General features: G+C 66.1%; 51 protein-coding genes and 1 pseudogene (2 of these 52 only partly in view). 31 read left to right on the plus strand and 21 right to left on the minus strand.

The window, feature by feature from the left end:
* Together A5788_RS07095 and A5788_RS07100 are read left to right on the plus strand one after the other, a co-directional pair.
* A protein-coding gene (locus A5788_RS07095) for a winged helix-turn-helix domain-containing protein (protein ID WP_064869891.1) crosses the window boundary here: on the plus strand, positions 1–318 show its 3' end. It extends 927 nt beyond the left edge of the window; 318 of the gene's 1245 nt are visible here — the last part of the coding sequence; its start codon lies off the left edge, out of view; the stop codon is at positions 316–318.
* 69 nt (positions 319–387) lie between these two features.
* A complete protein-coding gene (locus A5788_RS07100; RefSeq protein WP_064869892.1) occupies positions 388–1152 on the plus strand; it encodes an HAD-IIB family hydrolase in 765 nt (254 codons plus the stop codon).
* A 15-nt stretch (positions 1153–1167) separates the two neighbouring features.
* On the opposite strand, the gene A5788_RS07105 is transcribed toward A5788_RS07100, so the two are convergent.
* A complete protein-coding gene (locus A5788_RS07105; protein ID WP_231894181.1) occupies positions 1168–2577 on the minus strand; it encodes an amidase in 1410 nt (469 codons plus the stop codon).
* A gap of 145 nt (positions 2578–2722) precedes the next feature.
* On the opposite strand from A5788_RS07105, the gene thyX reads away from it, so the two are divergent.
* From thyX to A5788_RS07145, 7 genes are all read left to right on the plus strand, one after another.
* Entirely contained in the window at positions 2723–3475 is a 753-nt protein-coding gene (thyX, locus tag A5788_RS07110) for an FAD-dependent thymidylate synthase (RefSeq protein WP_064869893.1), read from the plus strand.
* Between the two features lie 127 nt (positions 3476–3602).
* Positions 3603–4508: a 4-hydroxy-tetrahydrodipicolinate synthase gene (dapA, locus tag A5788_RS07115; RefSeq protein ID WP_064869894.1), complete on the plus strand. Its 906-nt coding sequence runs from the start codon at positions 3603–3605 to the stop codon at positions 4506–4508.
* The gene (locus tag A5788_RS07125; protein ID WP_082937953.1) at positions 4508–6574 is read left to right on the plus strand and encodes a ribonuclease J; all 2067 of its coding nucleotides are present in this window, start codon (positions 4508–4510) and stop codon (positions 6572–6574) included. The genes dapA and A5788_RS07125 overlap by 1 nt, the downstream gene beginning before the upstream one ends.
* 136 nt (positions 6575–6710) lie before the next feature.
* A complete protein-coding gene (locus A5788_RS07130; RefSeq protein ID WP_231894182.1) occupies positions 6711–7556 on the plus strand; it encodes a tyrosine-protein phosphatase in 846 nt (281 codons plus the stop codon).
* Between the two features lie 34 nt (positions 7557–7590).
* Positions 7591–8223, plus strand: a complete 633-nt coding sequence (locus tag A5788_RS07135) for a TIGR03085 family metal-binding protein (RefSeq protein ID WP_064869922.1) — start codon at positions 7591–7593, stop codon at positions 8221–8223.
* 173 nt (positions 8224–8396) lie between these two features.
* A complete protein-coding gene (locus A5788_RS07140; RefSeq protein WP_231894183.1) occupies positions 8397–11411 on the plus strand; it encodes an FtsK/SpoIIIE family DNA translocase in 3015 nt (1004 codons plus the stop codon).
* 266 nt (positions 11412–11677) lie between these two features.
* A complete protein-coding gene (locus A5788_RS07145; RefSeq protein WP_064869899.1) occupies positions 11678–12688 on the plus strand; it encodes a TerC family protein in 1011 nt (336 codons plus the stop codon).
* A 36-nt stretch (positions 12689–12724) separates the two neighbouring features.
* On the opposite strand, the gene A5788_RS07150 is transcribed toward A5788_RS07145, so the two are convergent.
* Together A5788_RS07150 and A5788_RS07155 are read right to left on the minus strand one after the other, a co-directional pair.
* The gene (locus A5788_RS07150; protein WP_064869900.1) at positions 12725–13009 is read right to left on the minus strand and encodes a YciI family protein; all 285 of its coding nucleotides are present in this window, start codon (positions 13007–13009) and stop codon (positions 12725–12727) included.
* Between the two features lie 78 nt (positions 13010–13087).
* Positions 13088–13642 (minus strand): amino-acid N-acetyltransferase, encoded by a 555-nt coding sequence (locus tag A5788_RS07155; protein WP_064869901.1) that lies wholly within the window; start codon positions 13640–13642, stop codon positions 13088–13090.
* Positions 13643–13679: 37 nt separating this feature from the next.
* On the opposite strand from A5788_RS07155, the gene pgsA reads away from it, so the two are divergent.
* The 5 genes from pgsA to A5788_RS07180 all read left to right on the plus strand — a co-directional run bounded on the left by pgsA (position 13680) and on the right by A5788_RS07180 (position 17317).
* Positions 13680–14366 carry a CDP-diacylglycerol--glycerol-3-phosphate 3-phosphatidyltransferase gene (pgsA, locus tag A5788_RS07160; protein ID WP_064869902.1) on the plus strand — a complete coding sequence of 229 codons (687 nt, stop codon included), beginning with the start codon at positions 13680–13682 and terminating at the stop codon, positions 14364–14366.
* A 224-nt stretch (positions 14367–14590) separates the two neighbouring features.
* Positions 14591–14935: a helix-turn-helix domain-containing protein gene (locus A5788_RS07165; RefSeq protein ID WP_005204535.1), complete on the plus strand. Its 345-nt coding sequence runs from the start codon at positions 14591–14593 to the stop codon at positions 14933–14935.
* A 157-nt stretch (positions 14936–15092) separates the two neighbouring features.
* Positions 15093–15914 carry a phage shock protein PspA gene (gene pspA / locus A5788_RS07170; RefSeq protein ID WP_039855087.1) on the plus strand — a complete coding sequence of 274 codons (822 nt, stop codon included), beginning with the start codon at positions 15093–15095 and terminating at the stop codon, positions 15912–15914.
* A gap of 242 nt (positions 15915–16156) precedes the next feature.
* The gene (locus A5788_RS07175) at positions 16157–17113 is read left to right on the plus strand and encodes a glycosyltransferase (protein ID WP_005204538.1); all 957 of its coding nucleotides are present in this window, start codon (positions 16157–16159) and stop codon (positions 17111–17113) included.
* A gap of 9 nt (positions 17114–17122) precedes the next feature.
* The gene (locus A5788_RS07180; protein ID WP_005204540.1) at positions 17123–17317 is read left to right on the plus strand and encodes a DUF3046 domain-containing protein; all 195 of its coding nucleotides are present in this window, start codon (positions 17123–17125) and stop codon (positions 17315–17317) included.
* A gap of 30 nt (positions 17318–17347) precedes the next feature.
* Here the strand turns inward: A5788_RS07180 and A5788_RS07185 are convergent, their stop codons facing one another.
* Complete coding sequence (locus A5788_RS07185) at positions 17348–18625, minus strand: reverse transcriptase family protein (RefSeq protein ID WP_064869904.1); 1278 nt, start codon at positions 18623–18625, stop codon at positions 17348–17350.
* A 570-nt stretch (positions 18626–19195) separates the two neighbouring features.
* Here A5788_RS07185 and recA point away from each other — a divergent pair.
* Together recA and A5788_RS07195 are read left to right on the plus strand one after the other, a co-directional pair.
* Positions 19196–20239 carry a recombinase RecA gene (gene recA, locus A5788_RS07190; protein WP_005204544.1) on the plus strand — a complete coding sequence of 348 codons (1044 nt, stop codon included), beginning with the start codon at positions 19196–19198 and terminating at the stop codon, positions 20237–20239.
* A gap of 16 nt (positions 20240–20255) precedes the next feature.
* Positions 20256–20813 (plus strand): regulatory protein RecX, encoded by a 558-nt coding sequence (locus A5788_RS07195; RefSeq protein ID WP_064869923.1) that lies wholly within the window; start codon positions 20256–20258, stop codon positions 20811–20813.
* Between the two features lie 2 nt (positions 20814–20815).
* On the opposite strand, the gene A5788_RS07200 is transcribed toward A5788_RS07195, so the two are convergent.
* The 4 genes from A5788_RS07200 to A5788_RS07215 are packed head-to-tail and all read right to left on the minus strand — an operon-like array spanning position 20816 to position 24213.
* On the minus strand, positions 20816–21724 hold the full coding sequence (locus tag A5788_RS07200) for an amino acid ABC transporter permease (RefSeq protein WP_064862952.1): 909 nt from the start codon (positions 21722–21724) through the stop codon (positions 20816–20818).
* Entirely contained in the window at positions 21721–22392 is a 672-nt protein-coding gene (locus A5788_RS07205; RefSeq protein ID WP_005204550.1) for an amino acid ABC transporter permease, read from the minus strand. The genes A5788_RS07200 and A5788_RS07205 overlap by 4 nt, the downstream gene beginning before the upstream one ends.
* A gap of 14 nt (positions 22393–22406) precedes the next feature.
* Positions 22407–23483 (minus strand): glutamate ABC transporter substrate-binding protein, encoded by a 1077-nt coding sequence (locus A5788_RS07210; RefSeq protein ID WP_231894184.1) that lies wholly within the window; start codon positions 23481–23483, stop codon positions 22407–22409.
* A 1-nt stretch (position 23484) separates the two neighbouring features.
* Positions 23485–24213, minus strand: a complete 729-nt coding sequence (locus tag A5788_RS07215) for an amino acid ABC transporter ATP-binding protein (RefSeq protein WP_051993774.1) — start codon at positions 24211–24213, stop codon at positions 23485–23487.
* Positions 24214–24394: 181 nt separating this feature from the next.
* Here A5788_RS07215 and miaB point away from each other — a divergent pair, with 181 nt between their 5' ends.
* Together miaB and A5788_RS07225 are read left to right on the plus strand one after the other, a co-directional pair.
* Positions 24395–25945, plus strand: coding sequence for a tRNA (N6-isopentenyl adenosine(37)-C2)-methylthiotransferase MiaB (miaB, locus tag A5788_RS07220; protein WP_064869905.1), 1551 nt, complete (start codon positions 24395–24397; stop codon positions 25943–25945).
* 88 nt (positions 25946–26033) lie between these two features.
* A complete protein-coding gene (locus A5788_RS07225; protein ID WP_064869906.1) occupies positions 26034–26717 on the plus strand; it encodes an Rv2732c family membrane protein in 684 nt (227 codons plus the stop codon).
* A gap of 54 nt (positions 26718–26771) precedes the next feature.
* Here the strand turns inward: A5788_RS07225 and A5788_RS07230 are convergent, their stop codons facing one another.
* On the minus strand, positions 26772–28166 hold the full coding sequence (locus A5788_RS07230; protein WP_064907289.1) for a DUF349 domain-containing protein: 1395 nt from the start codon (positions 28164–28166) through the stop codon (positions 26772–26774).
* Between the two features lie 148 nt (positions 28167–28314).
* Here A5788_RS07230 and A5788_RS07235 point away from each other — a divergent pair, with 148 nt between their 5' ends.
* From A5788_RS07235 to hflX, 4 genes are all read left to right on the plus strand, one after another.
* On the plus strand, positions 28315–29127 hold the full coding sequence (locus A5788_RS07235; protein WP_331710813.1) for a hypothetical protein: 813 nt from the start codon (positions 28315–28317) through the stop codon (positions 29125–29127).
* Entirely contained in the window at positions 29124–30044 is a 921-nt protein-coding gene (gene miaA / locus A5788_RS07240; protein ID WP_064870879.1) for a tRNA (adenosine(37)-N6)-dimethylallyltransferase MiaA, read from the plus strand. Before A5788_RS07235 ends, miaA begins: the two co-directional genes overlap by 4 nt.
* Positions 30045–30070: 26 nt before the next feature.
* A complete protein-coding gene (gene dapF, locus A5788_RS07245; protein WP_064870847.1) occupies positions 30071–30973 on the plus strand; it encodes a diaminopimelate epimerase in 903 nt (300 codons plus the stop codon).
* 81 nt (positions 30974–31054) lie between these two features.
* A complete protein-coding gene (hflX, locus tag A5788_RS07250) occupies positions 31055–32626 on the plus strand; it encodes a GTPase HflX (RefSeq protein WP_064870846.1) in 1572 nt (523 codons plus the stop codon).
* 4 nt (positions 32627–32630) lie between these two features.
* On the opposite strand, the gene A5788_RS07255 is transcribed toward hflX, so the two are convergent.
* From A5788_RS07255 to A5788_RS07270, 4 genes are all read right to left on the minus strand, one after another.
* Positions 32631–32891: an HPr family phosphocarrier protein gene (locus A5788_RS07255; RefSeq protein ID WP_005204573.1), complete on the minus strand. Its 261-nt coding sequence runs from the start codon at positions 32889–32891 to the stop codon at positions 32631–32633.
* A gap of 43 nt (positions 32892–32934) precedes the next feature.
* Positions 32935–35028 carry a PTS fructose transporter subunit IIABC gene (locus tag A5788_RS07260; RefSeq protein ID WP_064870845.1) on the minus strand — a complete coding sequence of 698 codons (2094 nt, stop codon included), beginning with the start codon at positions 35026–35028 and terminating at the stop codon, positions 32935–32937.
* Between the two features lie 97 nt (positions 35029–35125).
* Complete coding sequence (locus A5788_RS07265) at positions 35126–36091, minus strand: 1-phosphofructokinase family hexose kinase (protein WP_064870844.1); 966 nt, start codon at positions 36089–36091, stop codon at positions 35126–35128.
* Entirely contained in the window at positions 36088–36858 is a 771-nt protein-coding gene (locus A5788_RS07270) for a DeoR/GlpR family DNA-binding transcription regulator (protein ID WP_064870843.1), read from the minus strand. The genes A5788_RS07265 and A5788_RS07270 overlap by 4 nt, the downstream gene beginning before the upstream one ends.
* A 269-nt stretch (positions 36859–37127) precedes the next feature.
* Here A5788_RS07270 and ptsP point away from each other — a divergent pair, with 269 nt between their 5' ends.
* Positions 37128–38843, plus strand: coding sequence for a phosphoenolpyruvate--protein phosphotransferase (ptsP, locus tag A5788_RS07275; RefSeq protein ID WP_082938155.1), 1716 nt, complete (start codon positions 37128–37130; stop codon positions 38841–38843).
* A 44-nt stretch (positions 38844–38887) separates the two neighbouring features.
* Here ptsP and lexA read toward each other — a convergent pair whose 3' ends face one another.
* Positions 38888–39535 (minus strand): transcriptional repressor LexA, encoded by a 648-nt coding sequence (lexA, locus tag A5788_RS07280; RefSeq protein ID WP_306302058.1) that lies wholly within the window; start codon positions 39533–39535, stop codon positions 38888–38890.
* 317 nt (positions 39536–39852) lie between these two features.
* On the opposite strand from lexA, the gene A5788_RS24275 reads away from it, so the two are divergent.
* Both A5788_RS24275 and nrdR read left to right on the plus strand, forming a co-directional pair.
* Positions 39853–40482: a LysM peptidoglycan-binding domain-containing protein gene (locus tag A5788_RS24275; protein ID WP_231894380.1), complete on the plus strand. Its 630-nt coding sequence runs from the start codon at positions 39853–39855 to the stop codon at positions 40480–40482.
* Between the two features lie 144 nt (positions 40483–40626).
* A pseudogene (gene nrdR, locus A5788_RS07290) lies at positions 40627–41061 on the plus strand (transcriptional regulator NrdR); the annotation flags it as partial.
* Between the two features lie 99 nt (positions 41062–41160).
* On the opposite strand, the gene hrpA reads toward nrdR, so the two are convergent.
* A complete protein-coding gene (gene hrpA, locus A5788_RS07295; protein WP_064870875.1) occupies positions 41161–45165 on the minus strand; it encodes an ATP-dependent RNA helicase HrpA in 4005 nt (1334 codons plus the stop codon).
* 135 nt (positions 45166–45300) lie between these two features.
* Here hrpA and A5788_RS07300 point away from each other — a divergent pair, with 135 nt between their 5' ends.
* Complete coding sequence (locus A5788_RS07300; RefSeq protein WP_064870876.1) at positions 45301–46530, plus strand: aminotransferase family protein; 1230 nt, start codon at positions 45301–45303, stop codon at positions 46528–46530.
* A gap of 45 nt (positions 46531–46575) precedes the next feature.
* Here the strand turns inward: A5788_RS07300 and A5788_RS07305 are convergent, their stop codons facing one another.
* On the minus strand, positions 46576–47364 hold the full coding sequence (locus A5788_RS07305; protein ID WP_064870842.1) for an SDR family oxidoreductase: 789 nt from the start codon (positions 47362–47364) through the stop codon (positions 46576–46578).
* A 100-nt stretch (positions 47365–47464) separates the two neighbouring features.
* On the opposite strand from A5788_RS07305, the gene A5788_RS07310 reads away from it, so the two are divergent.
* Entirely contained in the window at positions 47465–48286 is an 822-nt protein-coding gene (locus tag A5788_RS07310; RefSeq protein WP_064870841.1) for a helix-turn-helix transcriptional regulator, read from the plus strand.
* Between the two features lie 58 nt (positions 48287–48344).
* Here the strand turns inward: A5788_RS07310 and A5788_RS07315 are convergent, their stop codons facing one another.
* Positions 48345–48878 carry a carboxymuconolactone decarboxylase family protein gene (locus A5788_RS07315; RefSeq protein WP_049697175.1) on the minus strand — a complete coding sequence of 178 codons (534 nt, stop codon included), beginning with the start codon at positions 48876–48878 and terminating at the stop codon, positions 48345–48347.
* An 11-nt stretch (positions 48879–48889) separates the two neighbouring features.
* Positions 48890–49477, minus strand: coding sequence for a peroxiredoxin (locus A5788_RS07320; RefSeq protein WP_064870840.1), 588 nt, complete (start codon positions 49475–49477; stop codon positions 48890–48892).
* Between the two features lie 130 nt (positions 49478–49607).
* On the opposite strand from A5788_RS07320, the gene A5788_RS07325 reads away from it, so the two are divergent.
* Entirely contained in the window at positions 49608–50555 is a 948-nt protein-coding gene (locus A5788_RS07325; RefSeq protein WP_064870839.1) for a hydrogen peroxide-inducible genes activator, read from the plus strand.
* 11 nt (positions 50556–50566) lie between these two features.
* Here the strand turns inward: A5788_RS07325 and A5788_RS07330 are convergent, their stop codons facing one another.
* Positions 50567–52690: a DEAD/DEAH box helicase gene (locus A5788_RS07330; protein ID WP_064870838.1), complete on the minus strand. Its 2124-nt coding sequence runs from the start codon at positions 52688–52690 to the stop codon at positions 50567–50569.
* An 11-nt stretch (positions 52691–52701) separates the two neighbouring features.
* Positions 52702–53700, minus strand: coding sequence for a PAC2 family protein (locus A5788_RS07335; protein ID WP_064870837.1), 999 nt, complete (start codon positions 53698–53700; stop codon positions 52702–52704).
* A gap of 265 nt (positions 53701–53965) precedes the next feature.
* On the opposite strand from A5788_RS07335, the gene A5788_RS07340 reads away from it, so the two are divergent.
* Positions 53966–54628 (plus strand): hypothetical protein, encoded by a 663-nt coding sequence (locus tag A5788_RS07340; protein ID WP_197494642.1) that lies wholly within the window; start codon positions 53966–53968, stop codon positions 54626–54628.
* 91 nt (positions 54629–54719) lie between these two features.
* Positions 54720–55793: a DUF4192 domain-containing protein gene (locus A5788_RS07345; RefSeq protein WP_064870873.1), complete on the plus strand. Its 1074-nt coding sequence runs from the start codon at positions 54720–54722 to the stop codon at positions 55791–55793.
* A 26-nt stretch (positions 55794–55819) separates the two neighbouring features.
* On the opposite strand, the gene A5788_RS07350 is transcribed toward A5788_RS07345, so the two are convergent.
* Positions 55820–56503, minus strand: coding sequence for a metal-dependent transcriptional regulator (locus tag A5788_RS07350; protein WP_049697181.1), 684 nt, complete (start codon positions 56501–56503; stop codon positions 55820–55822).
* Between the two features lie 133 nt (positions 56504–56636).
* Between A5788_RS07350 and A5788_RS07355 the strand changes: the two genes are divergently transcribed.
* Positions 56637–57671, plus strand: the 5' portion of a protein-coding gene (locus A5788_RS07355) for an acetoin utilization protein AcuC (RefSeq protein WP_064870836.1). 210 nt of this gene lie beyond the right edge of the window; 1035 of the gene's 1245 nt are visible here — the first part of the coding sequence; its start codon is at positions 56637–56639; the stop codon falls past the right edge of the window.

Below are 57671 nucleotides of genomic sequence, written 5' to 3' on the forward strand. Positions count from 1 at the left end.
CGGCTCTTCGGTTTCCGGTATCGCATCGAGATCTACGTCCCCGAGCACAAGCGCGTACACGGCTACTACGTGCATCCCTATCTACTCGGCGACGAGATCGTCGCCCGCGTCGATCTCAAGGCCGACCGCGCCGCGGGTGTGCTTCGGGTGCCTGCGGCTCACCTCGAGGAGGGGCGTGACGCAGGCATGGTCGCCGAGCGTCTCGCGACCGACCTCGCGACGACCGCGCAGTGGCTCGGACTCGACGGCGTCGAGGTCGGTTCCCGTGGCGATCTGGCTGCCACGTTGGCTCATGCCACCGTCGGGGCTTCGGCATGACATGCTGTTTCCGGCTTTGAGTCAATCCAGCAGGCATTCACCACATCGAAGAGTTCACGAGAGGTACCGATGACGGTCACGCACGACGGGCGCACCTACCAACTGGTCATGTTCGACCTCGACGACACCCTGGCACCGTCGAAGAGCCCCATGGACGACTCCATGGTCGAGGTCTTCGGCCGACTACTCGACCGCAGCATGGCGTGCATCATCTCGGGCGGTAATTTCGATCAGTTCCAGGTGCAGGTGCTCGACCGACTCGGCGACGACGTGAATCGTGCGAACCTGCATCTGATGCCCACGAACGGCACGCAGTACGTGCGGTGGGACGGCTCCGAATGGAAGACCGTGTACGCCGAGTACCTCACCGACGACGAGAAGCAGCGCACCCTGACGACGCTCGAGACCGGCGCGAAAGAACTCGGCCTGTGGGAAACCGAGACGTGGGGGCCGGTACTGGAGGATCGGGGCAGCCAGATCACGTTCAGCGCGTTGGGGCAGGCTGCTCCCGTCGACGCGAAGAAGGCATGGGATCCCGACGGCCGTAAGAAGGAGTCGCTGCGCGCGTACGCGGCCGAACGTCTTCCCGACCTCGAGGTCCGCAGCGGCGGATCGACGTCTGTGGACGTGACCCGCAAGGGCATCGACAAGTCCTACGGTGCGCGCCGACTGATGGAGATCCTCGACCTCACCGTCGACGACATCCTCTTCTACGGTGACCGGCTCGACGAGGGCGGCAACGACCGGCCGGTGATGGAGCTGGGCATCACGTCGATCAGCGTGACCGACTGGACCGACACGCTCGCCAAGCTCACCGCGCTCCTCGACGAGTGAGCAGAGTCGGCGTGCTCACCGTTCGGTGACGTGTGGCCGATGCTCGGCGAACCCGACGATCTCCTCGATCTGCGTGGCCAGCGACACGAGTAGCAACTCGCTGTTCGCCGGTCCGACAAGCTGAGCGCTCTGCGGCAGGCCCGACCGATCCACTCCGATGGGTACGGCCGCCGCAGGGTTGCCCAGTACGTTCCAGGCTGCCGTGTACGACGCGGTCTCCCCGGCTGCGCGCAGAAGGCCCACGAAACCGCGTCGGTCGAGCTGTCCGGCCTTGACGGCCGTGGTGAGGGTGGTCGGCGTCAGCAGGACGTCGTAGTCGTCGAAGATCTGTGCAAGGAGCGTCTCGGCGATCCGCTCCGCACGTCGTTCTGCCCACCCGGCGCCCGCGTGGAGGACACGTCCGACGCGGGCGATGCGTCGAGTGTTGCGCTCGAGCCTGTCCGGATGTTCCACGCGCGCAGCCTCTTCGGAGACGCCCGACGCGGTTTGCACCAAGAAGACCCCCGACAGCAGTGGGTAGTCGGGATCGGATTCGACGACGTCGTGGCCGGCCTCGCGCAGGCGGTCGGCCAGCGCGCGTATCGCGGCGGCCGACTCATCGTCGACCATGCCCGCCCGCATCGGATTGCGAAACGACAGTCGGATTCGCAGGCGGCCGGGCGGCGTGGCCGCGGCGTCGACGAAGGAGCCGGGGAGCGCGGCGGCATGAAACCTGTCGGTCGACGTCGCGCCGGAGATCACGTCGTAGATGAGTGCGCTGTCGGCGACGGTGCGGGTCAACGGACCCAGGGTGCCCAGGGCTCGCCACAGGTCGGGGTTGGGTGCCGTACTGACCCGCCCTCGCTGCGGTTTGAGTCCGAACAGACCGCACCAGCTCGAAGGGAGACGGATCGACCCACCGCCGTCGCCGCCGATCCCTGCGGCCACCATCCCCGACGCGACCGCTGCCGCGGTGCCTCCGCTCGAGCCGGCGGGGGATCGGTCGAGGTCCCACGGGTTCCGTGTCCAGCCGTGCGCCGCCGTTTCGGTGAAGGGCCAGATGCCGAATTCGGGCATCCGTGTCTTGCCGATGATCACAGCGCCCGCATCGCGCAGACGCGTGACCACCTCCGAATCGGCCCGTGCCGGCGTCGTCACCGACGCCCCACCAAATGCCGTGGGCACACCGCGCACGTCGTTCTCGTCCTTGATCGCGATCGGTACCCCGTGCAGCGGGCCGGCAGGGGCGCCGTCGCGTAGTGCGGCGTCGAGTCGATCGGCTTCGGCTCGCGCCTCGTCGTGCAGGACGGCGGAGAACGCGTTGAGCGCAGGGTCGAGGCGGGCGATCTCGGCCAAGCTGTGTTCGACGAGTTCGCGGGAGGTCACCTGGCCGTCGACAACCCAGGCGCGCTGGCTGTGGACAGAACTGAAGTGCAGATCGGGCATGGCACCCATCTTCCCCGCTCGGGCCCGAGGCGGGCGAAGAAACTCCGCGAGTGTCGCGAGAGTGTTCTCGGACGACGGGGTGGTCGGGTCGTGGTGGTCGCGCTGATGGAGAATCATGGATGCCCACTAGGTGAGAGGAGGCGACATGTCGGACATGGTCCCGTTGAAGGTGCAGATGGTCGCCGCGACCACGTTCAACCCGCCCGAGGACGTTCCGTGGAGCACCGACGCCGACGGCGGCGAGGCGCTCGTGGAATTCGCGGGCCGCGCCTGCTACCAGAGCTGGGACAAGCCCAACCCGCGAACCGCGACGAACGCGGGCTACCTGCGGCACATCCTCGAGGTCGGTCACCTGTCGCTTCTCGAGCACGCAAATGTGACCTTCTACATCACCGGCATCTCACGATCGTGCACCCACGAACTGATCCGGCATCGCCACTTCTCGTACTCGCAGCTCTCGCAGCGGTTCGTCCCCGAGCACGACTCCAACGTGGTCGCGCCACCGGCAATCGCGGGCGACGCGCACCTCGAGGCGTTGTTCACCGAAGCCACCGACGCGAGCCGTAAGGCATACGGCGAACTACTCGACGCCCTGGAGGCGAAATTCGCTGACGTGCCCAACGCGATCCTGCGCCGCAAGCAGGCACGGCAAGCCGCGCGGTCGGTGCTGCCCAACGCGACCGAAACCAAGATCGTCGTCACCGGCAACTACCGCGCGTGGCGACACTTCGTCGGCATGCGCGCCACCGAACACGCCGACGTCGAGATCCGCCAGCTCGCCGTCGAATGCCTGCGTCAACTCATGGATGTCGCGCCGACCGTGTTCGGCGACTTCGAGATCGGCACGCTCGCCGACGGCACCGAGGTCGCCACATCGCCGTTCGTGCTCGAAGGCTGAGCAGCGGGACCCGCGTGGAGTTGTGCGGGGCTTAATCGGCGTGGCCCGCTCGCTAGCGCTCCCGGCACCACGGTGCTGATGTGGCCCGCTCGCTAGCGCTCCCGGCACCACGGTAGCCTTGACCACCATGAACGCAGGAGCGCAGCAGCTGCACACGCACCCCTTCGGGACCAACGTTGTGGCAATGGTGACCCCCTTCCGCGCCGACGGCTCGCTCGATCTCGACAAGGCCGCTGAACTGGCAGATCACTTGGTGTCCAAGGGATGCGACGGACTAGTCGTCTCCGGGACGACCGGCGAGTCTCCGACAACCACGCCGCAGGAGAAGCTCGACCTGCTGCGCGTCGTACTCTCAACAGTCGGCGACCGCGCCCGCATCACCCAGGGCGCGGGCAGCTACGACACCGCCGAGAGCATCCGGTTCGCGCAGGCCTCCGAGCAGGCAGGTGCGCACGCGCTTCTCGTCGTCACCCCCTACTACTCCAAGCCGCCGCAGGCAGGGTTGCTGGCACACTTCCGGGCCGTCGCCGATTCGACGTCGCTTCCGGTCCTGCTCTACGACATTCCGCCGCGCTCTGTGGTCCCGATCGCCAACGAGACACTCATCGCGCTCGCCGAGCACCCGCGCATCAAGGGCGTCAAGGACGCCAAGGGAGATCTGCACTCGGCAGCAGGCATCATCGCGACGACCGGCTTGGAGTACCTCTCCGGCGAGGACGCACTGAACCTGCCGTGGCTCTCGGTGGGGGCGACCGGATTTGTCAGCGTGATCGGGCATCTCGTGCCCGATCGTCTGCGAGACATGCAGATCGCCGTCGAGAAGGGCGATCTCGTCGCAGCGCGCGCGATCAACACGTCGATACTCCCGCTGGTCAATGCGATGGGTCGCCTCGGTGGGGTGACCATGGTCAAGGCGTCGCTACGTGTTCTGGGCTTCGACGTCGGAGATCCGCGTTTGCCGCAGGTGCCCGCGACGGGCCCGCAGATCGAAGCGCTGATCACCGACCTGCGTGCGGCGGGGGTGCTCGCCTGATGGCAACCCAACGTCGACGCAGCGCCTCACGCCAAGCGGGACCTCCCACGCCTGCCGCCGAACGTCCGGTGCAGGCACCCGAGCAGAAGCAGGCACCAGCCCAGGAAGTTCCTGCCAAGCAAGCGCCTGCCCAGCAAACTCCCGCGCAGGAAGCTCCTGCCCAGCAAGCCGCCCGGCGTGAGACCCGCGGGCAGGATGCGCCCGCGCAGAAGCAAGCCCCGGCGCAGCAGGGTTCCAAGCCGTCCGGCGAACAGAACCAGGGGCGCGGTCGGCGTCGCGGCAGGCACGAGCGTCGCGACGATGCGCAAGCCTCCGGCAACGGCAGACAATCGGGGGCTCAAGGACAGGCCGGCCGTCGCGAATCGATCCCCGTAGACCCGGCCGTCGACCGGCTCGGCACCCCGCGAAAGCTGCCGCGCGGCGGACTACGCGTGGTCGCACTGGGCGGGATCGGCGAAATCGGCCGCAACATGACTGTTTTCGAGTACAACGGGCGGCTGCTGATCGTCGACGCGGGTGTCTTGTTCCCCGAGGACGCGCAGCCCGGCGTCGACCTCATCCTGCCCGACTTCCGCTACATCGAGGATCGCATCGACGACGTCGAGGCGGTCGTACTCACCCACGGCCACGAGGATCACATCGGCGCCGTGCCGTTCCTTCTGCGTTTGCGCAGCGACATCCCGGTCGTCGGAGCGAAGTTCACTCTCGCGCTCGTCGACGCCAAGTGCAAGGAACACCGCCTGCGGCCCAAGCTCGTCGAGGTACGTGAGGGCGATCGGCTCGACTACGGACCGTTCGACCTCGAATTCTTCGCGGTCAACCACTCGATCCCGGACGCGCTCGCGGTTGCCATCCGCACGCCCGCTGGACTGGTGTTGCACACCGGCGACATCAAGCTCGACCAGCTCCCGCTCGACAACCGCCTCACCGACCTCGCAGGCTTCAGCCGCCTCGGCGACGAGGGTGTCGACCTGTTCCTCGTCGACTCCACGAACGCCGAGGTCCCCGGATTCGTGACACCCGAGCGCGAGATCGGCTCGGTTCTCGACCAGGTCATCGGCAAGGCCAAGCAGCGCGTCATCGTCGCATCGTTCGCGAGCCATGTGCACCGCATCCAACAGATCATCGACGTCGCGCACGCCCACAACAGGCGTGTGACCTTCGTCGGAAGGTCCATGGTGCGCAACATGCAGATCGCCCAGGACCTGGGATACCTGCAGGTGCCCGACGGCGTCGTCGTCGACATGGATACCGCGGCGACGCTCCCGGATCATCGGCTCGTGCTGATCTCGACCGGTTCGCAGGGCGAGCCGCTCTCGGCGTTGTCACGGATGGCCCGAGGCGAACACCGTCAGCTCAACATCCGCGCCGACGACCTCGTCGTGCTGGCGTCGTCGTTGATCCCGGGTAACGAGAACTCGGTGTTCGCGGTGGTCAACGGACTCGCCAAGCGAGGCGCGACGGTGATCACGCAGCAGAACGCGAAGGTCCACGTCTCCGGGCATGCTTCGGCAGGCGAGTTGCTCTACCTCTACAACGCCGTGCGGCCGACCAACGCCATGCCGGTGCACGGCGAATGGCGACATCTTCGTGCCAACGCGGCTCTCGCGGTGGCGACGGGTGTGCACCCCGACCGCGTGATGCTCGCCGAGGACGGCGTCGTCGTCGACCTCGTCGACGGCCAGGCCGAGATCGTAGGACGTGTGCCGGTCGGTCACGTTTACGTCGATGGCCTGTCGGTCGGCGACGTGGGGGAGTCGACGCTGTCCGAACGCCTCGTTCTCGGGGAGGGCGGATTCATCGCGATCACGGTCGCCATCGACGCCGCCACCGGTCGCGCCGTCAGCCCACCCGAGGTCTCCGGACGCGGGTTCTCCGACGACCCGGAAGCGCTCAAAGAAGCGGCGAGCCTGGTCGATCAGGCGCTCGATTCGCTTGCGGCAGAAGGGGTTAGCGACGCACATCGGATTGCTCAGACGATCCGTCGAGTTGTTGGACGGTGGGTTGCCGACACCTATCGTCGACGCCCCATGATCGTGCCGACAGTGCTCGCGGTCGGTTCGTAACCGCTGTGGGCGGTCTCACCTTCAGAGGTGAGGCGCCAGTCGTTATGCTCACTGCGGTCCGCGATTTCGCGGGTGGGCGACGGGGCGCGGTGTCTCGTTGCGAGGTGAGATGACGCCCCGAAAGGCCAGCCCCGAAGTGACTTCGAATACCCGTAGCGACGCCCGATCGCGTGCCACAGCCGCAGCCAAAAAGTTCGTGATCGCCGCGGCGGTGCTGAGCACCACGCTGATCCCGATCGGAGTCGCGACGTCAGCGCAGGCTCATGCCGCTCCCGCCGCGATCACCGCGCACCCGGCCCCGCCGCCGCTGGCCGTCTCGGTGCCCGGTGTCCAGAACGCCCGGACCTTCGCCAACTACACAACGCACAGCGGAATGCGCATCTCCGACAAGGTGATTCGCAGTGCCAATCTCAGTGCACTCACTCCCGCCGGGGTTGGTGTTCTTCAACGACACGGCCTGCGCTCGATCATCGATCTGCGCACCCAGATCGAGTCGACGGTGCAGCCCGACAAAGCGGTTCCCGGTGCCACACGACGCAGTTTCGACGTCCTCGGTGCCGTCCCCGCGTCGTACCTCGTCGATCTGCCAAGCGCCTACCGCGCCTTCGTCACCGATGCTCACGCACGAGAGGCGTTCCGCGCGTCGCTGCTCGACATCAAGAACACCGTCGGCGCAGGGGGATCGGTGCTGTTCCACTGCAGCGCGGGCAAGGACCGCACGGGATGGCTCGCGGCGGTTCTGCTTACTGTCCTCGGTGTTGATCGGCAGGTCGTCGACGCCGACTTCCTCGCCAGCAACTCGTTCCGGCACGCATCGCCCAACGATCCCCTCAACGGTGTGAACATCGGATTGTTGAACTCCGCGTTTGCAGCGGCAGACAAGACCTATGGAAGCTTCGAGAATTACGTCCACAAGGGACTTCGGCTCTCCGACGCGGACATCGCGGGACTCAAGAAGGCGTTGCTGCTGCCGTCGATCTGAGCAGTGCCACCCGCGGGCTGGTTAGGCTGGGGTGGTGAGTCTTGCACAGTCGGAACGCGCGGAGTTGGCCGCGACGCTACGGACCGTCGGACCCGATGCGCCCACGTTGTGTGGCGACTGGGACGCCCGCGACCTCGCGGCGCACCTGGTTATCCGTGAGCGTCGGCCCGACGCAGCCCTCGGAATCGTCGTGAGTCCCTTGGCCGGACATACCGAAAAGGTGCAGGCCAATGCCGCGGCCAAGCCATGGCCCGACCTCGTCGAGGAGGTCGCCGACGGCCCGCCGTGGTATTCGATGTTCCGCCCTGTCGACAGGTGGGCCAACGTCGCCGAGATGTTCATCCACCACGAGGACCTCTTGCGCGGCGCATCCGATCCCGATGGACCGTGGACTCCACGCGAGCTGAGTGCCGACATGACACAGGCGCTGCGTACCCCGCTGAAGGGTATGGGGAAGCTCACGCTGCGGTCGATGCCTGCTCGGCTCACGCTTGCGACACCGGACGGCGAGAACATACTGGTCACAGGGTCGGGCGAGCCGGTAACGGCCACCGGGACCGTCGGTGAGTTGCTTCTGTTTGCCTACGGCCGCGCTCCCGTGGCCATCACATGGTCCGGCGACCCCGATGCGGTCGCGGCAGTATTGGCAACCACCCGCTCGGTATGAGTTTCCCAGTGTGAATCTCCCCGTACGAATCCGCTGATTCGAGCGTTGAACTGCGAGTTCGCGAAAATCGCAGCGGCGCTCGAGTCGGTCCAAGGGTTACGAATTCGACACACAGTTGTGTTGCCTGTGTTGTGTATGTGACTCAGGTGATGGGTGACCACTAGTCTGTCCGTATGGCTTCGAAGGCAGGCACGAGTTCGGCCGCGGCCGCGTCACGCGCAAGCGGTGGACAGCGTGCAGCGGCGGGACGGGGTGCAACGGGGGGACGGGCGTCGAGCCGTCAGCAGAGCACGGGCGGGCGGCGACCTGCGGCAGGGTCGGGGAGCCGCGCCGCAGGCTCGCGCACCAGCGGTACCGGACGCACACGCACAGCATCGACATCGTCGACCAGCAAGCAGGGTTCGGGGCGAAAGCAGGGCTCAGGCCGCCAGCAACAGGTCCGTAAGCAGCAATCCGCCGACATCAGTCGACGCTCCGCGGGCGCAGTTGTCGGTCGGGGAGTGGGCCGCGGTCTCGGTGGAGCGTGGTCGCTGCTGGCGCGGGGGGTCGGTTCTGTCGCACGTGCGGGTGGTGGGCACTCGACCTCGCCTTCGGTGGTCGACGAGGACTTTCGCGACATCGACGACGATTACCTGACCGCCGATGACGTCGACGGTTTCGAGGGACGGGCCGATCGGCAGGTCTCCGGAGCACAGGGCCATTCGCATCGGCGCGACGGCATAGGGCTTGCGCTGCTTGCTCTGGCTCTCCTCGTGTCGGTTGGTGTCTGGCTCGGAGCTGCCGGTCCGGTCGGCGCGTTCATCGACGCTCTCGTGCGGGCCATCGTCGGAACCGCTGCACTGTTGGTGCCCGTCGCGCTCGCCGCGGGTGCAGTCGTGTTGATGCGACGGGGTCCGAACCCAGACAAGCGCGCCAGGTACATCGGTGGCGCGTTGCTGATCGTGCTGCCGCTGCTCGGTCTGATGCACCTGGTGGCCGGGGCGCCCGAGGACTTTCCCGGCCGGTCACATGCGGGCGGATTCGTCGGATACGTCGTCGGAACGCCACTCACCGCGGGCGTCACCGCGTGGGTGTCGGTACCGATCCTGGTGCTGTGCATCGCTTTCGGTGTCCTGATTCTCTCCGGCCGCACGATCCGCGAGGTTGTCGACGCTGCCGCGGGCTGGCTCGGACTGGGCGGCGGGCGCATCGACGACGACGATCTCCCGTGGGACGACGACGCCGAGTACGAGGACGCCGAGTACGACGACGCCGAGTACGACGACGATGCGGCCTATGACGATGACGCCGTCGATGCTGACGACGACTTCGCCACCGGTGGATGGTCTCGTTCGGCATCGGGTCTCCGCTCCGACGACCCGTACGAGAACTACCCGCCCGACGACGACTCGACGGTGCGTCCCCGGCGGCGCACTGCGCGCTCGGACCGGCGTAGCGCACCCATCGCGGTGCCGACACCGACCGTCGACGTGGCAGACGCACCGACTGACAACTTCGACGACATGCTGACCGAACCCGTCGTCGACGAGGTCACCGAGCAGATCGCGCGGCCGGGTACCAGGACGACCCGCAAGCGCGCAGGCGAGGTTGCCAAGTCGCGCAGTCGCGAGACGTCTGCGCCCGCGCGGCCCGCAGCACCGGAGCCTGCCGTCGACACTGCCGCCGACTCGGATGCCCTTGTGCTCGCCGATGTCGAAGGCGACTACCGCCTGCCGCCGGCGACGTTGCTCGTCGACGGTGACCCGCCCAAGCGCGGTAGCCAGACGAACGACGACATGATCGATCGCATCACCGGGGTGCTCGAGCAGTTCAAGATCGACGCGGCGGTCACCGGGTACACCCGCGGACCGACCGTCACGCGATACGAGGTGGAGCTCGGTCCCGGTGTGAAGGTCGAGAAGATCACCGCGCTGCAGCGCAACATCGCCTACGCGGTGGCCACCGACAACGTGCGGTTGCTCGCACCCATCCCGGGTAAATCCGCGGTCGGTATCGAGGTGCCCAACTCCGATCGGGAGATGGTGCGCCTGGCAGACGTCCTCAAGGCGCCGTCGACCCGCAAGGACTCGCATCCGCTGGTGATCGGCCTGGGTAAGGACATCGAGGGCGATTTCGTGAGCGCCAACCTCGCGAAGATGCCGCATCTGCTGGTCGCTGGTTCGACGGGTTCGGGTAAGTCGAGCTTCGTGAACTCGATGCTCGTGTCGCTGCTGACGCGCGCCACGCCGGAGCAGGTGCGGATGATCCTCATCGACCCGAAGATGGTTGAACTCACGCCGTACGAGGGTATTCCGCACCTGATCACACCGATCATCACGCAGCCCAAGAAGGCTGCTGCTGCGCTCGCGTGGCTCGTCGAGGAGATGGAGCAGCGCTATCAGGACATGAAGGCGTCGCGGGTGCGCCACATCGACGACTTCAACAGCAAGGTGGCCTCGGGCGAGATCACGACGCCTCTCGGTTCCGAACGCGTCTACAAGCCGTATCCGTACATCCTTGCCATCGTCGACGAGCTCGCCGACCTGATGATGACCGCCCCACGCGACGTCGAGGATGCGATCGTCCGCATCACACAGAAGGCACGTGCGGCCGGTATCCACCTCGTGTTGGCGACCCAGCGACCCTCCGTCGACGTCGTCACCGGTCTGATCAAGACCAACGTGCCGTCGCGATTGGCGTTCGCGACGTCGTCGCTGACCGACTCCCGCGTCATCCTCGATCAGCCCGGCGCCGAGAAGCTCATCGGCATGGGCGACGGACTGTTCCTTCCGATGGGCGCGAACAAGCCTGTCCGTATGCAGGGAGCGTTCATCACCGACGAGGAGATCGCGGCCGTCGTCGACTACGCACGTGAGCAGGCCGATCCCGAGTACACCGAGGGCGTGACGACAGCCAAGGCCGGCGACAAGAAGGACATCGACGGCGATATCGGCAACGATCTCGACGATCTGCTGCAGGCCATCGAACTCGTCGTGTCGAGCCAGTTCGGCTCGACGTCGATGTTGCAGCGCAAGCTGCGCGTCGGGTTCGCCAAGGCCGGGCGACTGATGGACCTCATGGAGACGCGTGGTGTCGTGGGTCCGAGCGAGGGGTCGAAGGCGCGCGAGGTGCTGGTGAAGCCGGACGATCTCGCAGGGGTCATCGCGTCGATCACCGGTGGTGGCGACACCGGAAGCAGCGACGAATAGCGCGTTTCGGGCATAGCGGACGAACGGGATATACCTCGGCTTCATTCAACTGTTAAAGTGGTCGGCAGATCGAAGAGGGGAGTATCCCCAACCTCGCAGTCTGTCCGTCAATACGGTCGGGAGGTCGACGATGCAGATCATCGCGCGACACCCCCGGCCCGGACAACTGGTCCGGATTCATCGCTGCACAGTACGAGGCGGCGCCGGGCGGGAGAGACCTCTGGCATCGCAACCGTTTTGTGCTGCGCGCTGGAGGTAGACCTTTCGTGAATGTTTCTCCCACTGTCTGGGCGATCACCTGTGTGGTGATCCTCGGCCTCTTCGTCTTCGACTTCTTCGCCCACGTGCGTGTTCCACACGCGCCGTCGCTCCGCGAATCCGGAACGTGGTCGGCAATCTACATTTCGATCGCCGTCGTCTTCGGTCTCTTCGTCTGGTGGCAATGGGGCGGGACCTACGGCGGTGAGTACTTCGCCGGCTACGTCACCGAGAAGGCGTTGTCCGTCGACAACCTCTTCGTGTTCGTGATCATCATGAGCAAGTTCGCGGTGCCACGCGAGTACCAACAGAAGGTACTGCTTCTCGGCATCGTGATGGCGCTGGTGATGCGTGGCGCGTTCATCGCCGTCGGCGCCGCCGCGATCAACGCCTATAGCTGGGTGTTCTACCTCTTCGGCGCCTTCCTCATCTTCACGGCGATCAAGCTGCTCCGAGAGAGTGACGACCCCGTCGAGCACGAGGAGGAGCGCGAGACGAGGCTTGAGCGTTTCCTCAAGAAGCGTTTGCGCACCAGCGACGAGTACGACGGCGACAAGCTGTTCACCAGGATCAACGGCAAGCGCTGGGCCACGCCGATGCTGCTCGTCCTGATCGTCATCGGTTTCACCGACGTCTTGTTCGCGCTCGACTCGATTCCCGCGATCTACGGCCTCACACAAGAGCCGTACCTCGTGTTCACGGCCAATGCGTTCGCGTTGATGGGCCTTCGACAGCTCTACTTCCTGCTCGGCGGGCTACTCGACCGGCTGGTGTTCCTGTCCTACGGTCTCTCGTTCATCCTCGGCTTCATCGGTGTGAAGCTCGTGCTGCACGCACTCCACGAGAACACGCTGCCGTTCATCAACGGCGGCGAGCATGTCGCGGTACCGGAGATCTCGACGGTGCTGTCGTTGTCGGTCATCCTCGCGACACTCGTGATCACCACGGTGGCGAGCCTGCTCTGGTCGAAGCACAAGGGTGCGACATCGAGTGAACCGGCGGTCCGACACGACGAGTAGCGTCGTCGACCTGCCCCGGGTGTACGGCGGGCCGACCTAGTCGGTGAAGGGGCCGTACACCTGGGTCCACTCGACGACCCGTACGCCGTCGATAGCCTGGTGCGCGTTGAACGGATCGTTGGCGATGAACACCTCGGCCTCGTCGAGGTCGGTGCCCCGTACGAGGATCAACGCGCCCGAGCCGTCGGGGTAGGGACCGGTCATCAGCACATTGCCTGCCTTGAACTCCTCGGCCAACCACTCGCGGTGCAATGCCCGGTGCTGGTCTCGCACAGCCGCCTTGGCGGGACCGTAGGTGTAATGGACTGCGAAAATCGCCACGATGTCGCTCCTTGTGCCTTGTTCGTGTGGGTGTCTTGTTCGTCTGGGTGACTTGTTCGTGTCTGGCGGGTGAGGTGATTACGGCGTCTGGTCGCTCGAACCCTCGTCGACGTGCTTGTCGAGGTGGGCGAGCATGCGTGTGTTGCCGAGGGTGTTCGGCTTGACGTAGCTCAGATCGAGGAACTCGGCGACGCCGGTGTCGTACGAGCGGCACATCTCTTCGTAGACCTCCCGGGTGACGGGGGTGCCCTGGATTTCGCGAAAACCGTGCCTACCGAAGAACGCGGTCTCAAAGGTCAGCACGAAGACCCGGGACAGTTGTAGTTCCCGGGCGACCGACATCAGCTGCCCCACGAGGAGGTGCCCTATCCCGCGGCCGGAGAAGCGGGTGTCGACCGCGACGGTACGTACTTCGCCCAGATCAGCCCAGAGGACATGCAGCGCACCGCAACCCACCACGACGTCGTCGACCTCAGCCACCCAGAACTCCTGGACCGCCTCATACAGCGTGACGAGGTTCTTCTCGAGCAGGATTCTGCCCGCGTAGAGGTCGATGAGCTCCTTGATGCGCGGCACGTCGGACGTGCGGGCGCGGCGTATGAGGGGCACCGTTTCCTGTTCGGCAGTGGGCACGGCATCTGAGCCTAGTCGCGACAGATAGGCTGGAGGGGTGCGGACTCCCGATCACATCACCGACCCGGTCGACCCGGTGCCGGTGGTCAACATCGCCAATGCGCTGACGGTGTTCCGCATCCTGCTGGTTCCCGTGTTCATCGCAGTGCTCTTCATCGACGGCGGGCACAACACGGTGTGGCGGGTCGTCGCCGCCGTCATCTTCGCGGGTGCCGCATTCACAGACAGAGTCGACGGCAGGCTGGCCCGCGAACGCGGACTCGTGACCGACTTCGGGAAGATGGCGGATCCGATCGCCGACAAGGCCCTGATCGGTGCGGCTCTTATCGGTCTGTCGATCCTGGGTGATCTGAGCTGGTGGGTGACCGGCATCATCCTGGTCCGCGAGTTGTGGGTGACGCTCCTGCGCTTCTGGGTGATTCGATACGCGGTGATCCCGGCGAGCCGCGGCGGCAAGCTGAAAACGTTGCTGCAGTCGGTCGGTATCGGCCTCCTGGTGCTTCCGTTGCACGGTGTGTGGCACACGATCGCGATGGTGATCATGTGGGCCGCCGTCGCTGTGACCGTGGTGACGGGCGTCGACTACACCTGGCAGGCGCTACGTGTGCGCGTTCGGGCAGCTCGGTCGGACTCGAGGACCGGTTCGCTACGCAAGGCTCCCGGGTCCCGCAAGACTTCCGATTCCCTTCCGCCTTCGCCGCACCGCCATTCCGACACCGTGTGATGGGTACGCGCCACTAGTCGACGTCGCGCGCAGTTGCGACGCGCGGACGAACGGCGTACGGCGACTGTCGGAACTTCGGACTAGTGTCGTGCAGACACACGGGGGACGGTGTGCGAAGGTTCGGGAACGTATCGGCTGTCTCCGGCGTTGAAGCCGAACGGACACAAGAGACAGACACACGACACAGACACCGAGACACGACACAGACACCGAGAGGAGACTCGATGGCGATGCTCTTGCGCGAAGCGCTTGGCGACAGCTTGCGCCGGGTGCGTACCCAGCAAGGCCGAACGCTGCGCGAAGTATCCACGAATGCACGGGTCAGTCTGGGATATCTGTCCGAGGTGGAACGCGGCCAGAAAGAGGCGTCGAGCGAACTGCTCGCCTCGATCTGTGATGCTCTCGACGTCGAGATCGCCGACCTGCTTCTCGACGTCGGCACGGCCATGCGACCTGAGACAGCCGACGCCGATGCGATGGCATTGGCGGGCGAATCGGGTCTCGGTTCCCCGAAGGTCGTCATCCCATCGCCCGACACTCACCGGACCACTGCGCTTGCCGCTGCCTGACAAGTGCCAATCTGTCGGTGGGTAGGCGCTAGATTGGTCTCAGTACATCGACAGACCCCGCTGAATCGATAAGACCGGCCGAGTCGTTGAGACCCGCTGAATCGATAAGACCTGTCGGACCGAGGTTCGACGACGCTGAATGGAGTTGACGAAGAGCATGGCGAATCCGTTCGTGAAGCTGTGGCGCTACCTGATGGCAGCAGGCAACGCGAAGATCGACGAGAACGCCGATCCGAAGATCCAGATCCAGCAGGCCATCGAAGACGCACAGCGTCAGCACCAGGCACTGTCACAGCAGGCGGCCGCCGTCATCGGCAATCAGCGTCAGCTCGAGATGAAGCTCAATCGGCAACTCGAGGAGATCGAGAAGCTCCAGGCGAATACTCGTCAGGCGCTGACTCTCGCCGATCAGGCGACAGCCGCAGGCGACACGCAGAAGGCCCAGGAGTACACGAACGCTGCTGAGGCGTTCGCCGCGCAGCTCGTCACCGCGGAGCAGAGCGTCGAAGATCTGAAGGCCCTCCACGATCAGTCGTTGCAGGCCGCTGAGCAGGCCAAGCATGCTGTCGAACGCAACGCGATGATTCTGCAGCAGAAGCTTGCCGAGCGGTCGAAGCTCCTCAGCCAGCTCGAGCAGGCCAAGATGCAGGAGCAGGTGTCGGCGTCGCTCAACCAGATGAGCGAACTGTCGGTACCCGGGAACACCCCGAACCTCGATCAGGTGCGCGACAAGATCGAACGCCGCTACGCCAACGCACTGGGCTCGGCCGAACTGGCCAAGAACAGCGTTCAGGGCCGCATGCAGGAGGTGCAGCAGGCCAGCGTTCAGATGGCAGGCCACTCGCGCCTCGAGCAGATCAGGGCCAGCATGAACGGCGGAGCGCTACCGTCCGGTGGTACCGCGGCCCAGCCGGCTCAGAACGCGACCCCTGCCCAGCAGCCGACGCAGCCTGCGACCGAGCCCCCCACCAGCAACTGACGGGTACACCGCCCCGCGTCGGGATCGTTGCCGGACCAGACGCCGGGCACGCTTTTCCAGCGTTCGCACTCGCCGAGCGCTGCCGCGACATCGGTTGGCAATCGACCGTATTCACCGGCACGCAGTGGTACGCCGCGGCCGGTAGTCGGGGCATCGACATTGCAGAACTCCCGGAACTGCGGCCAGACGACGCCGACGACGACCTCGACGCCGGAGAGAAGCTGAGCGGACGAGCGGCTCGCATGGCCGTGCGCCTCGCGCCGGTGCTGGCGAGTCGACGTATCGACCTGGTGCTCTCGGACGTCATCACCGTTGCCGGATCGTGGGCTGCAGAGTTGACCGGGCTACCGTTCGTCGAACTGTCGCCGCACCCGCTGTACGCGCCGTCGAAGGGGCTGCCGCCGGTCGGGGCAGGTATGACGCCCGGCCGCGGGTTCCGTGGCCGATTGCGCGATACAGCGATGCGCGCCGCAAGCAATCGTTCCGTCGCGCTCGGTGTGCGTCAGCGCGCCGCAGCGCGCAGCGGCATCGGTCTTGCGGATCGGGTACCGTCGCCTGCCGCCCGACTCATCGCGACCCTTCCCGCCTTGGAGGTCTGGCGACCGGATTGGCCGCGCGACACCCATCTCGTCGGTCCGCTTCTCTGGGAGCCGACCACTCAGATCTTCGAACGGCCTTCGGGCGAAGGGCCGCTGATCGTAATAGCGCCGTCGACCGCGGTCACCGGTTGCCCGGACCTGCTCGACGAGACGCTCGGCGCACTCGGCGCGATAGCGTCACGGACCCCGATACGTGCCGTGATCTCGTCACTGGACCCGCCTGCACCGGAGACACTTGCGCGTGCAGGCGCGGCGACGGTGAGCTTCGGACTCGGTCGCCAGGACGAGTTGCTTGCCGATGCTGACCTCGTGGTGTGCGGTGGTGGCCACGGAATGCTCGCGAAGTCGTTGTTGGCCGGAGTCCCCGTCGTCGTCGTTCCCGGCGGCGGTGACCAGTGGGAACTGGCGAATCGGGTGAGCAGGCAGGGCAGTGGTGTGCTTGTTCGGCCCGCCGACGCGGCGTCGATTGCGGAGGCGATCGAGGCGGTACTGCGCGATCCTGCCCACGCCGCTGCTGCAGCCCGGGCACGAGAGTCGGCGACCGCGGTGACCGACCCGATCGAGGTGCTGCGCGGCGTGCTCGCGTCGGCGGGAACGTAGGCTGGCCGAGTGCGTCTCACGGAGTTCACGGAGCTGATGACAACCCAGTTCGGGGTGTCGTCGGCTGATGCGATCCTGGCCGATCACGTGCTCATCGAGTTCGGTGGCCGGACCGGGGCTCAAGCCATCGAAGAAGGCGTCGATCCCCGTGACGTCTGGGTGGCGATCTGCCGCGACTTCGACGTTCCGCGCTCGCGGTGGTGACACCCACGCGGTGAGTTCGGGGCCGACGAGTCACGCAGTCCAGTCGACGCGATCGGCCATGTCGAGCAGGCGCTGTCTGCGGACCTCTCCGGTGGCCCCGATCCAGGCGATCAAGCCGTAGACGTGGGCACGAAAGTCGTTGTGCCCGTGATGGTTCTGCGCTTGTGCCCCGGTGAGCGCAGCATTGTGTAGCAGTGCGCGCAGGGCGTCGTAGTCGTGGCGCGATACGCGGGGACGGTCGTTGACGACGAGCCCTGCCAGCCGCTGCTGCTGATGGCGATGCATGACGCGGGTCTTCTTGGTGTTGACGGCGAAACCGCAGTCGTCGACGATGCGCGTAACGGTCCACAGTGCACGTGGGAGGTCGAGGTCGTCGCCGGAGACCGCGAGGTCGTCGCCGTATCGGGTATAGCGCAGGCCGTTGGCGTTGGCATAGCCTGCGATACGTCGATCCACCTGTGCGAGAGCGAGATTCGCGAGATGCGGTGACGTCGGAGAGCCCTGGGGGAGATGGCGTCGTCGGAGCAGGCTCGCGTGCGCATAGTCGATTCCCGAAAGCTGGTCGGCGGGCGTCGATGTCGTGCACAGTTCGGCGAGAAGACGTGCGATGTGCGGTGGATAGCCGACCTCGTCGAAGATCCGACGGACCCGGCCCACCCCGATCGATTCGAAGCAGTGCAACAGGTCGACGCGCAGCACCGTCGTACGGTCGCTGTGCGGCCACGCGAAGGCGGCCGGTGAGGAGCCCGGCTCGAATCCGCGCGCGGCCGGGTGAGCGGGGATTCGCACGACGAGCCTGCGCAGGAGCCGACGCTGCGTCTCACGCATCCGCGGCTTGGGTGCCTCGATGACGCGCACCCCGGAACGTTTCTCGCGGCGGAACACCCGATAGTGCCGCAGCCGCGGGTTCGCGGTACGCAACCAGGTACCGCGATCGGCGAACCATTCGAGTTCGGGCACCGTGAAGTCCAGCCATACGGCGAACTGTTCGACGTCGGACAGCAAGGGGAGGTCGTGGGCGAGTGCCGTCGCCGGTGGCGGACCGGGAAGTTCGACGACGCGCGTGGCAGGCGGATCGGGCACCGTCCAGGGAACCAGAGCCAGCCGAAAGATCTCAGCGGTGTGCGCGGGCTCGTCCGGTGTGAGGGCGAAGGCCTCCTGTGCGACGTCGACGCAGATCTCCGCGGGTAGCTCGATGCCGACGGCTTGAACGACCGCGGGCCACGTCCAGTCGACGATCCTGTCGGCGATGGCCGCTGCGAGGACCCTGACCTGATCGGTGGTGAACGGCGGTTGCGGTCGGGTCATCGTGATCGGGCAGCCGCGACGGGGGCGGATGGCGTGACGGGGGCGGATGGACGGCCGGGGTGACCACGAGCCGAGTACTCGTCGCCGGCTGGCACGCGCAGCGTGCGGAGCGGCGTCGGACGCAGGAACCAACTGTGATGTGTACCCAGGGGTTGCCCCTGAGACGGATCTCTCGATCCACTCTCACCCCGGCCGCCCACGTCGACGACCCTAGTTGTTTCTTCGACGAAAGACCGTCGATGCGATATTTCGGCCGAACGTCGCTGCTGTCGGATGGTGGCGCCACCAGGTGGTGGCGAATCGACCCTCGCCCGCGTGTCGCGCTTGCCGTCGAACACGTGTTCGCGCAATGCTGTATTGAGTGGAACCACAGCGACCCCGGATGCGTCAGAGATTCTGCCAGACCGGTTTTTGCCAGACCCGGACTTGCCAGACCCGGTTTTGTCAGACCCACCGACTAGCGTCCAACGCAACATGAAACGAACAACGGCCTCGAAGACAACACGTTCAGCGCGTAGCACGCAGGACGGCACAGACAAACCTCAACCATCCCGAACAAGGAGAGATTCCATGGCTGCAGCTCCCCAGGACCGCGAGAAGGCTCTCGACCTCGCGCTGGCCCAGATCGACAAGAACTTCGGCAAGGGCTCGGTGATGCGCCTCGGTGAGGAGAGCAGGCAGCCGATCGAGGTGATCCCGACCGGGTCCATCGCACTCGACGTCGCGCTCGGTATCGGCGGTCTGCCTCGCGGTCGTGTCGTCGAGATCTACGGCCCGGAGTCGTCGGGTAAGACCACCGTCGCACTCCACGCGGTGGCCAACGCCCAGGCTGCGGGTGGTATCGCCGCATTCATCGACGCAGAGCACGCCCTCGATCCCGACTATGCGGCCAAGCTCGGTGTCGACACCGATGCACTGTTGGTCTCCCAGCCCGACACCGGTGAGCAGGCTCTGGAGATCGCCGACATGCTGATCCGTTCCGGCGCGCTCGACATCCTGGTCATCGACTCGGTGGCCGCGCTGGTGCCCCGCGCCGAGATCGAGGGCGAGATGGGCGACAGCCACGTCGGTCTGCAGGCGCGCCTGATGAGCCAGGCGCTGCGCAAGATGACGTCGGCGTTGAGCAGTTCCAAGACCACCGCGATCTTCATCAACCAGCTCCGCGAGAAGATCGGCGTGATGTTCGGCTCGCCCGAGACCACCACGGGCGGCAAGGCGCTGAAGTTCTACTCGTCGGTGCGACTCGACGTGCGTCGTATCGAAACCCTCAAGGACGGCACCGACGCCGTGGGTAACCGCACTCGCGTCAAGGTGGTCAAGAACAAGGTCGCACCGCCGTTCAAGCAGGCCGAGTTCGACATCCTCTACGGCCAGGGCATCTCCAAGGAGGGCTCACTCATCGACATGGGTGTGGCCGAGGGATTCATCCGCAAGTCCGGCTCATGGTTCACCTACGAGGGCGACCAGCTCGGCCAGGGCAAAGAGAACGCCCGAAAGTTCTTGTTGGAGAACACCGACATCCGCGACGAGGTCGAGAAGAAGATCAAGGAGAAGCTGGGTATCGGTGCGGTCGTCGACGCCGACGACATCGCACCCGCGCCGGTGGAATTCTGATCTGCGCGCATCGCCGATGAGTTCACCCCATGACCCCGGGGAGCCGAGTGAGTCCACGACGGAACGGAAAGGTCCGTCCGCGTGGGATGTTGCACTCCGGCTCCTCGTGGTTCGTGCACGTAGCCGTTCCGAGATGGCCCAGCGTCTGGCGCGCCGAGGATTCGACGCCGACACCGTCGACGAGGTGATGACCCGTCTCGACGCCCACAAGCTGCTCGACGACGAGGAGTTCGCCGCCGAGTGGGTGCAGTCACGCCACACCTACTCGGGCCGAGGACGCGTCGCGTTGCGGCACGAACTCGCCGCCAAGGGAGTCGACGTCGCGATCGTGCAGCGAGCGCTCGATGAGATCGACCCCGACGACGAACGCGCCGCGGCTCGCAACCTGGTCGACCGAAAGCTCACACCGACTGTCACCGAGCAGCTTGTCCGCGCCGTCGAGGACAACGACAGATCAGTGCGCGACAAGCATTTTCGACGCCTGGTCGGCATGCTCGTCCGCCGCGGCTACCCGCAGGCCACGGCGATCGACGTCGTCGGCGGGGCGATCGACGAGATCACCTCCGCCGACTGACGTCAGGCCCGTGGCTTGGGCGAGGGCATCGGCATGTTCTCCATGGCCGCCTGGTCGACCTGATCGGCGTGGGGCACGTCGTCGGTGTTTCCGCCGCGACCCTGCCGCAGTCTCCGCTCGATGTACGTCGCCAGCGACGACAGCGCGAAGTTGATGATGATCAGGATGATGGCGATCACGATGAGAACCGGAATGTAGTTGCCGTAGCGGGCCGCCGACAGCTGTGCCATGTGAATGATCTCGGAGTAGCCGATGACATAACCAAGAGCGGTGTCCTTGAGGGCCACGACCATCTGCGAAATGATCGCGGGCATCATCGCTGTGACAGCCTGCGGGAGCAGGACCGACAGCATCATCTGTGTCTTGCGCATGCCGAGCGCCTTGGCTGCCTCGGTCTGCCCGGTGGGCAGCGACTTGATGCCTGAGCGCAGGATTTCCGCCATCACCGAGCCGTTGTAGAGCGTCAAGCCGCAGACCACAGCCGCGAAGGCCAACTGTGACGACGGCACCACTCCGTACTGGGCGAAGAAGAACCACAGGAACAGCATCAGGATCAGCACGGGAATCGCGCGGAACACCTCGACCAGCACGGTGCACAGCCCGCGTACCCAGGCGTGATCCGACAGCCGTCCGATGCCCAGGATGGAACCGAGGATCAGTGCGAGCACAATCGAGAGTGCTGCCGCGGCAAGTGTGCGCCACAGACCGGGGAAGATGTACCCGGTCCAGGTGCTCCACGTGACGAATGGCTTCCACTTCTCGGCGGTGAACTGGTCGTTGCCCGCGAACACCGCGATCACGTACGCGAAGATCGCGACGAGGATCGCGATGAAGACGACGGCCACGATCGCGTTGCGGACGCGCGCCCGGGGGCCGGGAGCGTCGTAGAGGACGGTTGCTTTGTCGCTCATCGCTTGACCGCCCATCGCTTTGCGAGCCAACCGAAGACGGCGCCCTCACTGAGTGTGATGATCATGAATCCGACGGCGATCACCGCGAAGATGACCAGCAGCTGGTCGGCAAACGACTCGATCTCCGTTTTCATCAGTGCCGCGGCTTCGGCGACGCCGATCACCGAGGCGATAGTGGTGTTCTTGGTCAGTGCGATGAGCACGCTGCCCATCGGGCCGATCGTCGCTCGAGTTGCCTGCGGGAGCACGATGATGCCGAACACCTGGGTGAAGGAGAGTCCGAGCGATCGCGCGGCCTCGGCCTGCCCTAGTGGAACGGTGTTGAAACCCGCGCGCAGCGTCTCACAGACGAACGTCGACGTGTAGACGATGAACGCGAGGACAGCGAGCCAGAAGTTGTTGGTCTTGATGGTCGACGAGAACGTCAGGCCGAGATTCTGATACAGCCCGATCGCCGCGAACAGCACGATCAAGGTCAGTGGCGTGTTGCGCACGATGTTGACGTACGTCGTACCGAAGCCACGCATCACGGGCACGGGGGAGACCCGCATCCCGGCCAGGATGGTGCCCCAGATCAGGGAACCGATCGCCGACCAGAACGTCAATTGGATCGTCACCCAGAACGCGGGCCACAACTGCGGCCCCATATCTTCCCAGAGTTCACTCACGACTGGTCACCTCCTCACTTCAGGCCCGCTGGGCACGGTGTGGACTTCGATTCGAGGAATGCGAGGTCTCCGGGCTTCGGCGTGAACGCGAACTTTGATCCGGGCTTCTCCGCGCGCTGCTGGATCTCGTTGACGTAGTCGTCGCCGAGGCTCTCGCGCAGTGCGCTGATCCACGGTGACGGACCGTTGTCGGCGCTCGGTTTCAGCATGGAGTCGAGGGCTTCGTTCACCTTGTTGACCGACTCGGTGTCGCCCTTGGCCAAGCCGATCCCGTAGCGCTCGGTGGAGAACGGGGTGCCCGCCGCCTTCAGGGCCTTCTTGACGCACGCGTCCTTGAGGTAGGTCATCTCCACCAGACGGAATTCGCCCTTCCAGAAGTTGGAGTAGCCCGCGAGGATCGATTCGTCTGTGGTCAGTGCGTCGACCTTGCCCCGACGTAGCGCCTCGACGCACGCGGAGTACGAATCATATTCCTGCAGTTCGATATTGGGCAGTTGTGCCTTGACGTTCTGCGCCGACGTCGAGCCGGTGACCGAGCACAATTTCTTGCCCTTGCCGAGATCGGGCAGATTCTGGATCGACTCGTCGGACTTGCGCACCATCAGCCCCTGATACGTGATCAGGTAGGGGCCACCGAAGTCGACCTTCTTCGCGCGGTTCTCGTTGATCGAGTACGTGGCGGCGATCATGTCGACCTCACCGTGCTCGATCATGGCCTCGCGTCGAGCCGACGGAGTCTCGCGCCACGAGATCTTCGGGTGGGCCACTCCGAGCGAGTCGGCGATGTGATTGACGACGTACTCGGAGACAGCCGGGTCGAAACCGCTCATCGACTTGTCCGGGTTGTAGATTCCTAGCCCCGGCTGGTCGAACTTGGTGCCGAGCACGACCTCTCCGCTGCGGATCGAGTCGAGCAGGTTCTTCGGCTCGGTACTCCCACAACCGGCGAGGAGTGAGACGAAGAGCGCACAGACGGGGAGAAATACCGCGAGTGCGATGGTCCGGCGGCCGGGCCGTTTCCGTAGGGCAGTGGTGTCGACAGGCGGGTGCCCGGAGGCATGCCGACGCGTCGTCGGCGACGTGTCGGCCATGTCAGTGGCCCAGGATCTTGCCGAGGAAATCCCTCGCGCGTTCGGACTGCGGACTGTCGAAGAAGCTGTCCGGATCGGTGTCCTCGACGATCGCGCCGTCGGCCATGAAGATCACGCGGTCGGCGGCCTTGCGGGCGAAGCCCATCTCGTGGGTGACCACGAGCATGGTCATGCCTTCCTTGGCCAGCGAGACCATCACGTCGAGCACTTCGTTGACCATCTCGGGGTCGAGAGCCGACGTCGGCTCGTCGAACAACATCACTTTCGGGTCCATGGCGAGTGCGCGTGCGATGGCGACGCGCTGTTGCTGGCCGCCGGAGAGTTGCGCGGGGTACTTGTCCTTCTGGCTGGCGATGCCGACGCGTTCGAGGAGTTCGAGTGCGCGCTTCTCGGCGTCGGCCTTGTTCTTCTTGCGGACCTTGGTCGGCGCGAGTGTGACGTTCTGCAGAATTGTCTTGTGCGCGAAGAGGTTGAACGACTGGAAGACCATTCCGACGTCGGCGCGCAGAGTGGCCAGGTCGCGGCCTTCCTCGGGGAGTAGCCGTCCCTCGACGAGGATCTCGCCGGAGTCGATGGGTTCGAGCCGGTTGATCGTGCGGCACAGCGTCGACTTGCCCGAGCCGGATGGGCCGAGCACCACGACCACCTGTCCGGCGGGGACCTCGAGGTCGATGTCCTTGAGGACGTGCAGCTCGCCGAAGTGCTTTTGCACGTTCTTGAGCACGATCATGTTGGTTCCGGATGCGGGAGCCGGGGTCGCGGGTCCGACCGCCGAACCCCCTGTCGGTGAATCGGTCATAACCGTCGACACTAATGCCGGGAACCCTTACAGGCGCGGTGAATGAGAACCTCGGCGTTGCGCGTGTGGTGACCGTGACGGCGATTTGCACCGGCACCGTACCCTGGATCCAGTGAGTACGGAGTTGTCGGAGCGGCATGAGCTGCCGCAATCGGGGCGCAGCTATCAGGTGCGTACCTATGGCTGCCAGATGAACGTGCATGATTCCGAGCGCATCGCGGGTCTTCTCGAAGATGCCGGTTACGTGCGCGCCGACGAGGACGGCGATGCCGATCTCGTCGTGTTCAACACGTGCGCGATCCGTGAGAACGCCGACAACAAGCTGTACGGCAACCTGTCGCACCTCGCGCCGGTGAAGACACGACGACCCGGCATGCAGATCGCGGTCGGCGGATGTCTCGCGCAGAAGGACAAGGACACGGTGTTGCGCAAGGCGCCGTGGGTCGACGTCGTCTTCGGTACGCACAACATCGGTTCGCTGCCCGCACTGCTCGACCGCGCCCGACACAACGAGGAAGCGCAGGTCGAGATCCTCGACTCACTCGAAGCCTTCCCGTCGACGCTGCCGGCCAAACGCGACTCGGCCTACTCCGGGTGGGTGTCGGTGTCCGTCGGGTGCAACAACACGTGCACCTTCTGCATCGTTCCGTCGTTGCGCGGCAAAGAGGTTGATCGACGCCCCGGCGACGTGCTTGCCGAGGTCAAGGCGCTCGTCGATCAGGGCGTGCTCGAGGTGACGTTGCTCGGGCAGAACGTCAACGCCTACGGCATGTCGTTCGCCGATCCCGAACTGCCCCGCAACCGCGGCGCGTTCGCCGACCTGCTGCGCGCCTGCGGCGACATCGACGGCCTTGAACGCGTCCGATTCACCTCGCCGCATCCGGCAGAGTTCACCGACGACGTCATCGGCGCGATGGCGCAGACACCCAACGTCTGCCCGCAGCTGCACATGCCGCTGCAGTCGGGTTCGGATCGCATCCTGCGGGCGATGCGACGCAGCTATCGGACGACCAAGTTCCTCGGCATCCTCGACAAGGTGCGCGACGCGATGCCGCATGCCGCGATCACCACCGACATCATCGTCGGATTCCCCGGCGAGACCGAAGAGGACTTCGCCGCAACGCTCGACGTGGTCGAGCGTGCGCGGTTCTCGAGCGCCTTCACCTTCCAGTACTCGCCTCGACCGGGCACACCCGCGGCAACCATGCCCGACCAGGTGCCGCAGGAGGTCGTCAGCGAGCGCTACCAGCGACTGATCGCGCTGCAAGAGCGCATCTGCCTCACCGAGAACCGCAACCTCATCGGCACCGAGGTCGAGCTGCTGGTCGCGGCGGATTCCGGGCGCAAATCCGCTGACACGGGGCGGTTGACAGGCCGTGCGCGCGACGGGCGACTGGTGCACTTCCGTGCCGGCGACGCGGCCGCCGCAGTCCGGCCAGGCGACGTCGTGGTCACCACCGTCACCGACGCCGCGCCGCATCACCTCATCGCCGACGGGACCATCGCGTCGCATCGCAGAACCCGTGCGGGCGACGCACACGAACTCGACGCCACCCCGACGACGGCGCCGGTCGGCGTCGGACTGGGTATGCCGGGACTGGGTCCGGCGCCGATGCCCGCCGTGGCCTCGACCGGATGTTCTTCGGGCGCCTGTGGTTCGTGAACCATGACGGCATGACCTGCCGGGCACCGTGATCTGCCGGGCCTTTTGAACTGCCAAGCACCCAGCGACGAGAGATGAGAGGCGCGAGATGAGCGACGAGCCGCGCGAGGACAATACCGACGACCGACTGCCGACGGCTCAACGAGCCAGCGGTGGTAGCAGCGGGGGTAGCACAGCCGACGGCGGGACCGGAAGTGACGACGCCGAGTTCGCGCAGTACGCAGACGATCTCCGCAAGGCCGAACGCAAGGTCGCGGGCGAGATCGATCCGGGTGCCCGCGCCGTGGTGGTCGCCGTCGCGGTGCTCGTCGCGATGGGCTCGCTGCTCCTGCCGCACACGGGTTCTGCGAACGGATTCGACGTGCTGACCTCGTCCGCGGCCGCCGCGACCGAACGAGTCGCAGTGGTGTCGAAGGTATTCGTCTGGTTCCTCGTGGTGTTCGGAATCTTCGGGTCGATGCTCGCGCTGGTCACTCGCCGATGGGTGATCGCGTGGATCGCGTTGTGCGGGTGCGCGATCGGCTGCGTCGCAGGCATGCTCGCGTGGTGGTCGCGGAACACCCCTGGCGTCGGGGGAGTGGCACCGCCGTCGGGTGTCGGCGCGGGGCTCGTCCTCGGCTGGTTGGCCCTGCTCGTGCTCACCTTCCACTGGTCACGCGTCGTGTGGGCGCGCAGCACCTACCACTTGGCGCTCGAAGAGGAGCGTCGTCGGGAAGCGGTGGCACGCGAAGAGGCCGCCCGCAAACTTCAGCAGCGCCCGCGCGAGCACTGAGTATCAGTATCTGACCGGGGTATCAGTACCTGATCGAGCTCAGCCCCGGGTCGGCTAGCGGTCGGCGATGGCGCTCTGCGCGGCCTGCGCCCATTCGCGCCACTGGGCCGCCTGCTCGCGGAGCTTCTCCGCGTCGCGCTTCTTGCCGCGCTCGGCCGTCTTTGCTGCCTGGTCCTCGAGTTGTGCTGCGCGGTCGGCGAATTGCGCGGCGCGCGCGAGCGCCTCGGGGTCGGTGCGCTGCCACTGCGCATCCTCGGCGTCGCGAATCCGCTTCTCCAACGCGCGCGCACGGCCCTCGAGGCTGTGCATCTGTTCGCGCGGCACCTTGCCGATCTCGTCCCACTTCTCCCGGAACGTCCGGAACTCGCGGCGTGCACCGTCAAGATCGGATGCGGGATCGATGGACTTCTCCGCCTCGTCGAGCAGGGCTACCTTCGCCGTCGCGTTCGCACTGAACTCGGCGTCGCGCTCGGATGATGCCGCGTTTCGGGCCGCGAAGAAGACGTCCTGGGCGGCTTTGAACCGTTGCCACAGTGCCTCGTCGGCGTCGCGCGGAGCCCGACCGGATGCCTTCCATTCGGCGAGGAGTTCGCGGAAGGCGCCTGCGGTCGGACCCCAGTCGGTCGACGACGACAACGCCTCTGCCCGTGCGATGAGCTCCTCTTTGCGTGCCTTCGCGCCAGCGCGTTCCCGATCGAGATCGGCGAAGTGGGCGCCGCGTCGACGATTGAACGCGTCGCGCGCCTTCGAGTACCGCTTCCACAGCGCGTCGTCGGTCTTACGGTCGTTGCCTTTGATGGTCTTCCACTCGTCGAGGATCGAGCGCAGCCGATCGCCCGTGGTCTTCCACTGGGTGGATTCTGCTCCGATGGCTTCCGCCTCGGTGGCGAGTTCTTCTTTGCGTGCGATGGCAGTGGCGCGAGCCTGTTCACGCTCGGCCTTCAGCGAATCGGCGACGTCGTCGGCACTTCCGACGATGACGGTCAATCGCTGCTCGATGGCAGAGACATCGCCGATCACGCTGGCCTCGGGGAGGGTGTCGAGCAGATGTTTGGCTGCGGCCTGCGATTTACGAGGATCGCCGGTGCGTGCGGCGAGGCGCTCTTCGAGAATCTCCACCTCGGTCTCGAGGTCGGAGTATCGACGCGCGAAATGGGCGAGACCCTCGTCGATGGTTCCCGCCTGCCACGACCCGATCTCACGCTCACCGTCAGCGGTGATGAGCCAGACGACGCCCTGTTCATCGATCCGCCCGAACTTGCGGGGATCGAACGACTCATGCTTACCGACGGCAACTGCAGGGACAGGGGTCGGTGCCTGCGCGGCAGGTTTGGGTCCGGGACCAGGCCGGGGGCCGGGCTTGGGACCTGGCTTCGGCGGGCCGGGCCGGGGGCCGGGAGTCGGCTCGGATGCGGGTGTGGCCGGTCCGCTGGTGTCGTCGCTCGTCATGGTGTGGTCCCCTCACAGCGTCAGTGGTGCCGCGCGTCACGGCTGCCTGTCACTACGTCCTGCGCAACTGGCCTCAGGACTCCACCTATTCAAGCAGGTCAGGGTTCTCGATGTGCGGCCTGCGGAACATCGCCGACGTCGCGGGGGTGTGTCGGAGCTAGTCGCGGCATCGGGCACACCGTCGGCTAGCGTCGACGGTGTGCTGGCGTGTGTGGTTTTCGTCCCGAGCGCACCACTGGTCGTTCCCGAGTTGGCGGGACCGGACGCGGTGGACACCCTCGAGGTGCGCTCGGCTGTTCGCGATGCGGGCGCGCTGCTCGCCCGACATGCGTCACGCTGGGTGGCGGTGGGGGCCGACGACCGCATCGCCTCCGCGAGGTCCGGTGCAGGCGAGGCGCAGGCATCGCGCTCGATACCGACGACGGGCGGTTTCGGCAGGTTCGGCGTCGACGTACCGGTCTCCCTGGAACGAGTGGGCGATGAGCGATCATCGGGACGTCTGCCGCTGTCGATGTTGATCGCCGGGTGGTTACGCGAACAGGTCGACGCCGCGTCGGTGCGTCCGATCGTCGTCGACCCCGACGTACGACCCGACGCCGCACACGAGCTCGGTCGTGCACTGGCGGCTGAGATCTCCGCCGACCCCGAGCCGATCGGGGTACTCATCGTGGCCGACGGTGCGACGGCGCTTGCGCCGAAGGCTCCCGGCGGGGGCCGACGTGACAGCGCCGTCGAACTCCAGCAGCGCATAGTCGAGGCACTCGGGGCGGCTGATATCGGCGCGCTTCGCGGACTCGACGTTGCCGCGTGCGATGCCGACGGAGTCGACGGCAGAGCGGCGTGGCAGGTCGCCGCGGCGATCGTCGGCGACACCCCGACGGCCGCCGAGGTGTCCTACGCCGACGCGCCGTTCGGTGTCGGCTACGTCGTCGCGTCGTGGACACCCGAGGACGCGCGGTGAGTGCTCGGTCATCCGGGGTAACCCCCATCGCCGTCGTCGGCCCGACCGCGACAGGAAAGTCCGACCTCGCGCTCAACCTCGCGGAACGACTCGACGGCGATATCGTCAACATCGACGCCATGCAGCAGTACCGCGGCATGGACATCGGCACGGCCAAGCTGCCACCACAGGAGCGTCGGGGCATCCCGCACCATCAACTCGACGTCCTCGACGTCACCGAGACGGCCACTGTCGCGCGCTATCAGGAGGCCGCGTCCGCCGACATCGATTCGCTGCTCGCCGCCGGCCGCACGCCGGTGATCGTGGGCGGGTCGATGATGTACATCCAGGGGCTACTCGACGACTGGCGGTTCCCGGCAACCGACCCCATGGTGCGAGCCCGTTACGAGGCGATGCTCGACGAGATCGGAGTCGCGGCCCTGCATCGACATCTCGCATCGGTCGACCCGGCCGCGGCGTCGTCGATCCTCGCTACCGATGCACGACGCATCGTGCGCGCACTCGAGGTCGTCGAACTGACCGGGGAGCCGTTCGCGGCGTCGGCGCCGAAGATCGGTGAGCCACGATGGGGGACAAGGATTCTCGCGCTGGACCGCGACACTGCCGAACTGGACGAGAGAATTGCACTCCGCACGCGGCTGATGTTCGCGAACGGTCTCGTCGACGAGGTGGACGCGCTCGTCGAGGCGGGTCTGCGCGAGGGCGTCACTGCTCGTCGAGCCATCGGATATGCGCAAACACTGGCCGCGTTGGACGGCGAGTACGACCTTGCGACAGCAGAGGAACTGACGTTCATCGGCACCCGCAGGTATGTGCGCAGGCAGCGTTCGTGGTTTCGCCGCGATCACCGCATCCATTGGCTCGACGCCGCGACACCCGCACTCCTCGACGCCGCGCTTGCCGCGGCGGAAGTCTGAGAACGACTCGCACGTATTCTGGACGTGTGACGACGATCAGCGAGGCAGTGACCTACGTCAAGGGGCACGGCACCCAGAACGACTTCGTCGTGCTCACCGACCCGGCGGTCGAACTCGACCTGACGACCGACTTCGTGGCGGCGGTCTGTGATCGCCAACGCGGCATCGGGGCAGACGGCATGCTCCGTGTCGCGCGGGCGGTGGCCCTGGTGCGCGCGGGCGTCCTCGACGAACTGCCCGACGGCGTCGACCCCGATGACTGGTTCATGGACTATCGCAACGCCGACGGCTCCATCGCCGAGATGTGCGGCAACGGCGTCCGCGTCTTCGCCCACTACCTGCGGGCCACCGGGCTGACGGATTCCGACGAGTTCACGGTGGGTTCGCGCGCGGGCGGACGTCCCGTGGTGGTGCATTCTTTCGATGATCTGTACGCCGACGTCAGTGTGCGGATGGGTCGGGTGACACTCGGAGACGACGCGACCGTGCGGATCGGCGACGACCTCTATCCGGGTGTCGCGGTCGATGTCGGCAACCCGCACCTGGCGTGCGTGGTGCCCGACATGTCGACGGCCGACCTCGCCGCGATCGATTTCTCTAGCGGCGTCGTCCTGCCGGACGGCGTCTTTCCGCACGGCGCCAACGTCGAACTGCTGACGTCCCCCGACGACGGCCCACATGGCGGTCTGCATGCCACGATGCGTGTCTTCGAGCGCGGAGTCGGCGAGACCAGAAGTTGCGGAACGGGGCTGGTCGCGGCGGCGGCAGCGGGCCTGCAAACCCTCGGCCGCGACGCAGGCGAGATGGTCATCGACGTGCCCGGCGGAAGCGTGACGGTCACCGTTGCCGGCGGTCACGCGACACTGCGTGGACCGTCCGCACTGGTGGCCGACGGCCAATTCCGGGCGGGTTGGTATCGCGTCGACTGACGTAGCGCGGGCCCTGTCCATGGCGGCTCGGCGGATATCCACGTGCTCGACGGGGCTTCGGCGTGTCACCATGGATGGTGTATGACCGAAACATCACCACAGGTACATGACCTGCACGACACCCGTCCCGTCGACGCGAACGCACCCGCGATCGACCTCTCCCGCGATCTGATCGATCCCGACGATCTCGTCGACCCCGCAGACTTCGGCGACCACGACGATTCCCGCGACCGTGCCCACACCCCGACGACCGGCGAGCTCGCGCTCTCCGATCGTGCCTCGCTGCAGCGCGTCGCCGGGCTCTCGACAGAGCTCACCGACGTCACCGAGGTCGAGTATCGACAACTGCGCCTCGAGCGCGTGGTGCTCGTCGGCGTCTGGACCGAGGGCTCCGCGGCCGCCGCGAAGGCGAACATGGAGGAGCTCGCAGCGCTCGCCGAGACCGCCGGTTCCGTGGTCCTCGAAGCGGTGATCCAGCGACGATCCTCACCCGATCCCGCGACGTTCATCGGCTCGGGCAAGGCGCAGGAGTTGCGCGACGTCGTCGCCGACACCGGCGCCGACACCGTCATCTGCGACGGCGAGCTGACGCCCGCGCAGTTGACCGCGCTGGAGAAGGTCGTCAAGGTCAAGGTGATCGACCGCACGGCCCTCATCCTCGACATCTTCGCCCAGCATGCGAGTTCGCGTGAGGGCAAGGCGCAGGTGGCTCTTGCGCAGATGGAGTACATGCTCCCGCGGCTGCGTGGTTGGGGTGAGTCGATGTCCCGTCAGGCTGGTGGCCGCGCCGGCAGCAACGGCGGCGTCGGTCTGCGCGGACCGGGTGAGACGAAGATCGAGACCGATCGTCGGCGCATCCGTGAGCGAATGGCCAAGCTGCGCCGCGAGATTCGCGAAATGCGCACGGCCCGCACCACCAAGCGGTCGGCACGATTGCGCGGCTCTGTGCCGCGCATCGCCGTCGCGGGATACACGAACGCGGGTAAGTCGAGTCTGGTCAACGCCATGACGGGTTCGGGTGTGCTCGTGCAGGATGCGCTGTTCGCGACCCTCGATCCGACGACGCGCCGCGCGACTCTCGAGGACGGCCGCGAACTGGTCTTCACCGACACCGTCGGCTTCGTCCGCCACCTCCCGACGCAACTCGTCGAGGCATTCCGGTCGACGCTGGAGGAGGTCGTCGATGCCGATCTCGTACTGCATGTCGTCGACGGCAGCGACCCGTTCCCTGCGGAACAGATCACGGCGGTGCGGCGGGTCATCAACGACGTCGTGGCAGAAGAGGGAGTCGCGCCACCACCGGAGTTGTTGGTGATCAACAAGATCGATGCCATCGATGCATCCCGGCTCACCGAACTGCGCGGCATGCTCGGCGCGGGTGGTAGTACGCACGGCCCCAACTCAGCGGGCGTCGTGTACGTCTCGGCGCACACCGGTGAGGGACTGCCCGAACTGTTCGAGGCGGTCCGTGAGTTCGTGGGTCGCGACGACGTGGAACTCACCGTCGACATCCCGTTCACGCGAGGCGATCTGGTGTCACGAATTCACCGCGAGGGCGAGGTTCTCACCACAGACCACAGCACCGAGGGCACCCGGATGCGTGTCCGTGTGCCCTCGGCGCTGGCGGGAGAACTGGCCTCGTTGAAGCAGTAGGGGTCTACTCGGCGTCGAGGTCGGCGGCGACGAGCTTCGCGATGGCGTCGAGCGTTGCCTGATCGTCGGATTCGACGACGACCGCGGTGCCCTTCTCGGCACCGAGCGTCATGATCAGCAGTGCCGATCCCGCGTCGACAGGTTCGCCTCCGACGACCGAGATCGTCACGGGTGTACCCGCGTCGGCGACTGCCTCGGCGATGATCGTTGCTGGTCGTGCGTGCAATCCGACGGCTGATCCGACCTCGACGGTGGTGCTTGGCATTATTTGCTCCTTTGCAGATGGGGTTATGTCGGGACTGGTGATTTCAGGCGGGAATGGTCTCGAGCTCGGGTGCAGCTGTCTGGCGGCTGGCCGATCGCCCGAACTGCTTGGCCGCGACGACGCACACCGTGCCGAGGACCGTACCTGCCGCAAGTGCTGCGAGGAAGAGCAGCCAGTGGTTCATCGTGAAGAAGACGAAGATGCCGCCGTGCGGAGCGCGCTGAGTGACTCCGAAGGCCATGATCAGTGCGCCTGCGAGTGCGCCGCCCGCCATCATCGACGGAATCACGCGGATCGGGTCCTTCGCGGCGAACGGGATCGCACCCTCGGAGATGAATGCAGCGCCGAGGAACCAAGCGGCCTTACCGTTTTCGCGCTCGGGCTCGGTGAACAGTCCGGGGCGGATGACGGTGGCGAGTGCCATCGCGAGCGGCGGAACCATGCCTGCGCACATGACCGCTGCCATGATCTCGAGCTGGGGTGTGTCGCCGATCGCGAGACCGGTGGTGGCGAAGAGGTACGCGGCTTTGTTGACCGGTCCGCCGAGGTCGAAGCACATCATGAGTCCGAGGACCACGCCGAGGACGATCTTGGAGCTGCCGCTCATGCTGTTGAGACCGTCGGTGAGCTGGGTGGTGACCCAGGCGAGCGGCTTGCCGAGCAACATGAACATCAGACCGCCGACGATCAGGCTGCCGAACAGCGGGATGATGATGACCGGCTGGAGTCCACGTGCCCACTGCGGCAACGGAAGTCGGGAAATTGCGAGGCACACCGCGCCTGCGATGAGTCCACCGATCAGACCTCCGATGAAACTCGCGCCGACAGCAACCGAGACCAGGCCTGCGACGAAACCGGGTGCGATACCGGGACGGTCGGCTATCGCGAACGAGATGTAACCCGCAAGGACAGGTACCAGCATGCTCATGGCGAGCGCGCCGATCGCGAAACTGACACCGCCGAGGTACTGGCCGAGACCGCCCGCGGGTAGATCCCAGAGGCTGTTGTTCAGCGCGATGTAGGCACCATCGGACAGGGTTTTGGATGAATCGAGCGTCTTGTTGGCGATCTCGTATCCGGCAAGCAGGAAGCCCAACGCGATCAACAGTCCGCCTGCCGCGACAAACGGGATCATGTAGCTGACACCGGTCATGAGTGCCTGCTGGATCTTCTTGCCGAACGACAGGCTCGATGCCGATCCCTCCGCTGCGCCGGCACCGTCGTCTGCCGACCCGTCGACGCGCGAGGCGTGCGGATTGCGCGACGCCTCGACGGCCTCGGCAATCATCTTGTCGGGTTCGTTGATGGCGCGCTTGACCCCGGACTCGATGACCGGCTTTCCGCTGAAGCGGCTCTTGCCCTTCACGCCGACGTCGGTGGCGAAGATGACGGCGTCGGCACCGGCGATGACGTCAGGGGTGAACGGCGTGGTGCCCGACGATCCCTGCGGCTCGACGTGGAAGTCCACGCCTGCCCGCTCCGCGGCGTACTTGAGTGCGTCCGCGGCCATGTAGGTGTGTGCGATTCCGGTGGGGCACGCGGTGATCGCGACGATCGAGGGGCGCTTCTGCGAATCGGGACTCAGTGTCTTCGCGGTCTTCGCGCCTGCAGCCGACGCGGTCGCCGCAGCGGCGGCCGAGCTCGCCACAGGCGTGGCGGATGTCGACGGAGAGCCTGCCGGGGCAGGGTTGATGGCCTCATCCACGAGTTCGACGACGCGCTCGTCGCTCGGCGCCTCGCGGAGGGCGGCGACGAAGTCGGGACGCACGAGCGCTCGTGCGAGCGAGCTCAGCAGCTTCATGTGGTCGGACGCAGCGCCTTCGGGTGCTGCGATGAGGAATACCAGGTCTGCCGGGCCGTCGGGGGCCCCGAAGTCCACCTTGTTGGACAGTCGGGCGAACGCAAGGCTGGCAGTGGTGACCGATGCGGCCCGTGCGTGCGGAATCGCGATCCCACCGGGTAGCCCGGTTGCCGACTTTGCCTCACGGGCCAACGCGGCGCGGCTCAGTTCGGATGGATCGGTCGTGCGCCCGGCCTCGCCGAGATTCTCGGCGAGATAGGTGATGACGGCGGCGGGATCACTGCCGGCGTCGACATCGAGATGCACCGTCGCTGCGGTGATGATGTTGTCGGACATGGGTTTTCCTTCTACTTCTGTGCGGCCGGAGGGGGTGTTCCGGTTCTGGTCGGTGAGCTTCGTGGCGATTCGCGTACAGGGACTGGAGGCTGTGGGGTCACGTGATCGGGGCGGCTCCCGAGAGTTCGACGACATCGACCGAGTCGACGTCGACCTTTGCTGGAAGCGGCGGTTGCGTCCCTGCCAGTCCGGCGGCCGCCGAGCCGTAGGCGACTGCCGTGCGGAGACGGTCGGGTTCGGAGGCGCCTGCCGTGTACGCGATGAGGTATCCGGCCAGCGACGCGTCGCCTGCCCCGACGGTGCTGCGCGGCACGATCGGCGGGGGAGTGGCCAGCCAGCTGCCTTCGGCGGTCGTGAGTACCGCACCCGCCGCACCGAGGGTCGCGAGTACCGCTCCCTGCGTGGTGGCGATCAGCGTGCGCGATGCCGCCACGACGGGCAGGTAGTCGCCCGCGGCGATGGCAGCGGCCAGCTCGGCCGGGGCGATACCACTGACCTCGGCGAGTTCTTCGTCGTTGGGTTTGATCAGGTCGATGGGCCCCGACATCGCTGCGCTCAGGGGTGCGCCCGACGTGTCGATCGCCACGCGGCGTCCGCTCGTGACGAGGCGATCGGAGATGCGTCGATACCAGTCGTCGGGAACTCCCGGCGGAAGCGAGCCACACAGTGCCACCCACGACGCGTCCTCGGCGCTGCCGAGTACGAGCGCTGTCAGATCGTCGAGTTCAGCAGGTGTGAGGGTGTGGCCGGGCGCATTGATCTTCGTGGTTGTCCCGTCGTTTTCGGCGACCGTGATGTTGGTGCGGATCTGGCCGTCGATATCGACCGTGCGATAGGGCAGTGCGACCGCGTCGAGGGCGGTGAGCAGCGGGTCGTCGGCGTGCGCGGGTAGTACCGCGACGGTGGGGATGCCGGCTTCCGCGACGACGCGGGACACGTTGACTCCCTTGCCGCCCGGCTCGACCCGAGTGGAGGTACTGCGTTGCACCTCGCCCCTCATCAACGGTCCTGCGATCTCCAGGGTGCGGTCGAGACTCGGGTTGGCTGTGACTGTGAGGATCATGCGATCACGACCTCGATGCCGTGTGCCGAGAGCGCCGCCGAGAACTCGGGGTCGATCCCGTCGTCGGTGATCAGGACATCCACCTCGTCGAGCGGAGCGAACGAGCTGAAGTCCTCGCGTTCCATCTTTGACGAGTCGGCCAGCACTACGACACGCTGCGCGGCAGCGACGATGGCCGACTTGACCGAGGCTTCCTCCGCGTCGGGGGTGGACAGGCCGTGGCCCTCACTGATCCCGTTGGTGCCGACGAAGGCAACCGAAGCACGCATCTTTCGCAGCGCTGCGACGGTCTCGGCTCCGACTGCGGCCTGGGTGAGTCCGCGGACTCGACCGCCGACCATGAGTAGGGTGGCCCGCTCGTGTGCGGTGAGTGCCTGCCCGAGCTGGAGGCTCGTGGAGATCACCGTGAGCCTGCGATCCGCCGGCAGCAGCTTGGCGGCCTGGTAGGTGGTGGTTCCGGCGTCGAAGATGACCGATCCGCCGTCCGAGGGCAGAAACCGTATCGCAGCGCGTGCGATCGCGGCCTTCTCTGCGGTGTGGGAGGACTCGCGTTGGTCGAGTCCCAACTCGTTGACTACCTCGACCGTCCCGGCCTTGACTGCTCCACCGTGGACGCGTTGCACGCTACCTGCGCGCTCGAGGACCGCGAGGTCGCGGCGCACCGTCTCGCTCGTCACGTCGAACCTGTCGGCGAGAGCGGTCACGGATGCGCGGCCGTGCGCGCGCACCTGATCGGCTATTGCTCGCTGTCGCTCTTCGGCGTACACCTGTCGACTCCGATCTGTGGTGTGGCTCGCGCTTCGGCGAACCAGCTGTGGGTCTGTGTTCTGTGGATCCGGCTGCTGTGGATCTGGCTTCTGCGGATCATCGTGAGTTTGGTTCTGTGTGGCATTCGATGTTGATATATCTGTGTTTACGCCCGTGTGTGTTGACAAGTCAAGTGTTTCGAGTAACTTTGATCACAGAAATTCACGACGCTGGGTATCCCTCACAGATCACCGCACCCGGCCGATCGACCCGGAAGGCAGTAGACGCAATGGAGAATCACCTGGTATCGGAGAATCGGGTCACCATGAACGGTCAAGGAGAGTTGTCGGGAACACCCGTCGTCGCAGGGTTCGCCTACGGGCCGGTGTTGTGGCCGGGTGGGCGCGTCACGTACGACGAGACGTCACTCGGCACCGATCGCGTTCTGGCCGAGGACGAGCGGGACGCGGAGGCGGAACGCCTCGTCGCCGCCGCGGCAGTCGTCGCGGGCAGGCTGCGTCATCGCGCGTCACACGCGTCGGGAGCTGCGGCCGAGGTCCTTGCTGCGACCGCCGGGTTGGCCGAGGATCGGGGATGGATCGGTGCGGCGAAATCTCGTGTCGCGAAGGGCGCGTCGGCGCCCGCCGCCGCGGTCGCGGCCACGGCGCAGTTCTCCGAGATGTTCGCCAAACTCGGCGGGTTGATGGCAGAGCGGATCACCGACCTCAACGACGTTCGTGACCGAGTGGTCGCCGAGTTGCTCGGCCAGCCGGAGCCGGGGATTCCGACGCCGAGTCACCCGTCGATTCTCTTCGCTGACGACCTCGCTCCCGCGGATACCGCTGGGCTCGATCCCGCGGTGATCGTCGGGCTGGCCACGCGTCTCGGCGGACCGACCAGTCATACCGCCATCATCGCGCGGCAGTTGGGCATCCCGTGCGTGGTCGCTGTGGCGCGACTGAGTGAGATCACCAGCGGCACAATGGTTTTGCTCGACGGAGGCGCTGGGTCGATCACCGTCGAACCAGAGGGGTCCGAGGCGCGTGAACTCGTCGAGCGCAGCGTTGCGGAGGCCGCGCTTGTTGCTGCGTGGCGTGGCCCTGGCCGGACTGCCGACGGCACCGCAGTCGCCATACTCGCGAATGTTGCCGACGGCGTCTCCGCGCGCAGCGCTGCCGATGCACCAGTCGAGGGCATCGGGCTGTTCCGCACCGAGTTGGCGTTTCTCGACAGGGCGGATGAGCCCGATGTGGACGAGCAGACGCGGCTGTACCGCGATGTGTTCGAGGCGTTCGCGGGCCAAAAAGTTGTCATCAGAACGCTCGACGCCGGTTCGGACAAGCCGCTGGCCTTCATCGAGCACCCGGACGAGGCGAATCCCGCACTCGGCGTACGCGGCAACCGCATCGGCGACGACCACCCCGACATCGTGCGAACTCAGCTCGACGCGGTCGCTCGCGCGGCAGAGGAGTCCGGCACGACGCCGTGGGTCATGGCACCGATGATCGCCACGGCCGCGGAGGCCGCACAGTTCGCCGAACTAGTCCGTCAGCGTGGCCTGACGGCCGGTGTGATGATCGAGATCCCGGCAGCGGCGATCCTGGCGCCGGCGATTCTGGCCGAGGTCGACTTCGTGTCGATCGGAACCAACGACCTCACCCAGTACACGATGGCCGCCGACCGGATGTCGGCAGAACTCGCTGAACTGACCGACCCGTGGCAACCGGCGGTGCTCGCACTCATCTCGCAGGTTGCGACCGCCGGCGCCCAGCAGGGCAAACCCGTCGGAGTCTGTGGCGAGGCCGCGGCCGACCCGTCGCTCGCATGTGTGCTCGTCGGGCTCGGAGTCACCTCGCTGTCGGCGGCTCCGGCGGCGACGCCCGCAGTCGGGGCGAAGCTGTCGACGGTGACGATGGAGCAGTGCCGGGCTGCCGCCGCTGCCGCACTTGCCACCTCGAGTCCGGCACTCGCCCGACGCGCAGCCGCCGAGCAACTCGTCGGCTGACACAGACCCCGCCGGTCAACGACTTGCGGGGCCCGTTCGGCGCATCAGACCCGGCGCATCACCGTGACGACTTTGCCGAGGATGGCGGCGTCGTCTCCGGGGATCGGATCGAAGAGCGGATTGTGCGGCATCAGCCAGACGTGACCGTCTTTACGCTTGAAGGTCTTCACCGTCGCCTCGCCGTCGATCATCGCTGCGACGATGTCGCCGTTGTCGGCGACATTCTGCTGCCGCACGACAACCCAGTCGCCGTCGCAGATCGCGGCGTCGATCATCGATTCGCCGACGACGCGGAGCAGGAACAACGAGCCCTCACCGACGAGCTCACGCGGAAGCGGGAAGACGTCTTCGACCGCCTCCTCCGCGAGAATCGGACCGCCCGCCGCGATACGGCCGAGTACCGGAACGAACGTGGGGGTCGGGAGATCTCCGTTGATGGCATCGGAGTGATGTGCGTCGGGAGCCTCGGAGACGTTGACCGCCCGCGGACGGTTGGCGTCGCGCTTCAACAGGCCCTTGCGCTCGAGGGTGCGCAACTGGTGTGCGACCGATGACGTGGACGTGAGGCCGACGGCGTCGCCGATCTCTCGGATGCTCGGCGGATATCCGCGCTCGCGCACCGACTTTCGGATCACATCGAGGACGCCACGCTGGCGATCGGTGAGTGTTGCCTCGGCGACGGCCGGATGGATCGGTGCCTCCTCGCCGCCTCCACTCTTCTTGCCTTCGACGCTGCGACCGTTGCCCTTGGGCGACGACGGGCCGCGTCGTGACTTCTCTGTCATCGGTTCCGTCCTTCCTGATGTGTGAAGCGGGTGCTGTTGTGAACCGGGTGCTGTTGTGAAGCGGGGTGGTGTGCGTCTTTTCTTCCATCGTCTGGCGCCGACAGTAGCGGAGGCCACTGACAACATCAAACATTTGTTCGACGTGTCGCAGGACTTTGTCGGACCCCTCTGGTAGAACTCGAACATCAGTTCATCGAACGCTTGATCGACCATTGGAGGTAGCGATGACCAGCTTGATGACCAACCCGGTGACCCGCACGATTCCCAGCACGTCGAGTGCATCCGCGGCAACACCGCCGACCACCCGATCTGCAACGCCGCGACCTGCATCGACGACGCGTCCCCGAGTTCACCGCGCCACGGTGGTCAGTGGACGTGCACCGTCGAATCCCGCGCGTAGCGACGAGCTACGTGTGGCGGGTCGCGTTCGAACGACTGAGTCCCGACGGACCGCCGGCGCAGACGTCGCGCCGCGGCCTCGGCGTCGGATCGCGTTCGATCACGGCACCTCAACGCGGCCTGCAGGCACGCGATGCGCCGGTGGCGTCGGCGAGCTGGTGGCGGCCCGTCGGCGCCGAGCAGCGGTCTTGGCGGTGCTCGCGGGAGTCGGGTTGGCACTGACCGTGTGGGTGGTCGGGACCGTCGGCGCCGACTACCAGCGGGCGAGCATGCCGTCCTCGACCTCGACACAGGTGGTCCACGTGCGTTCCGGCGAATCGCTGAGCTCGATCGCGGCACGCGTTGCGCCTGATGTGCCGCGTCAGACCGTCATCGACGAGATCATCGACCTCAACGATCTGCCGTCGAGTGGGCTGCGCGTTGGCCAACCGCTTGTCACACCCGCGTACCGCTGAGCGCTGGCGGTATTCTCGATGTCACAGGGTCCAGTCGGAAACCGACACGGTCACCGCTGCGGTCTCGCTCCCGCCGGTCGTCAGACGATCGGACCGAGCCAGACCGACGGAGCCGCTGCGTCCCGAGATTTGCACGAGGACTACATGCGCTGCCCGTTTTGTAAGAACGAAGACACCAAGGTCGTCGATTCGCGTGTCGCCGATGAGGGGCAGGCGATCCGGCGTCGTCGCGCGTGCAGCGAGTGCGGGCGGCGGTTCTCCACAGTCGAGAGTGCTGTTCTGGCAGTCGTGAAGCGAAACGGTGTGACCGAGCCGTTCAGCAGAGAAAAGGTGATGCGCGGGGTACGACGCGCATGCCAGGGACGTCACGTGAACGAAGACGATCTCGCACAGTTGGCTCAGCAGGTCGAAGACGCGGTGAGGTCGTCCGGTTCGGCCGAGATCCCCAGCAACGAGGTCGGTCTGGCCATCCTCGGCCCGCTCCGCGACCTCGACGAGGTGGCGTACCTACGTTTCGCCTCGGTCTACCGGTCGTTCGATTCGCTCGAAGACTTCCAACGCGAGATCGACGACCTCCAGGGCAACCTCACCGGTTCGCACGAAGGCTCCGACGACCTCGACACGCCCGCCACCCGCGACGACACTGTCGATGCTGCGTCGAGTCCGGCGGGTCCGGTGTCAACCGAGTCGGTCAAGAGCTCGTAGCGCCCGTTTCTCCGAAATGGGATAGGCGGTACCGAGTTTCTGGGCAAAGAGGCTCACCCTCAGCTCCTCGACGATCCACTGAGCTTCCTCGCTGACGATGTCTCGGCGCGATTCGGGAAGCTGTGTCAGGCGCTGGTTCCATCGTTCGGTGACCCTGTCGATGGCGGCCATTCCCTCGCGGTCGCGGTTCGCGGCGGCAGGAAGCTGCTCGAGGCGCTGTCGTGCGGCGGTCAGGTATCGCGGAACGTGCTGCAGGTGTTCGCGTGCCGTTGCGAGAACGAATCCGTCGAAGACCAGGTTGTTGAACTGTTCGGCGACGTCGTCGGCTGCTGTTTGACCCGAGTGGCGGTCGATCTCGGCACGCAGGGGAGCAACCTCACGCAACACATCGACAGCAAGAGCGAAATACTCCGGCGCCGCAGCCGATACGCGCGGTCGCAGTGTCGAGACGAGCTCGTCGAAGGCGGAGGGTGTGCGGATTAATCCCAAATCGAATGCTGCGGGAGCGATGTCGCGAATCGCCCGACGGGTGCAGTCTGCATACAGCGCGTCGGGTGACGCATAGGGACTCTGGCTCAGTGCCAGCCGACCGGCCGGGTCGAGCCCGGCGCTGATCTTGCGTGAGAGCGGCGGGATCGCGTGGTCGAGCAGTTCGATGACGGCACCGTGCAATTGCGCACGCCGCTGGGCGTCCGACGTCGCGAGCGTCCGTGCCACCCCACGGTTGCGCGCTCCGTCGACGACCTCGAGTGACGGATATCGCGTGATCTGTTGTCCGGCAACGGTATCGATGCTCGACTCGGCGAGTGTTCCGATTCCGTCGGCCGTCCACGTCGTGTACACCCGACGCGGCGTCGGCGCGGGCGCCTCACCCTCGATGCGTCGGCGGAGCTCGGCGAGGGACTTGCCGGTGGCGACCGACTCCTCTCGATCATCGATCACGACAAAGTTCATGCGAAGGTATGCGGGGAGTCGCTCCGGAGCGAAGTCGTCGGCCGCAATCGTCTGCCCGGTGATCGTCGACAGCTCACGCGCGAGGCCGTTGATGAGCGGCTCGCGGCGCGGGGTGAGACGAGACAGGGCGAGATCGGCGAATCGCCCGGCCGGCGCCATCGTCTTGCGGATCGTCTTGGGCAGCGTCTTGATCAACTCGGTGGCGAGCTCGCTACGCATCCCCGGGACCAGCCAGTCAAAACCAGCAGGACGCACGTGCCGCAACAGCGGGCGTGGAATGAGTACGGACACACCGTCATCGGGTGCGCCGGGCTCGAATCGGTATCGCAGGCGGTAGCGGGTATCGCCCTGTTGCCACTCCCCGGGATAGTCGGCATCGGCGACGTGGACGTCGGCAGCGACGTCCTCCGGGGTGAGGTCGAGCAGTGTCTGGTCGGCGCGGCGCGCCTTCTTCCACCAGGTGTCGAAGTGGCGTGCCGAGGTGACCTCGGCGCCGATGCGATGGTCGTAGAAGTCGAACAGTTGGTCCTCGGTGATCACCACGTCGCGGCGTCGTGCGCGGTGTTCGACCTCGGCGGCGTCGGACAGCAGTGCTCGATTGCGTTCGAAGAACGGATGATTCGTCTTCCAATCGCCTTCGACGAGAGCGTGCCGGATGAACATGTCACGCGCGGCGGCAGGGTCGATGGGGCCGTAGTCGACGCGGCGTCGAGCCACCAGCGGGACGCCGTAGAGCGTCGCGCGTTCGTATGCCATCGCGGCGCCGCGCTTCGACGACCAGTGCGGCTCGCTGTATGTGCGTTTGACCAGGTCGCCTGCGAGTCGTTCGGCCCACAGCGGGTCGATTCCCGCGACGGTGTGCGCGAAAAGCCGGGACGTTTCCAGGATCTCGGCGGCCATCAGGAACGCGGGCGGCTTCTTGGAGAGTGACGAGCCGGGGAAGATCATCAGGGTCGTGTTGCGTGCGCCTGTGTACTCCCGACCCTCGGCGTTGCGTGCGGCGATGTTGCTCAGGAGGCCGGACAGTATCGCCTGGTGGATCGCATCGGTGCGGTGCGACGCCTCGGCCTCGCCAGAATCCTTCGACGACCCGGCGTCCTTCGTCGACCAGCCGAGATCGTCGACGATGCGCCGTAGTTGTCGGTGCAGATCCTGCCATTCGCGGATGCGGAGGTAGTGGAGGAACTCGCGTTCGCAGGTGCGGCGGAACTGGTTGCCGGACAGTTCTTGTCGCTTCTCCTGGAGGTAGCGCCACAGTGTGAGGTAGCCCATGAAGTCCGAGCCGGGCACGACGAACCGCTTGTGTGCTGCGTCGGCGGCTTCGCGATGATCGCCGGGTCGCTCGCGGACGTCGGGAATCGACAGTGCGGCAGCGATGACCAGAACGTCGGCGAGACAACCGGATTCGTGTGCCGCGATCAGCATGCGCGCGACCCTCGGCTCGACCGGGATGCGCGACATCGTGCGTCCGACAGGTGTCAACCGCGGGGTGGTGTCGGTCTTGTCGGTCGTCGTGATCGCGCCGAGTTCGGTGAGAACCCCGATTCCGTCGCGGATTCCGCGTGCGTCGGGAGGTTGGACGAAGGGGAAGTCGGCAATGTCGCCGAGCCGCAGCGAGGCCATCTGCAAGATGACCGACGCGAGATCGGTGCGGAGGATCTCGGGGTCGGTGAAGGCGGGACGGGCGTCGAAATCGGCCTCGCTGTACAGGCGGATGCAGATGCCGGGGGCAACTCGCCCGCACCGCCCGGCGCGCTGGCGGGCGCTCGCCTGCGAGATCGGTTCGACCGGAAGTCGATGGATCTTGGTGCGCGCCGAGTATCGCGAGATACGTGCGGTGCCCGTGTCGATCACGTAGCGGATACCCGGGACGGTCAGCGACGTCTCGGCGACGTTGGTGGACAACACGATTCGGTTGCCGCGCGACGGTGTGAACACCTTCTGTTGTTCGGCGATCGACAATCGTGCGTACAGCGGAACCACCTCGGCGCCTGCCGCGACGCGTCGGGACAGTGAGTCCGCCGCCTCGCGGATGTCACGTTCGGTTGGCAGGAACACCAGGATGTCGCCGCCGGCGTTGCTGCGTCCCCACAACTCGTCGATGGCGGCGTCGATGCCCTGGATCTGGTCGAGGTCGGCGTGCTCGCCGCCACCGCGCTCGTCACCGGTGTCGGGGCCGTCGGAGGAGAGGAGCGGGCGGTAGCGGACGTCAACGGGGTATGCCCGCCCCGACACCTCGAGGACGGGGACCTCGGCGTCGGGCGTGGTGAAATGCCGCGCGAACCTGTCGGGTTCGATCGTGGCCGAGGTGATGATGAGTTTCAGGTCGGGGCGACGGGGGAGCAGTCGGTGCAGGTAGCCGAGGATGAAATCGATGTTGAGGCTTCGTTCGTGCGCCTCGTCGATGATCAGCGTGTCGTAGGCGCGCAGCATCGGATCGGTGGCGATCTCGCGGAGCAGGATGCCGTCGGTCATCACCTTCACGAGGGTGTCGGCGCCGGAGCGGTCGGAGAACCTGACCGAATACCCCACGGCGTCGCCGATCTCGGTGTTGGTCTCGTCGGCGATACGTCGCGCCACGGAACTGGCGGCGATACGCCTCGGCTGGGTGTGACCGATGGCGCCGCGCACGCCTCGGCCGAGCTCCAGGCAGATCTTGGGAAGCTGTGTGGTCTTGCCCGACCCGGTTTCACCCGCGATCACGACGACCTGGTGAGCGGCGATCGCGGCGGCGATCTCGTCGCGGGCCTCCGACACCGGCAGCTCCGGTGGAAACTCCAATACCGGGACGGCTGCTCGACGACGCTCGACGCGTCGTGATGCGGCGTCGATGTCGCGCGAGAGTGCCGCCACCGCATCCGCGTTCGACGATGCACCGAGCTTGTCGACGCGGCGTCGAAGGCGGTGTTGGTCGACGATCGTCAGGTCGGCGAGCCGGCGTCGAAGTGAGCGTTGGTCCGTCGGAGTGGGTTGCGTCGCCTCGGCGGTGGACTCGCTGGGCTGTGATTCGGGGGAGACGGACATGATCACTCAAGGATATGTGTCGACGCATGGGTCAACGCAGTGTGACCTCGGACCGATGATCCAGAGGGTGACCCTGGGCGCGCTGACCTGACCCTGAGTGCCCTGACCGCGATGCCGCCGGGCATCATTGAGCGCATGTCAGGTTCACTGTGGCACGGATTCGCCGATATGGGGTCGGTCAGCGCAAGCGGCCCGTTTGTGGTCACGCGGGGTGAGGGCACCCGCGTGTGGGACCGCGATGGCAACGAGTATCTCGACGCCACCGCTGGTCTCTGGTTCACCAATATCGGTCACGGGCGCACCGAGGTCGCGCAGGCGGTGGCCGATCAGCTTTCGACGCTCGCGCATTACTCGGGATTCGGGGATCTCACCGCGGATGTCACCGACGCACTTGCCGATCGGCTCGCAACGATCGCGCCGGTTCCCGGGAGCAAGATCTTCTTCACCTCCGGCGGAAGCGACTCGATCGACACTGCGGCGAAACTCGCGCGGCGTTACTGGATGGAGGTCGGCAAGCCGGAGAAGACGATGATCGTCGGCCGTACCAAGGCCTACCACGGCATGCATGTCGCGGGCACCTCACTCGCGGGCATCCCCGGTAACCACGACGGCTACGGAACCCTGATGCCCGACGCCCAGACCGTCGAGTGGGACGACGCCAAGAGCCTGCTCGGACTGATCGAACGGGTCGGTGCCGACAAGGTTGCCGCGTTCTTCTGCGAGCCGATCATCGGTGCAGGCGGCATCTACCTTCCGCCCGAGGGCTATCTGGCCGAGGTCCGACAGATCTGCCGCGACAACGATGTGCTGTTCGTCGCCGACGAGGTGGTGACGGGCTTCGGCCGTATCGGAGGCGAGAGCTGGTTCGCTTCGGCACGCTTCGATCTCCAACCCGACATGATGACCACAGCCAAGGGCTTGACGTCGGGGTACGTCCCGATGGGTGCGGTCTTCATCGCGCCGCGTGTCGCCGAACCCTTCTACGCCGGTGGTGTCTGGTGGCGTCACGGTTACACCTATGGCGGCCACGCGGGAGCTGCGGCAGCCGCGATGGCCAATCTCGACATCATCGAGCGGGAGGGACTCCTTGCCGAGGCGGCAAGGCTCGAGGGCGATCTGGCAGACAAGCTCGCGCCGCTCGCCGACCTCGACGCGGTGTCGGAGGTGCGCACCGGACTCGGTGTGGTCACGGCCGTCCAACTCGCAGACCCGGCGCAGGCGCCCGCAGCCGTCGGTGCTCTGCGCAAGCACGGCGTGAGCACTCGCGCCGCAGGTCAGGGTGCGCTGCAGGTGTCACCGTCGTTCGTGATGACGACCGCCGAGGTCGGCGAGCTGGCCGACCGTATCGGCGCAGCGCTGGGCTGAGTCGGTCACAAGCTGCGCCGGCCGGTCAAGAGCCGGGCCGGTCGGTCAGCCCTGTGCCGTCGGCAAGACCTCGATCGACGCGGCGTTGACCGCAGCCGGAAGCGATACCGACCAGGCGACCGCCTCCGCGATCGCGGCGGCGGGGATCGGCGGGTTCTGTACGGCGAACCCGGCCAGGAACTCCTTCGAACCCGGGTAGGTCATGTCGTGGCCGAGGTCTGACTCCGTCATTCCCGGTTCGATGGCCCGCACGCGGATACCGTTGGGGCCCAGTTCTGCTCGGAGCGTTCGTGTGAGGTGCGAGACGGCGGCCTTCGTCGCCGTGTAGACCGCGTACGTCGGTAGCACGATGTGCGCGCCAATCGAACTGATCAGCACGAGGTCGGCGGATCGTCCGTCCGCCGCGGCCGCGCGCAAGCCCGGGATGGCGGCGCGAGCGGTGTCGAGCACGCCCATCACGTTCACATCGAGCATTCGACGCCACTCCTCGCGCTCGGCGTCGTCGAACGGCGCCGCGAGCATCGCACCGGCGTTGGCGACGACGAGATCGGGTGCGCCGATGCGCCGCGTCACCTCCTCGAACGCTGCGGCGACGGCACGGGCGTCACTGACGTCCGTCGCGAGGGCGAGGCCGTCGAATTCGTCAGCGACCGCGGTGAGCTTGTCGATTCGACGACCGAGCAGCGCGACGTGTGCTCCGCGCGCCGCCAGCGTCCTTGCCGTCGCGGCGCCGATACCCGTGCCCGCCCCGGTCACCACCGCGATACGGCCGTCGAGAGTTGCGGTGTTCTCATTTTGTGCGAGTGCTTCTTGTGTCTGGGCTTCTTGTGTCATGAGTACAAGGATCGAGCGGCTCGGACGGCACGAACAGACCGCGTCGTGAGGGGTCCTCGCACTACCTGGCTGTCGATCGCTGCGAGCCTAGACTTTCGCTATGACCGCACTCGGAGAGTTCCTGCGCGCCCGCCGCGAGCGCGTCGACCCTACGACGCTCGGTCTGCGGACGGTCGGCCCGCGGCGTACGCCCGGTCTGCGTCGTGAGGAGGTTGCCAGTCTCGCCGGCATCAGCGTCGAATACCTTGTGCGGCTCGAACGTGGACGCGACCGCAATCCGTCGGCTGCGGTCGTGGCCTCGCTGGCCGATGTACTCGGACTCGATGATGCCGAGCGTGAGCATCTCGCCGCACTCGCCGATGTGCGCATCGACGTCGACTTCGCCGATCATGAGGTGGTCGAACCGATACGAGTCTTGATGGCTCAATGGCAGCAGCCTGCGATCGTGATGAATCGGTTCATGGACCTCCTCGCGATAAACGACGCAGGAGCAGCACTTCATCAGGCGATCGGGACCGTGCCCGGAGACAACATGTTGCGCAAGCTCTTTCTTGATTCGCACGCTCCGTCGATTTATCCCGATTACGGGTTGCTGGCGGCCGAGACCGTCGCCAACCTGCGATCGCTCACCGGAGCAGACATTGATCATCCGCGTCTGCGCGACCTCGTGGGCGAACTCTCGCTGCACAGCCCGTTGTTCGCCGAGATCTGGGCGCGCAACGAGGTTCAGGTGAAGTCCAGCGGCGCCAAGCGGATAGTGCTCGCCGACGTCGGCGTCGTCGAATTACGTTGGGACACTCTCGAAGTCGCCGGTGCGCGGGGCCAGAGGGTCGTGGTATACCAGCCTGTCGAGGGCACCGGCAGCGCCGAGAAGCTCGCACGACTCGACGCCGCCGCCAGGGTCGGTGTGGTCGGCAGCTGACCCGAACAGCACACTGCCCCGGTCTCGTGAGACCGGGGCAGTGCAGTGGGGTGATAGATCAGGCGTTCGCCAGCACCTCGGTGGTGGTAATGGCTTGCGCCACACCGGTAATCGTCGCGGCGACCTTGACGGCCTCCCAGACCTGTTCCTTGGTCAGGCCGCCATCACGGACGACCTTCGCGTGTGCTGCGGTGCAGTCGTGGCAACCGTTGATGGTCGACACGGCGAGGCTCCACAGCTCGAAATCGGTCTTGTCGACGCCGGGGTTGCCGATGATGTTCATCCGCAGACCCATGCGCACCTGGGTGTAGTCGTCGCCGAGAAAACTCTTGGCGCGGTACGCGACATTGTTCATGCCCATGATCGACGCCGCGCCCAGCGCCGCGTTGTAGGCCTCGGCCGAGAGGGTGTCGGCTGCTTCCTCGGAGACCTCGGCCAGCACCTTCGCGTTGCGAGATGCCGCAGCCGACGCGAGGAAGGTGCCCCAGAGCTGCTGCTCGGAGAGCTCGGTCGAACGCGCCAGCGAACTCAGATTGAGCTTGAGGTCCTTGGCGTACTCGGGGAGGGCTTCCTTGAGATTGTCGATGCTCATGCCGATTCCTCTCAGACGCTTGCGGTGAGGAGCTCGCCGGCGTCGATGGTCGGATCGCCCTTCTTCCAGTTGCAGGCGCACAGCTCGTCGGACTGCAGTGCGTCGAGAACACGCAGCACCTCGTCGACGTTGCGGCCGACGGAACCGGCCGTCACCGAGACGAACTGGATCTCGTTGTTGGGGTCGATGATGAAGGTCGCGCGATCGGCGACGCCATCGGCGTTGAGAACGCCTGCGGCGGTGGCGAGCTCACGCTTGAGGTCGCTCAGCATCGGGAAGGGGAGGGTCTTGAGGTCCTCGTGCTGTGCACGCCACTGGAAGTGGACGAACTCGTTGTCGACGGACGCGCCGAGGACCTGGGCGTCGCGATCGGCGAACTCGCCGTTCAGCTTTCCGAAAGCGGCGATCTCGGTCGGGCACACGAACGTGAAGTCCTTGGGCCAGAAGAAGACGATGCGCCACTTGCCGGGGTGATCGTCGCTCGACACCTGGGTGAAGTAGTCGTCGGGCTGCTGGGCGTCCACCTTGCTCAGGTCGCCTCCGATGACCGCCGTCAGGTTGTAGGCGGGGAACTGGTCTCCGATGGTCAGAAGAGCCATGTGTGTTTTCGCTCCTTCGTGTCGATTGCGTTCGTGGGTGGCGCGCGAACTCACGTTCTGCAGTTGCCTCTCAATTCTGCCGAAAAGCCACCAAAAGCGAAACGTGATGATTAGCACTAGACTGATAGGCATGAGTGATAAAAGTTATCAGCCGTCCGTGGCAGGTCTGCGGGCGTTCGTCGCACTCGCTCGTAAACGTCATTTCGGCGCTGCGGCAACGGAACTCGGTGTCAGTCAGCCATCTCTGTCGCAAGCACTCGCCGGCCTCGAGGCCGGGTTGGGCAAGCAACTCATCGAACGTACAACGCGGCGTGTCTTCCTGACGCCGGAGGGCGAGATGCTCCTGCCCAAAGCGATCGCGGTGACCGACGCCGTCGACGAATTCCTCTCTGCCTCCGCGGGTTCCGACGATCCGCTTGCCGGTACTCTGCGACTCGGCCTGATCCCGACGGTCGCGCCATACGTTCTGCCGACCGTACTGCGCGGGCTCGCCGCCGAATTGCCCTCTCTCGCTTTGCGGGTCGTCGAGGACCAGACGGCGCGACTGGTGGCGCAGTTACGTGAGGGATCACTCGACGCCGCGTGCCTCGCGCTACCCGCCGACGTGCCCGGCCTTGCCGAGATACCGATGTACGCCGAGGATTTCGTGCTGGCACTGCCGTCCGATCATCCGCTGGCCGGACGTAAGCGCGTCGACCCGAGTTCGCTCGCCGACCTTCCGCTCCTGCTGCTCGACGAAGGGCACTGCCTGCGTGACCAGGCACTCGAGGTGTGCCGACTCGCGGGTGTCCGCGCAGACATCGGGCACACCCGTGCCGCCTCGTTGGCGACCGCGGTGCAGTGCGTCGAAGGTGGTCTGGGCGTCACGCTGATCCCAGGGACCGCCGTTGCCGCCGAAACCGCGGGCGGCGACCTCGCGACCGCGACGTTCACGACGCCGCGGCCGGGGCGTCGAATCGGGCTGGTCTACCGCGAGTCGTCGGGCAGGGGCGAGTCGTATCGGCGACTGGCGTCCATCATCGCCGGTCTTGTCGAACAGACGGGCGCGGTGCGCGTGGAGAAAACTCCCGCCGTGTGAGAGCGATTCGGTCAGTGTTCCTCGGCGAGGGCGTCGGCGGCGGCGGTGCGGGCCAACTCTTCCCACTCGTCGAGAAGACTTGAGTCGACGTCGCGCACCATGTCGCCGACGCGTTCGGTCAGTTCGGCGATCTCGTCGGTCAAGACCGTGGTCGGAACGCCTTGGCGCAACACGCGATAGCAGTCGGATAGGTACCGCAGTACCACTCCTTCGCTGCGGGCGAGACCGTAGGCAGAAATCAGTTCGGTGAACGTCATCGCTCGCTCGAGCATGAGCCGGAGAACCGACTTCGGCGACGGTGGAAATCCCGCGATCCAAGGGTGGGTGCGACGGTAGACGCTGAAGGCGTAGTCGATCTCCTCCGCGAGCGGTTGCGGCCAGGTGATCTCCTCGAGACGCGCCATGCGTTCCTCGTACTCGACGCCGTCGGCTTTCATCTCGGCGATCGCCGCGTCGCGCGCTTCCTTGCGCTGTGCCATCAGCACCGGGCGGGGATCGTCGAGAGTGGACTCGAGGATCGAGACGACGTCGAGCGCATAGGTCGACGAGTCCGGATCGAGTAGCTCGAATGCGGCGAGCGCGAATGCCGACAGCGGGTTGGTGAGTGCGAAGTTCTCGGGCATGTCGACGCTCAGCGCGACGTATCGGCCGGCGTCGTCGGGTTCGGGTAGTTGCACCACGATGCCCGCGTCGCGCAGGTCACGGTAGAGACGAATGGTGTGGCGGATCTGTCCCAGTTGTCGATTGCGTGGAAGATGGTTGTCCTCCAACAGATGTCGCGTGGCCGCGAAGCAATCTCCGGGCCGGCCGAGCACTTCGAGCAACATCGCCGTCGTCATGCGGAAGTGCGAGCGCAACGGCTCATCGGGTGCGTCGACGAGTTGCAGGAACGTCTTCTCGCCCCAGGACACGAAACCCTCGGGTGGCTTCTTGCGCACCAGCTTTCGGAGCTTCTTCGGGTCGTCGCCCGCCTTGGCGACTGCGCGGGCGTTCTCGACGTCGTGCTCGGGTGCCTGCGCGACGACGTAGCCGATGGTGTCGAAGCCCGCTCGCCCTGCGCGGCCGGCGATCTGGTGGAACTCGCGCGCTCGCAGACGACGTACGCGCGTGCCGTCGTATTTGCTCAGACCGGCGAACAGGACGGTACGGATGGGCACGTTGATGCCGACCCCGAGGGTGTCGGTACCGGCGATGACCTTGAGAAGTCCCTGCTGTGCAAGGCGTTCGACGAGACGTCGGTAGCGCGGCAACATGCCTGCGTGGTGGACCCCGATGCCGGCGCGGAGCAGCTTGGACAGGGTGGAGCCGAATCCGGTGGAGAAGCGGAAGTCGCCGATGGCCTCGGCGATCTGAGCCTTTTCCTCCTTGGTGGTGATTCGTGCCGACAGGAGTGCCTGCGCGCGCTCGACGGCTGCTGCTTGGGTGAAATGCACGACATAGATCGGTGCCCGACCCGCGTCGATGAGTCCCTCGATCGTCTCGTGGATGGGTGTCATCGCATACGTGTATTCGAGGGGGACCGGTCGATGGGTTCCGGTGACCGCGGTGGTGGTGCGGCCGGTGCGTCGCGACAGGTCGTCGACGAAGAAGCTGATGTCGCCGAGCGTCGCCGACATCAGGAGGAATTGCGTGTGCGGAAGCTCGATCAGCGGGACTTCCCACGCCCATCCGCGATCGGACTCGCCGTAGAAGTGGAACTCGTCGGAGACGAGGACGCCGATATCGCTGTCCGGACCGTCGCGAAGTGCGAGGTTCGCGACGATCTCGGCGGTCGCGCAGATGATCGGAGCAGTGGAGTTGACCGACGCGTCGCCGGTCATCAGGCCGACCTGGTCGGCCCCGAACTGCGCGCACAGATCGAAGAACTTCTCGCTGACCAGTGCCTTGATCGGCGCGGTGTAGAACGCGCGCTGACCCCGACACCGGGCGAAGTAGATGGCGCCCGACGCGACGAGCGACTTCCCCGAACCGGTCGGTGTGGCGAGGATGACGTTGTTACCCGAGATCAACTCGAGCAGCGACTCCTCCTGATGCGGGTACAGGTCGATGCCGCGGTCGGCCCACCATCCGGTGAACGTGTCGAATGCGGCGTCGTCGTCGGCGACGGGGGTCAGCGTCGTCGCTGACCCGGACACGGACTCGTCGATCAGTTCGGCGATGACGAACCGCCGTTGCCGTCCCCGTCGTGGAGGTCTCCGGTGCCGTCCGGATCGACGTCGCCACGCGATTGTTCCGCCAGGAACCGCTCGAGTTCAGCACCGAGTTCGTCGCCGCTGGGCAGCGGTTCGTCGGCGGCGAGCAGAGATGCGCGCTGCGTCTGTGCCTCGGTGAAGCTGTCGTACTGCGCCTCGAGCGCCGCGACGACGGATTCGATCTCACCGTTGCCCGACACCTCGGCGTCGACCTGCTCGCGGACCGCGGCCGCCGCGGATTCGAGTGCGCCGGTGGGCAATTCGAGTCCGGTCAGTCCCGACACCGCCTCGAGCAGGCGCGCTGACGCAGCCGGGTAATCGGTCTGGGAGAGGTAGTGCGGCACGTGTACCGACAGTCCCGAGGTGCGTCGTCCGCCCTGGCCAAGGCGCAACTCCAGGAGCATCGACGCACTCGCGGGGAGCTTCATCTGCGAACCCCACGTGGGCAGGTCGCCCAACGATTCGGGCTCGTTGCCGTGCGCGGTCAACGACGACGGGCGGGTGTGCGGAACGGCCATCGGGATGGCGTTGAGACCGATGACGTCGGTGACCCGGAAATGGTCGGCGAGGCGTCGAATGGATTCGGTGAACTGCTCCCACCGCAGGTCCGGCTCCGAGCCCGACAGCAGGAGGAACGGCTTACCAGCGTTGTCGCGGATCGCGTGCAGCGTCAGGGTGGGCATCTCCACGTCGGTGAAGGTCTCGCCGCTGAAGGTGATCGTCGGTCGGCGCGAGCGATAGTCCATCAGCTCGTCGTTGTCGAAGGTCGCGACCACCTCGGACTCGAGCGAGTCGCGAAGGTTCTGCGCGGCGAGCGCCACGGCATGTCCCGCGTCGGCGAAGCCGTCGAGCGCGTGGATGAGTACGGGGCCGGTCCCCGTGGCGTCGGAGACCTGGGGAGCGGGGAAGGCGAGCTCGAAGAGCTGACGGCCCTCGTCCGGATTGGAATCCATGTCGTCCCTCCTCTTGAAGATCGGCACGTGCCTGTCCTACCTGTTCGTCGAATTGTCCCGCATCCACACCACTCGTGACCAATCGGTGCCGCTCGTCGAGCGTCCGCGTGACGCATCTGTGTTGTTCTTGCAGCGGATCCTTGTGTGTTAGCGAATCTTTGTGTGTTCAACAACCGCGCCCACCTCTCGATTCCCCGACATGATCTGGAGACCGTCGGAGTGTCGTGACCGGTGCCTCGGCCTTGCGGTGGCACAGTCGAAGTTCGTGGGTGTACGCAGTGTCGGTGTGGTGATGGGGTTGGCCGCGGCTTTTCTCGTGGCGTCGTGTTCGGTCGAAGGTGATGCGACGCAGAACACTGCCGATCTCTCCTCGCGATCGGTCACCGCAGCCGATTTCCCGGTTTCGGGTGCTACCCGCGTTCCGCAGAACTCCGTCGCATACGCGATCGGCGACCTCATCGGCCGACCAGCCAACTCGCCCTACGATCCACCCGCGTGTCAGCCCGCGGCGGTCGGCTCCGACGGAGCCGTCGTCTATCTGGGAATCGTCGAAGCCGACCGTGCGTCCTTCACCTCCGCCGTCGTCGGAGTCGATGACGCGTTGAGCACGGTGGTCGATCAGGCGCGTGCGTGTCCTCGAGCGACCACCGGCAACGCGACGACGGCGACGAGCAAGGTGCAGACAAGGGTGTCCGACGCCCCCGAACATCCTGCCGGGGTCGATACCGCTGCCGTCCTGCGGACTGTCGAGACCGGTGGCGACCAGGCGCCGCTCTTGGCGCGCACGATGACCTACATCGGACAGCAGGGCACGGTGCGCGTGTACTGCCAATACCGGTGGCCATCAGCGGGTGACATCAGTTCCGAGGCGAAGGGTCAGCTCGGAGCTCTGTTCGAGAAGGCGTTGCGGGCGGCTTTCGGTTCGTGAGTTTGTGCACCCGTCCGAGGGTGTGCACAACGTCGGTCATCGGAGCTTCTCGCGGGTTCGGGCGTCTCCGGGTGAACCCAAGATGTTCGACATGTCACTTCGAAACGATTCGTCGAACGGGCCGATCCGGACCGTCTCCGCGCTGCTCACCGCTATCCCTGGCTTCTTCGGGTTCATTCCCGAGCGCTCGCTCGTGCTCCTGGCACTCGCGCCGGACGGACGCACGGTCCAGGCGTCCGTACGGCTCGATCTCGACCTTGCCCCCGACGGCTCACCGGCGCGGCCGATGCTCAACGAGATCGACAATCTGGCGCGAATATTTCAGGGCTACGGCAGCGCCGACCTCATCGCGGTCATCGGTGATGACCGCTTCGAACTTGATACCCGCACGTATGAGCAGATTCTGTCGAAAGTCGATCGGCGGATGCGACTGTGCGGAGGCATTGGTCGCGGCTACGTGTGCAGTCGCTTCGCCGAGGGGGAGCCGTGGACGCAGATCTGGGAGCACGGCGCTGCGCTGTCGGCGCAGTCGTTGAGGCACTGCGGGGTGCTCACCGACCCTCGGATCTCGCCGACCGCGGTGTCCGGTGCCGTGCATTCAGGGCGCTTCCTCATGGCGAACCGCGCGGAGATCGCAGCGATGCTCGCTCCGACGCCTCATTGCGACGACGGCTCCTGCAGCACCATCGCCGACGACGGCCGCTTCGATGACGAACCACCACAGGAACTCCTGGTAGCGATCTACGAGGCGGTCGTGATGGAGTCCGACTACTACTCGTGCGAGCGGGTTGCCGAACTCGAACGCGCGATCTGCGACGTTCGGGTTCGCGATGCGGCCCTGGCATTCGCGGTCACAGATCTTCGCTCAGGTGCCGAGATGTTGTGGCGTGAACTGACCCGACGGTTGACCGGTACCGGACGAGCCAGCGCTGCAACACTCCTCGCGCATCTGCACTACATCGCAGGTGAGGGGAGTTTCGCAGGTGTGGCGCTCGACGTCGCGCGCGACGCCGACTGCAACTGGAAGCTCGCACAACTCCTCGACCACTCGCTGCGCAACGGATTACGTCCGGACAACCTGTGGCACCTCATCGGTGACTCGTACGACGCGGCAGCGGAGCTCGGCCTGGTCTTGCCGCACGCAACCCTGCGCGATGCGGGTTGACGTGTTGCTCCGAATTGTGTTGTCGCTCAGACCTTTTCGACGAACAGCGAGTGGGCCATCTCCGGAGACAGTGTCAGTCCGGCGTGTCCTGGCGTGCTGATCTCCACCTTCTGCGGCGTGCAGGTCACTGTCACGCGTGCGTTCGGGACGACGCCCGCCTCGCGCAGCGCCGCGATCAGCTCTGTATCCGACTGCGCGTGCTCGGAGAGTCGACGCACGATCACCGCAACCGCCTCACCCTGCGGGAGGTCGGACAGGCGAGCGGCCTCACCGGTGGACGTCGTCGTCTCGACGCCGAGCTCTTCCAGGCCGGGTATCGGGTTGCCATATGGCGAGGTCGTCGGGTTGTCGAGCACGGCGAGGAGACGGCGCTCGACGTTCTCGCTCATGACATGCTCCCAACGGCACGCTTCCTCGTGGACCTCGTCCCAGGGCATGCCGATCACGTCGACGAGCAGCCGCTCGGCGAGACGATGCTTGCGCATCACGGCGACCGCGAGGGCGCGACCCTTGTCGGTCAGCTCGAGGTGCCGGTCGCCCGCGACGCGCAACAGTCCGTCACGTTCCATACGCGCGACTGTCTGAGACACAGTCGGTCCGCTCTGCTCGAGTCGTTCGGCGATGCGTGCGCGCAGTGGGACGATTCCCTCTTCTTCGAGGTCGTAGATCGTCCGGAGGTACATCTCGGTGGTATCAACCAGATCGTTCACTTGAGCCAGTCCCTTCCGTCTTTACAAGAGTACCTTGACCTGCGTTCGAGACTGCCTCGTCACATGCCGAACGCGTCCGGCCCGCGCGGCGAGGCACTAGCCTTGGTCGTGTGCGTAGTGCGTGGAGACATCAATGAGCGCGGCAGTGATCTGGAGCGAGGAGTTCCTCTCGTATCGCTGGGCACACACCCACCCGATGAATCCCGTGCGCTTGGCGCTGACGATGACGCTCGCGCAGAGCCTCGGAGTGCTCGACGATGTCGACGTCGCCGAACCACTTGCGATCGGCGATGATGCGCTGACCGTCGTCCACAGTCAGGACTACATCGACGCGGTGCGTGCTGTCGGATCGGGGACGGCGTCGCTGTCGGGACCGCTTCTCGAGCGTCTGTTCGGTCTCGGCGACTCCGACAATCCGGTGTTCGACGGAATGCACGAGGCGGCACGGCTGTTGGTCGGCGGAACGTTGGCGGCGGCGCAGGCGGTCGGTTCCGGGGCGGTGCGTCGAGCAGTCAATATCGGCGGCGGGATGCACCACGCGATGCGGTCGCGGGCTGCCGGATTCTGCATCTACAACGACTGCGCGGTGGCCATTCACTGGCTGCTCGAGAACGGCTTCGACCGCATCGCCTACATCGACATCGACGCGCACCACGGTGACGGCGTGCAGGTGGCGTTCGCGTCCGACCCGCGCGTGATGACGGTGTCGCTGCACCAGCATCCGGCGACGTTGTGGCCGGGAACGGGCTGGCCGACCGAGGTCGGCGACGACGGCGCGGAGGGTTCCGCGGTCAACATCGCCCTGATGCCCGACACGCAGGACCGGTTGTGGCTGCGCGCCTTCCATGCGGTCGTTCCGTCGCTGATCGCCGAGTTCAAGCCACAGATCATCATCAGCCAGTGCGGCGCCGACAGCCATCGCGCCGATCCGTTGACCGACCTGTCGCTGACCGTCGACGGGCAGCGCGCCGCGATGATCGCGATGCGCGACCTGGCCGAGAAGTATTGCGACGGTAGGTGGATCGCGGTCGGCGGAGGCGGCTACGGCGTGGTGAACGTCGTCCCGCGTAGTTGGTCGCACCTGCTCGGGGTCGTCCTCGATCGTGACGTTGACGTAACGACCCCGATCAACGAATCGTGGTGCGCCACAGCCGAACAGATCGCAACG

The organism is Gordonia sp. 852002-50816_SCH5313054-c, assembly GCF_001665925.1.
Classification (GTDB): domain Bacteria; phylum Actinomycetota; class Actinomycetes; order Mycobacteriales; family Mycobacteriaceae; genus Gordonia; species Gordonia jacobaea.

Excerpts from the sequence above, each read along its gene's own strand:
- A5788_RS24275 (WP_231894380.1), top strand. The coding sequence starts at position 39,853 with ATGACCAGCTTGATGACCAACCCGGTGACCCGCACGATTCCCAGCACG.
- A5788_RS07195 (WP_064869923.1), top strand. The coding sequence starts at position 20,256 with ATGAGTTCACCCCATGACCCCGGGGAGCCGAGTGAGTCCACGACGGAA.
- A5788_RS07325 (WP_064870839.1), top strand. The coding sequence starts at position 49,608 with ATGAGTGATAAAAGTTATCAGCCGTCCGTGGCAGGTCTGCGGGCGTTC.
- hrpA (WP_064870875.1), bottom strand. The coding sequence starts at position 45,165 with ATGTCCGTCTCCCCCGAATCACAGCCCAGCGAGTCCACCGCCGAGGCG.
- A5788_RS07255 (WP_005204573.1), bottom strand. The coding sequence starts at position 32,891 with ATGCCAAGCACCACCGTCGAGGTCGGATCAGCCGTCGGATTGCACGCA.
- A5788_RS07100 (WP_064869892.1), top strand. The coding sequence starts at position 388 with ATGACGGTCACGCACGACGGGCGCACCTACCAACTGGTCATGTTCGAC.
- A5788_RS07310 (WP_064870841.1), top strand. The coding sequence starts at position 47,465 with ATGACCGCACTCGGAGAGTTCCTGCGCGCCCGCCGCGAGCGCGTCGAC.
- hflX (WP_064870846.1), top strand. The coding sequence starts at position 31,055 with ATGACCGAAACATCACCACAGGTACATGACCTGCACGACACCCGTCCC.
- thyX (WP_064869893.1), top strand. The coding sequence starts at position 2,723 with ATGTCGGACATGGTCCCGTTGAAGGTGCAGATGGTCGCCGCGACCACG.
- A5788_RS07300 (WP_064870876.1), top strand. The coding sequence starts at position 45,301 with ATGTCAGGTTCACTGTGGCACGGATTCGCCGATATGGGGTCGGTCAGC.
- A5788_RS07215 (WP_051993774.1), bottom strand. The coding sequence starts at position 24,213 with ATGATCGTGCTCAAGAACGTGCAAAAGCACTTCGGCGAGCTGCACGTC.
- A5788_RS07230 (WP_064907289.1), bottom strand. The coding sequence starts at position 28,166 with ATGACGAGCGACGACACCAGCGGACCGGCCACACCCGCATCCGAGCCG.
- A5788_RS07200 (WP_064862952.1), bottom strand. The coding sequence starts at position 21,724 with ATGAGCGACAAAGCAACCGTCCTCTACGACGCTCCCGGCCCCCGGGCG.
- ptsP (WP_082938155.1), top strand. The coding sequence starts at position 37,128 with ATGGAGAATCACCTGGTATCGGAGAATCGGGTCACCATGAACGGTCAA.
- A5788_RS07345 (WP_064870873.1), top strand. The coding sequence starts at position 54,720 with ATGTCACTTCGAAACGATTCGTCGAACGGGCCGATCCGGACCGTCTCC.
- A5788_RS07260 (WP_064870845.1), bottom strand. The coding sequence starts at position 35,028 with ATGTCCGACAACATCATCACCGCAGCGACGGTGCATCTCGATGTCGAC.
- A5788_RS07165 (WP_005204535.1), top strand. The coding sequence starts at position 14,591 with ATGGCGATGCTCTTGCGCGAAGCGCTTGGCGACAGCTTGCGCCGGGTG.
- A5788_RS07225 (WP_064869906.1), top strand. The coding sequence starts at position 26,034 with ATGAGCGACGAGCCGCGCGAGGACAATACCGACGACCGACTGCCGACG.
- dapA (WP_064869894.1), top strand. The coding sequence starts at position 3,603 with ATGAACGCAGGAGCGCAGCAGCTGCACACGCACCCCTTCGGGACCAAC.
- A5788_RS07105 (WP_231894181.1), bottom strand. The coding sequence starts at position 2,577 with ATGCCCGATCTGCACTTCAGTTCTGTCCACAGCCAGCGCGCCTGGGTT.
- A5788_RS07320 (WP_064870840.1), bottom strand. The coding sequence starts at position 49,477 with ATGGCTCTTCTGACCATCGGAGACCAGTTCCCCGCCTACAACCTGACG.
- A5788_RS07305 (WP_064870842.1), bottom strand. The coding sequence starts at position 47,364 with ATGACACAAGAAGCCCAGACACAAGAAGCACTCGCACAAAATGAGAAC.
- A5788_RS07265 (WP_064870844.1), bottom strand. The coding sequence starts at position 36,091 with ATGATCCTCACAGTCACAGCCAACCCGAGTCTCGACCGCACCCTGGAG.
- A5788_RS07315 (WP_049697175.1), bottom strand. The coding sequence starts at position 48,878 with ATGAGCATCGACAATCTCAAGGAAGCCCTCCCCGAGTACGCCAAGGAC.
- A5788_RS07210 (WP_231894184.1), bottom strand. The coding sequence starts at position 23,483 with ATGGCCGACACGTCGCCGACGACGCGTCGGCATGCCTCCGGGCACCCG.
- A5788_RS07140 (WP_231894183.1), top strand. The coding sequence starts at position 8,397 with ATGGCTTCGAAGGCAGGCACGAGTTCGGCCGCGGCCGCGTCACGCGCA.
- pspA (WP_039855087.1), top strand. The coding sequence starts at position 15,093 with ATGGCGAATCCGTTCGTGAAGCTGTGGCGCTACCTGATGGCAGCAGGC.
- recA (WP_005204544.1), top strand. The coding sequence starts at position 19,196 with ATGGCTGCAGCTCCCCAGGACCGCGAGAAGGCTCTCGACCTCGCGCTG.
- A5788_RS07335 (WP_064870837.1), bottom strand. The coding sequence starts at position 53,700 with ATGGATTCCAATCCGGACGAGGGCCGTCAGCTCTTCGAGCTCGCCTTC.
- A5788_RS07125 (WP_082937953.1), top strand. The coding sequence starts at position 4,508 with ATGGCAACCCAACGTCGACGCAGCGCCTCACGCCAAGCGGGACCTCCC.
- A5788_RS07175 (WP_005204538.1), top strand. The coding sequence starts at position 16,157 with ATGGCCGTGCGCCTCGCGCCGGTGCTGGCGAGTCGACGTATCGACCTG.
- A5788_RS07185 (WP_064869904.1), bottom strand. The coding sequence starts at position 18,625 with ATGACCCGACCGCAACCGCCGTTCACCACCGATCAGGTCAGGGTCCTC.